General features: G+C 70.8%; 53 protein-coding genes (1 of these 53 running past the window's edge). 17 read left to right on the plus strand and 36 right to left on the minus strand.

What is annotated here, in order from left to right:
• A partial coding sequence (locus C1A38_RS15275) for a VOC family protein (RefSeq protein WP_102658538.1) occupies window positions 1–348 on the minus strand: 348 nt, incomplete at its 3' end.
• A gap of 159 nt (window positions 349–507) precedes the next feature.
• Here C1A38_RS15275 and C1A38_RS15280 point away from each other — a divergent pair.
• Complete coding sequence (locus C1A38_RS15280; protein ID WP_102658491.1) at window positions 508–3,363, plus strand: aconitate hydratase; 2,856 nt, start codon at window positions 508–510, stop codon at window positions 3,361–3,363.
• An 80-nt stretch (window positions 3,364–3,443) separates the two neighbouring features.
• On the opposite strand, the gene C1A38_RS15285 is transcribed toward C1A38_RS15280, so the two are convergent.
• The 7 genes from C1A38_RS15285 to C1A38_RS15310 all read right to left on the minus strand — a co-directional run bounded on the left by C1A38_RS15285 (window position 3,444) and on the right by C1A38_RS15310 (window position 11,454).
• On the minus strand, window positions 3,444–4,046 hold the full coding sequence (locus tag C1A38_RS15285) for a GTP-binding protein (RefSeq protein ID WP_102658492.1): 603 nt from the start codon (window positions 4,044–4,046) through the stop codon (window positions 3,444–3,446).
• Complete coding sequence (locus C1A38_RS15290) at window positions 4,027–4,413, minus strand: DUF742 domain-containing protein (protein ID WP_102658493.1); 387 nt, start codon at window positions 4,411–4,413, stop codon at window positions 4,027–4,029. Before C1A38_RS15290 ends, C1A38_RS15285 begins: the two co-directional genes overlap by 20 nt.
• A gap of 5 nt (window positions 4,414–4,418) precedes the next feature.
• The gene (locus C1A38_RS15295) at window positions 4,419–4,841 is read right to left on the minus strand and encodes a roadblock/LC7 domain-containing protein (RefSeq protein ID WP_013734909.1); all 423 of its coding nucleotides are present in this window, start codon (window positions 4,839–4,841) and stop codon (window positions 4,419–4,421) included.
• An 89-nt stretch (window positions 4,842–4,930) separates the two neighbouring features.
• Window positions 4,931–7,501, minus strand: coding sequence for a sensor histidine kinase (locus C1A38_RS15300; protein WP_102658494.1), 2,571 nt, complete (start codon window positions 7,499–7,501; stop codon window positions 4,931–4,933).
• Window positions 7,502–7,610: 109 nt separating this feature from the next.
• The gene (locus tag C1A38_RS15305; protein ID WP_233196842.1) at window positions 7,611–9,221 is read right to left on the minus strand and encodes a prenyltransferase/squalene oxidase repeat-containing protein; all 1,611 of its coding nucleotides are present in this window, start codon (window positions 9,219–9,221) and stop codon (window positions 7,611–7,613) included.
• Entirely contained in the window at window positions 9,218–10,111 is an 894-nt protein-coding gene (locus C1A38_RS30865) for a terpene synthase family protein (protein WP_377680344.1), read from the minus strand. The genes C1A38_RS15305 and C1A38_RS30865 overlap by 4 nt, the downstream gene beginning before the upstream one ends.
• Window positions 10,112–10,116: 5 nt before the next feature.
• A complete protein-coding gene (locus tag C1A38_RS15310) occupies window positions 10,117–11,454 on the minus strand; it encodes a cytochrome P450 (protein WP_199180213.1) in 1,338 nt (445 codons plus the stop codon).
• Window positions 11,455–11,907: 453 nt separating this feature from the next.
• On the opposite strand from C1A38_RS15310, the gene C1A38_RS15315 reads away from it, so the two are divergent.
• Window positions 11,908–12,156, plus strand: a complete 249-nt coding sequence (locus tag C1A38_RS15315; protein WP_102658496.1) for a DUF2630 family protein — start codon at window positions 11,908–11,910, stop codon at window positions 12,154–12,156.
• Between the two features lie 50 nt (window positions 12,157–12,206).
• Here the strand turns inward: C1A38_RS15315 and C1A38_RS15320 are convergent, their stop codons facing one another.
• Window positions 12,207–13,142 carry an RIO1 family regulatory kinase/ATPase domain-containing protein gene (locus C1A38_RS15320; RefSeq protein ID WP_102658497.1) on the minus strand — a complete coding sequence of 312 codons (936 nt, stop codon included), beginning with the start codon at window positions 13,140–13,142 and terminating at the stop codon, window positions 12,207–12,209.
• A 176-nt stretch (window positions 13,143–13,318) separates the two neighbouring features.
• On the minus strand, window positions 13,319–13,963 hold the full coding sequence (locus tag C1A38_RS15325; protein ID WP_102658498.1) for an HAD family hydrolase: 645 nt from the start codon (window positions 13,961–13,963) through the stop codon (window positions 13,319–13,321).
• 154 nt (window positions 13,964–14,117) lie between these two features.
• Between C1A38_RS15325 and C1A38_RS15330 the strand changes: the two genes are divergently transcribed.
• The 6 genes from C1A38_RS15330 to mug all read left to right on the plus strand — a co-directional run bounded on the left by C1A38_RS15330 (window position 14,118) and on the right by mug (window position 18,513).
• On the plus strand, window positions 14,118–14,690 hold the full coding sequence (locus C1A38_RS15330; protein WP_102658540.1) for a TetR/AcrR family transcriptional regulator: 573 nt from the start codon (window positions 14,118–14,120) through the stop codon (window positions 14,688–14,690).
• A gap of 89 nt (window positions 14,691–14,779) precedes the next feature.
• Window positions 14,780–15,709 carry a TIGR04222 domain-containing membrane protein gene (locus tag C1A38_RS15335; RefSeq protein ID WP_102658499.1) on the plus strand — a complete coding sequence of 310 codons (930 nt, stop codon included), beginning with the start codon at window positions 14,780–14,782 and terminating at the stop codon, window positions 15,707–15,709.
• Window positions 15,706–16,524, plus strand: a complete 819-nt coding sequence (locus tag C1A38_RS15340) for an MbnB/TglH/ChrH family RiPP precursor modification enzyme (RefSeq protein WP_102658541.1) — start codon at window positions 15,706–15,708, stop codon at window positions 16,522–16,524. Before C1A38_RS15335 ends, C1A38_RS15340 begins: the two co-directional genes overlap by 4 nt.
• On the plus strand, window positions 16,521–17,036 hold the full coding sequence (locus tag C1A38_RS15345; protein ID WP_233196843.1) for an SCO6045 C-terminal-like domain-containing protein: 516 nt from the start codon (window positions 16,521–16,523) through the stop codon (window positions 17,034–17,036). The genes C1A38_RS15340 and C1A38_RS15345 overlap by 4 nt, the downstream gene beginning before the upstream one ends.
• An 80-nt stretch (window positions 17,037–17,116) precedes the next feature.
• Window positions 17,117–17,878: an SDR family oxidoreductase gene (locus tag C1A38_RS15350; protein WP_102658500.1), complete on the plus strand. Its 762-nt coding sequence runs from the start codon at window positions 17,117–17,119 to the stop codon at window positions 17,876–17,878.
• A gap of 59 nt (window positions 17,879–17,937) precedes the next feature.
• A complete protein-coding gene (mug, locus tag C1A38_RS15355) occupies window positions 17,938–18,513 on the plus strand; it encodes a G/U mismatch-specific DNA glycosylase (protein WP_102658543.1) in 576 nt (191 codons plus the stop codon).
• A gap of 24 nt (window positions 18,514–18,537) precedes the next feature.
• Here the strand turns inward: mug and C1A38_RS15360 are convergent, their stop codons facing one another.
• The 4 genes from C1A38_RS15360 to C1A38_RS15375 all read right to left on the minus strand — a co-directional run bounded on the left by C1A38_RS15360 (window position 18,538) and on the right by C1A38_RS15375 (window position 23,526).
• Window positions 18,538–20,514: an ABC transporter ATP-binding protein gene (locus C1A38_RS15360; protein WP_102658544.1), complete on the minus strand. Its 1,977-nt coding sequence runs from the start codon at window positions 20,512–20,514 to the stop codon at window positions 18,538–18,540.
• 129 nt (window positions 20,515–20,643) lie between these two features.
• Complete coding sequence (locus tag C1A38_RS15365) at window positions 20,644–21,411, minus strand: enoyl-CoA hydratase/isomerase family protein (RefSeq protein WP_102658501.1); 768 nt, start codon at window positions 21,409–21,411, stop codon at window positions 20,644–20,646.
• 43 nt (window positions 21,412–21,454) lie between these two features.
• Entirely contained in the window at window positions 21,455–21,682 is a 228-nt protein-coding gene (locus C1A38_RS15370; protein WP_007072022.1) for a helix-turn-helix domain-containing protein, read from the minus strand.
• A 239-nt stretch (window positions 21,683–21,921) separates the two neighbouring features.
• The gene (locus tag C1A38_RS15375; RefSeq protein ID WP_102658502.1) at window positions 21,922–23,526 is read right to left on the minus strand and encodes an ABC-F family ATP-binding cassette domain-containing protein; all 1,605 of its coding nucleotides are present in this window, start codon (window positions 23,524–23,526) and stop codon (window positions 21,922–21,924) included.
• A gap of 248 nt (window positions 23,527–23,774) precedes the next feature.
• On the opposite strand from C1A38_RS15375, the gene ypfJ reads away from it, so the two are divergent.
• The gene (ypfJ, locus tag C1A38_RS15380) at window positions 23,775–24,680 is read left to right on the plus strand and encodes a KPN_02809 family neutral zinc metallopeptidase (protein ID WP_013734926.1); all 906 of its coding nucleotides are present in this window, start codon (window positions 23,775–23,777) and stop codon (window positions 24,678–24,680) included.
• 125 nt (window positions 24,681–24,805) lie between these two features.
• The gene (locus tag C1A38_RS15385; protein WP_102658503.1) at window positions 24,806–25,837 is read left to right on the plus strand and encodes a hypothetical protein; all 1,032 of its coding nucleotides are present in this window, start codon (window positions 24,806–24,808) and stop codon (window positions 25,835–25,837) included.
• Window positions 25,838–25,910: 73 nt separating this feature from the next.
• Here the strand turns inward: C1A38_RS15385 and C1A38_RS15390 are convergent, their stop codons facing one another.
• The 12 genes from C1A38_RS15390 to C1A38_RS15445 all read right to left on the minus strand — a co-directional run bounded on the left by C1A38_RS15390 (window position 25,911) and on the right by C1A38_RS15445 (window position 39,239).
• Complete coding sequence (locus C1A38_RS15390) at window positions 25,911–26,558, minus strand: acVLRF1 family peptidyl-tRNA hydrolase (protein WP_102658545.1); 648 nt, start codon at window positions 26,556–26,558, stop codon at window positions 25,911–25,913.
• Window positions 26,559–26,615: 57 nt separating this feature from the next.
• On the minus strand, window positions 26,616–27,938 hold the full coding sequence (locus C1A38_RS15395) for a WxL protein peptidoglycan domain-containing protein (protein WP_102658504.1): 1,323 nt from the start codon (window positions 27,936–27,938) through the stop codon (window positions 26,616–26,618).
• Window positions 27,939–28,061: 123 nt separating this feature from the next.
• On the minus strand, window positions 28,062–31,139 hold the full coding sequence (locus C1A38_RS15400) for a M12 family metallo-peptidase (protein ID WP_233196844.1): 3,078 nt from the start codon (window positions 31,137–31,139) through the stop codon (window positions 28,062–28,064).
• 391 nt (window positions 31,140–31,530) lie between these two features.
• Window positions 31,531–32,187 carry a LysE/ArgO family amino acid transporter gene (locus C1A38_RS15405; RefSeq protein ID WP_102658506.1) on the minus strand — a complete coding sequence of 219 codons (657 nt, stop codon included), beginning with the start codon at window positions 32,185–32,187 and terminating at the stop codon, window positions 31,531–31,533.
• A gap of 230 nt (window positions 32,188–32,417) precedes the next feature.
• Window positions 32,418–32,855: a metal-sulfur cluster assembly factor gene (locus C1A38_RS15410; RefSeq protein ID WP_102658507.1), complete on the minus strand. Its 438-nt coding sequence runs from the start codon at window positions 32,853–32,855 to the stop codon at window positions 32,418–32,420.
• Window positions 32,852–33,328 carry a Fe-S cluster assembly sulfur transfer protein SufU gene (gene sufU / locus C1A38_RS15415; protein ID WP_102658508.1) on the minus strand — a complete coding sequence of 159 codons (477 nt, stop codon included), beginning with the start codon at window positions 33,326–33,328 and terminating at the stop codon, window positions 32,852–32,854. The genes C1A38_RS15410 and sufU overlap by 4 nt, the downstream gene beginning before the upstream one ends.
• A gap of 42 nt (window positions 33,329–33,370) precedes the next feature.
• Entirely contained in the window at window positions 33,371–34,675 is a 1,305-nt protein-coding gene (locus C1A38_RS15420) for a cysteine desulfurase (protein ID WP_102658509.1), read from the minus strand.
• Window positions 34,676–34,701: 26 nt separating this feature from the next.
• Window positions 34,702–35,475, minus strand: a complete 774-nt coding sequence (gene sufC, locus C1A38_RS15425; RefSeq protein ID WP_013734934.1) for a Fe-S cluster assembly ATPase SufC — start codon at window positions 35,473–35,475, stop codon at window positions 34,702–34,704.
• Window positions 35,475–35,801 (minus strand): non-heme iron oxygenase ferredoxin subunit, encoded by a 327-nt coding sequence (locus C1A38_RS15430; RefSeq protein WP_102658510.1) that lies wholly within the window; start codon window positions 35,799–35,801, stop codon window positions 35,475–35,477. The genes sufC and C1A38_RS15430 overlap by 1 nt, the downstream gene beginning before the upstream one ends.
• Window positions 35,801–36,943, minus strand: coding sequence for a Fe-S cluster assembly protein SufD (sufD, locus tag C1A38_RS15435; RefSeq protein WP_102658511.1), 1,143 nt, complete (start codon window positions 36,941–36,943; stop codon window positions 35,801–35,803). The genes C1A38_RS15430 and sufD overlap by 1 nt, the downstream gene beginning before the upstream one ends.
• Window positions 36,944–37,020: 77 nt before the next feature.
• On the minus strand, window positions 37,021–38,451 hold the full coding sequence (gene sufB, locus C1A38_RS15440; protein ID WP_102658512.1) for a Fe-S cluster assembly protein SufB: 1,431 nt from the start codon (window positions 38,449–38,451) through the stop codon (window positions 37,021–37,023).
• On the minus strand, window positions 38,448–39,239 hold the full coding sequence (locus tag C1A38_RS15445) for a helix-turn-helix transcriptional regulator (RefSeq protein WP_102658513.1): 792 nt from the start codon (window positions 39,237–39,239) through the stop codon (window positions 38,448–38,450). The genes sufB and C1A38_RS15445 overlap by 4 nt, the downstream gene beginning before the upstream one ends.
• Window positions 39,240–39,336: 97 nt before the next feature.
• Between C1A38_RS15445 and C1A38_RS15450 the strand changes: the two genes are divergently transcribed.
• Window positions 39,337–40,326, plus strand: coding sequence for a COX15/CtaA family protein (locus C1A38_RS15450; protein ID WP_233196845.1), 990 nt, complete (start codon window positions 39,337–39,339; stop codon window positions 40,324–40,326).
• 63 nt (window positions 40,327–40,389) lie between these two features.
• Here the strand turns inward: C1A38_RS15450 and C1A38_RS15455 are convergent, their stop codons facing one another.
• The 3 genes from C1A38_RS15455 to C1A38_RS15465 all read right to left on the minus strand — a co-directional run bounded on the left by C1A38_RS15455 (window position 40,390) and on the right by C1A38_RS15465 (window position 42,914).
• Entirely contained in the window at window positions 40,390–41,316 is a 927-nt protein-coding gene (locus tag C1A38_RS15455; protein WP_102658515.1) for an ATP-grasp domain-containing protein, read from the minus strand.
• Window positions 41,317–41,322: 6 nt separating this feature from the next.
• On the minus strand, window positions 41,323–41,658 hold the full coding sequence (locus C1A38_RS15460) for a hypothetical protein (protein WP_013734941.1): 336 nt from the start codon (window positions 41,656–41,658) through the stop codon (window positions 41,323–41,325).
• Window positions 41,659–41,957: 299 nt separating this feature from the next.
• The gene (locus C1A38_RS15465) at window positions 41,958–42,914 is read right to left on the minus strand and encodes a heme o synthase (protein ID WP_102658516.1); all 957 of its coding nucleotides are present in this window, start codon (window positions 42,912–42,914) and stop codon (window positions 41,958–41,960) included.
• A 279-nt stretch (window positions 42,915–43,193) separates the two neighbouring features.
• On the opposite strand from C1A38_RS15465, the gene tkt reads away from it, so the two are divergent.
• The 6 genes from tkt (at window position 43,194) to pgl (ending at window position 51,678) form a co-directional block, all read left to right on the plus strand.
• The gene (gene tkt, locus C1A38_RS15470; protein ID WP_102658517.1) at window positions 43,194–45,332 is read left to right on the plus strand and encodes a transketolase; all 2,139 of its coding nucleotides are present in this window, start codon (window positions 43,194–43,196) and stop codon (window positions 45,330–45,332) included.
• A gap of 17 nt (window positions 45,333–45,349) precedes the next feature.
• Window positions 45,350–46,507 carry a transaldolase gene (tal, locus tag C1A38_RS15475; RefSeq protein ID WP_102658518.1) on the plus strand — a complete coding sequence of 386 codons (1,158 nt, stop codon included), beginning with the start codon at window positions 45,350–45,352 and terminating at the stop codon, window positions 46,505–46,507.
• Between the two features lie 48 nt (window positions 46,508–46,555).
• Window positions 46,556–48,193, plus strand: a complete 1,638-nt coding sequence (locus C1A38_RS15480; RefSeq protein ID WP_102658519.1) for a glucose-6-phosphate isomerase — start codon at window positions 46,556–46,558, stop codon at window positions 48,191–48,193.
• Between the two features lie 97 nt (window positions 48,194–48,290).
• Entirely contained in the window at window positions 48,291–49,805 is a 1,515-nt protein-coding gene (zwf, locus tag C1A38_RS15485; RefSeq protein ID WP_102658520.1) for a glucose-6-phosphate dehydrogenase, read from the plus strand.
• Between the two features lie 31 nt (window positions 49,806–49,836).
• Entirely contained in the window at window positions 49,837–50,853 is a 1,017-nt protein-coding gene (locus tag C1A38_RS15490) for a glucose-6-phosphate dehydrogenase assembly protein OpcA (RefSeq protein ID WP_102658521.1), read from the plus strand.
• A gap of 60 nt (window positions 50,854–50,913) precedes the next feature.
• The gene (gene pgl / locus C1A38_RS15495; protein WP_102658522.1) at window positions 50,914–51,678 is read left to right on the plus strand and encodes a 6-phosphogluconolactonase; all 765 of its coding nucleotides are present in this window, start codon (window positions 50,914–50,916) and stop codon (window positions 51,676–51,678) included.
• Between the two features lie 102 nt (window positions 51,679–51,780).
• Here pgl and C1A38_RS15500 read toward each other — a convergent pair whose 3' ends face one another.
• The 7 genes from C1A38_RS15500 to C1A38_RS15530 form a co-directional block, all read right to left on the minus strand.
• Window positions 51,781–52,125, minus strand: coding sequence for an RNA polymerase-binding protein RbpA (locus tag C1A38_RS15500; protein WP_102658523.1), 345 nt, complete (start codon window positions 52,123–52,125; stop codon window positions 51,781–51,783).
• 136 nt (window positions 52,126–52,261) lie between these two features.
• Complete coding sequence (gene secG, locus C1A38_RS15505) at window positions 52,262–52,516, minus strand: preprotein translocase subunit SecG (protein ID WP_102658524.1); 255 nt, start codon at window positions 52,514–52,516, stop codon at window positions 52,262–52,264.
• 95 nt (window positions 52,517–52,611) lie between these two features.
• A complete protein-coding gene (gene tpiA / locus C1A38_RS15510) occupies window positions 52,612–53,403 on the minus strand; it encodes a triose-phosphate isomerase (protein ID WP_102658525.1) in 792 nt (263 codons plus the stop codon).
• Window positions 53,403–54,626: a phosphoglycerate kinase gene (locus C1A38_RS15515; protein ID WP_102658526.1), complete on the minus strand. Its 1,224-nt coding sequence runs from the start codon at window positions 54,624–54,626 to the stop codon at window positions 53,403–53,405. Before C1A38_RS15515 ends, tpiA begins: the two co-directional genes overlap by 1 nt.
• Before the next feature lie 31 nt (window positions 54,627–54,657).
• The gene (gene gap / locus C1A38_RS15520; protein WP_102658527.1) at window positions 54,658–55,662 is read right to left on the minus strand and encodes a type I glyceraldehyde-3-phosphate dehydrogenase; all 1,005 of its coding nucleotides are present in this window, start codon (window positions 55,660–55,662) and stop codon (window positions 54,658–54,660) included.
• Between the two features lie 324 nt (window positions 55,663–55,986).
• A complete protein-coding gene (whiA, locus tag C1A38_RS15525) occupies window positions 55,987–56,967 on the minus strand; it encodes a DNA-binding protein WhiA (protein WP_013734954.1) in 981 nt (326 codons plus the stop codon).
• Window positions 56,968–57,021: 54 nt separating this feature from the next.
• Window positions 57,022–57,671, minus strand: the 3' portion of a protein-coding gene (locus C1A38_RS15530) for a gluconeogenesis factor YvcK family protein (protein ID WP_102658528.1). It continues 325 nt past the right edge of the window; only the last 650 of its 975 coding nucleotides appear in the window; its start codon lies beyond the right edge, outside the window; the stop codon is at window positions 57,022–57,024.

Genomic DNA, 57,671 nt, shown 5'->3' on the forward strand with positions numbered 1-57,671 from the left:
GGTGGGGGTGAGGAATTCGAGGCGGTTGCCGTGGGGGTCGGTGGTGTGGAAGCGGCGTAGGCCGGGAAGGTCGTCGCTCCAGGTAACGGGGTGGCCGGCGGTGGCGAGGCGGGCGGCGAGGGCGTCCAGGTCACTTCGGAGCAGGGCGGGGTGGGCTTTGCGGGCGGGGCGGAAGTCGTCCTCGACGCCGAGGTGCAGTTCGGCGCCGTACCCGCTGAACCAGCAACCACCGCGAGCGGCGAGGGCCGGTGGTTTGGTCAGTTCGGTCAGGCCGAGCAGGTCGACGTAGAAGGCCCGGGACCGGTCCTCGGAGCCGCGAGGGCAGGCGAGCTGGACGTGATGGATCATGATGAGCACCTCCCGTCCACACGATGACACCGGGTTGCGCTCATAGCAAGACGGACGTACGGTTTTGTTGACAGGGAGAATCGGCGGTAAGTGTCCCCTAACCACGGCGGCGCCCCGGCCGGTGCGACAGACTGCTCAGGACTACTCACGGTCGCTGGTGTGAAGGAGTACGACGTGGCGAGCCTCGACACCTTCGGTGCGAAGACCCAGCTACGCGTCGGAGACGCGAGCTACGAGATTTTCAAGATCAGCCAGGTGGAGGGCCAGGAACGGCTCCCCTACAGCCTGAAGATCCTGCTGGAAAACCTGCTGCGGACCGAGGACGGCGCGAACATCACCGCCGAGCACATCCGCCAGCTGGGCGCGTGGGACCCGAACGCCGACCCGAACGTCGAGATCCAGTTCACCCCGGCGCGGGTGCTGATGCAGGACTTCACCGGCGTACCGTGCGTGGTCGACCTCGCCACCATGCGTGAGGCCGTTCGCGACCTCGGCGGCGACCCCACCAAGGTGAACCCCCTCGCTCCCGCCGAGCTGGTCATCGACCACTCGGTCATCGCCGACCTTTTCGGCCGCGAGGACGCCTTCGAGCGCAACGTCGAGCTGGAGTACGCCCGCAACAAGGAGCGCTACCAGTTCCTGCGCTGGGGCCAGACCGCGTTCAACGAGTTCAAGGTGGTCCCGCCCGGCACCGGCATCGTGCACCAGGTCAACATCGAATACCTGGCGCGTACGATCATGGAGCGCAACGGTCAGGCGTACCCGGACACCGTGGTCGGCACCGACTCGCACACCACGATGGTCAACGGTCTGGGCGTACTGGGCTGGGGCGTCGGCGGCATCGAGGCCGAGGCCGCGATGCTGGGCCAGCCGGTCAGCATGCTGATCCCCCGGGTGGTGGGCTTCAAGCTCTCCGGTGAGATGCCGGCCGGCACCACCGCCACCGACCTGGTGCTCACCATCACCGAGATGCTGCGCAAGCACGGGGTGGTCGGCAAGTTCGTCGAGTTCTACGGGCCGGGCGTGAGCGCGGTGCCGCTGGCCAACCGGGCCACCATCGGCAACATGTCCCCGGAGTACGGCTCCACCGTGGCGATCTTCCCGATCGACGCCGAGACCGTCCGCTATCTGGAGCTGACCGGCCGCGACCCGCAGCAGGTCGCGCTGGTCGAGGCGTACGCCAAGGAGCAGGGTCTCTGGCACGACCCGGCGGCCGAGCCGGAGTACTCCGAGCGCCTGGAGCTCGACCTGAGCACCATCGAGCCCTCCCTCGCCGGCCCGAAGCGCCCGCAGGACCGGGTGCCGCTGGGCAGCGCCAAGACGCTGTTCCGCGCCGCGCTGACCGACTACGTGGCCGCCGACGAGACCGGTGGGGACCCGGGCCGCGAACCCGGTGTGCCGCAGCAGGAGAAGCCGTTCGGCACCGCCGGCCCGGCCGACGAGGCCAGCGCCGAGTCCTTCCCGGCCAGCGACTCCCCCGCCAACGGCGTCAACGACCCGGCCGACGCCCCGCGTGACCTGGTGACCGCCGCGGTCGGCGCGGGCGGGCGGGCCAGCAACCCGATCCGGGTCACCGGTGAGGACGGCAACACCTACGAGCTGGACCACGGCGCGGTGGTGATCGCCGCCATCACCTCCTGCACCAACACCTCGAACCCGCAGGTCATGATCGGCGCGGCGCTGCTGGCCCGCAACGCGGTGGACAAGGGCCTCAACCGCAAGCCGTGGGTGAAGACCACCCTGGCGCCGGGCTCCAAGGTGGTCATGGACTACTACGAGCGGGCAGGCCTCACCCCGTACCTGGAGAAGCTCGGCTTCCACCTGGTCGGCTACGGCTGCACCACCTGCATCGGCAACTCCGGCCCGCTGCCGGAGGAGATCTCCGCCGCGGTGAACGAGGCCGACCTGGCGGTCGTCTCGGTGCTCTCCGGCAACCGGAACTTCGAGGGCCGGATCAACCCGGACGTCAAGATGAACTACCTGGCGTCCCCGCCGCTGGTGGTGGCGTACGCGCTGGCCGGCACGATGGACATCGACCTGGCCAACGAGCCGATCGGCGAGGACAGCGAGGGCAACCCGGTCTTCCTGCGCGACATCTGGCCGAGCACCGCCGAGATCCAGGACGTCATCGCCTCGGCGATCGGCGCCACCGGGTTCAGCGCCGCGTACGCCGACGTCTTCGCCGGTGACGAGCGCTGGCAGTCGCTGCCCACCCCGACCGGCGACACCTTCGCCTGGGACGGTGACTCCACCTACGTGCGCAAGCCCCCGTACTTCGAGGGCATGGCGCAGCAGCCGGCGGCGGTGACCGACATCGCCGGCGCCCGGGTGCTGGCCAAGCTGGGCGACTCGGTGACCACCGACCACATCTCCCCGGCCGGCTCCATCAAGGCCGACTCCCCGGCCGGTGAGTACCTCGCCGCGCACGGCGTGCCGCGGCACGAGTTCAACTCGTACGGCTCGCGTCGGGGCAACCACGAGGTGATGATCCGGGGCACCTTCGCCAACATCCGGCTGCGCAACCAGCTGGTGCCCGGGGTCGAGGGCGGCTACACCGTCAACCACCTGACCGGCGAGCAGACCTCCATCTACGACGCTTCGATGGCCTACCAGGCCGCCGACGTGCCGCTGGTCATCCTGGCCGGCAAGGAGTACGGCTCCGGCTCCTCGCGGGACTGGGCGGCCAAGGGCACCATGCTGCTCGGCGTGAAGGCGGTCATCGCCGAGTCGTATGAGCGGATCCACCGCTCCAACCTCATCGGCATGGGCGTGCTGCCGTTGCAGTTCCCGGCCGGCGAGAACGCCGACTCGCTCGGGCTGACCGGCACCGAGACGTTCACCGTCACCGGGGTGACCGCGCTCAACGACGGCTCGACCCCCCGTACGGTGAAGGTCACCACCGACACCGGCGTGGAGTTCGACGCGGTGGTGCGGATCGACACCCCCGGTGAGGCGGACTACTACCGCCACGGCGGCATCCTGCAGTACGTGCTGCGGCGGATGATCGCCAGCTGACGTCCGATAGTCCGAAGGGGCTCCCTCCCACGCAGGCGGGAAGGAGCCCCTTCGGTCGTTCAGGTGCAGGTCGACACCGCTCAGTCGGCGCTGCGACGCGCCTCGCGCAGCTTCATCGCGTGCTCCACAAGCGTGATGAGCACCTCCTTGGCCGACTCACGCTGCCGGGCGTCGCAGAGCAGCACCGGGACCTCGGGATCGAGGTTCAACGCGGCCTGCACCTCGTCGAGCCGGTAGTGCCGCGCCCCCTCGAAGCAGTTCACCGCCACCAGGAACGGCGTGCCACGCCCCTCGAAGTAGTCGATGGAGGGAAAGCAGTCGGCGAGCCGGCGGGTGTCGGCCAGTACGACCGCGCCGATCGCGCCCAGCGCCAACTCGTCCCAGACGAACCAGAACCGGTCCTGCCCGGGGGTGCCGAACAGGTACAGCACCAGGTCCTCGCTGATGGTGATGCGACCGAAGTCCATCGCCACGGTCGTCGTGCGCTTGGCCTCGACGCCGGACAGGTCGTCGATGCCCACCCCCGATTCGGTCAGCACCTCCTCGGTCCGCAGCGGACGCGTCTCGCTGACCGCGCCGACAAGCGTGGTCTTACCCACCCCGAATCCACCCGCGACCAGAATCTTGATCGCCGTGGGCAACGCGACCGCGCCCGACGGCCGCTCAGAGTGCCCGTAGTCCATTGATAACCGCCTCGAAGATGCTGTTGTCGGGAACGCCGACGGTGCCGTGCGGCTCCCGGATCTGAACCAAGCTGCGCGCCACCAGGTCGCCGAGCAGCACCCGCACGGTGCCGACCGGCAGGTCGAGGTGGGCCGCGATCTCGGCGACGGACTGCATCCGCTGGCACAGACCGACGATCGCCAGGTGCTCCGGGCCCAACCCGATCTCCGGCGAGACGTCCGTCCGGGTCGCCTTCACCAGCGAGATCAGGTCGAACGTGCCGGTCACCGGGCGAGCCCGGCCGCCGGTGACCGCGTACGGGCGGACCACCGGACCGGCATGGTCATCCACCCACTGGTGGTCGGCGGGCTCTCCCTGCACCGTCATCTGGGTTACTTCTCCCCGTTGGTCTGCTCAGCTGATCGTGTCGGCGACGCGACGAACTTGCCGACCCGGGTGACCAGCATGGCCATCTCGTACGCGATCAGTCCGACATCCGCGTCCTCGCTGGCCAGGACCGCGAGACAGGCGTTGCGACCGGCGGCTGTGACGAACAGGAACGAGGACTGCATCTCGATGATCGTCTGCTGCACCTGCCCGCCGCCGAACCGCTTTCCCGCGCCTCGGGCCAGGCTCTGGATGCCGGCCGCCATCGCCGCCAGGTGCTCGCCGTCGTCGCGGCTGAGCCCTTGCGACGAGGCCATCAGCAGACCGTCGGCGGACAGTGCGACCGCGTGCTCGGCCTGCTTGACCCGGCCGACCAGATCGTCCAGCAACCACGTCAGGTCAGCACTCGAAGCCGTCTTCTGCGCCACTTCGTCGTCCTCTTCTCCCCCGGCTCATCGCCGTGCTCATCTGGTCCTGACCGCGGGTCGGGCGGATCGCCGCACGACCTGCGCCCCGTTCAGGACTCCTGTTGGTCGGCGCCGTCAGACTCGTCCGCGTCGCCGGGCCGACCGCCACCACCGAGCAGCCGGGCCGCGTCGGTGCGGCCACGCCGGGTGCCCGTCTGGTAAGAACTCATTATTCGTCGAACCTGTTCGGGTTCGCGGATCACGTCTTCGTCCTCCTCCGCGGCCTCAGGCTCGGCCCGCAGGGCCGGCGTGATGCTGGCCTGCCGGATGCGGACCGGCAGACCGGACTCGGTACGAACCGACTCGACCGGGCCGGCCTCGCCGGGCTCGGTCGCCGCCGACGCACCGCCCGCCGGGGCCGGCGGCTCGGCCGGCTGGTCGTCACGGGTGTCGAGTGGACGCTGCGGCAGCCCGGACCCGGGTGGCCCGGCGACCGGCAGGCTGATCGGAATGGTCGGCCCGTCCAGTGCGGAGTGTCCGGGTCGACGCCGGGACCTGGTCGGCAGCCCACCTTCGCTGGTGTCGGTCGCGCTGAAGTGGACCTCCGCCGGGCCGTCGGCAGCACGTCGGTCCGCGCCCCGGTGCTCACTGTCGGCGTCGTGGTCGGGGCGGGGCGCGGGCGGCTGTGCCGGGGCGGCCAACGCCACTGGCGCGGCCGACCGCTGCACGGCGGTCCCCGGCATCGGCTCGGCGGACCGGGTCGACGTGTCGGCGTCCGGTCCGTCCAAGGCCTCCGGCTCGCTGCCGTCAACGATGATCAGGTTGCTCGGGATCAGCACCACGGCGGTCGTGCCGCCGTACGCGGACTCCTTGAGCCGGACGCGTACGCCGTGCCTGTCGGTCAACCGGCTCACCACGTAGAGGCCCAGTCGGGAGGCGTCGGCGAGGTTCAGTTCGGACTGGTCCACGATCCGGTGGTTGGCGGCGGCGAGGTCCTCCTCGGTCATGCCCAGACCGCGGTCCTCGATCTCGATGGCGAAACCGTTGGCGACCAACTGCCCGCGTACCTCGACGCTGGTGTGCGGCGGGGAGAAGGACAACCCGTTCTCGATCAGCTCGGCCAGCAGGTGGATGACGTCACCGACCGCCCGGCCGGCGAGCGACACCCCGCCGATGGGCAGCACGGTGACCCGGGTGTAGTCCTCGACCTCACCGACCGCGCCACGGATCACGTCGACCATCGGCACGCTGCGTCGCCAGGCGCGACCCGGCGTCGAGCCGGAGAGCACGATCAGGTTCTCGGCGTTACGCCGCATCCGGGTGGCGAGGTGGTCGACGCGGAACAGGTCCTCCAGTTCCTCCGCGTCGTGCTCCCGCCGCTCCATCGCGTCCAGCAGGGTGAGCTGGCGGTGCACCAGGGCCTGGGTACGCCGGGCCAGGCTGAGGAACACCTCGCGCACCGCCCGGCGAAGCTCGGCCTGTTCCACCGCCGTACGGATGGCGGTCTCCTGCACGACGTTGAAGGCCTTACCCACCTGGCCGATCTCGTCGTCACCGAACCGCAGCGGCGGCGCTTCCTTGGCCACGTCCACCTGCTCACCGCGACCGAGTCGTTCGACCACGCTCGGCAGGCGCTTGTCGGCGAGTTGGAACGCCGCGTCACGCAGCCGTTGCAGCTGTTGCACCAGGGCCCGCGCGGTGGTGATCGAGACGACCACCGAGGCGATGACGGCGAGCAGGCCGAGGCCGGCGGCGAGGACCAGTCGGACGACGACGCCGATCGCCACCGGAGTGGCCCGCTTGACGATCTCGTCACCGCCGGCGAGCACGACGTCGCCGATCTCGACGAGTGCGGCAGCGGAGGTCTCGTTCCACTTCTGGCTGTCGAACGGCAGGCGTGAGGTGCCGGTGGCGAGCATGACCTGGTTTTCCAAGTTGGCCAGCCGGGTGAAATTCACGCCTGCGATCATCTGCTCGTAACGGCGCTGATCGGTTTCCGGCAGCCGGACGACCGCCTGCTCCGCGAGGAACTGTCGGGCACCCACCACGCGGGTGAACTCCGCCCGCTCGGTCTGGGTGATCCGACCGGCGGCCAGGATTCCGGCGAGCATGGCGTCCTCCTGGGACACCAGTTCCCGGGCGCGGTTGAGCCGGATCAGCTGAGCGGTGTTCTCGGCTACCTCGTCGTCATCGAGATTGCCGAGTTCGTCGTAGACCTCGAAGATCGCTTCGATCAGCTCGGTGAAGGCCGTCATGGCCTCGCTCCGGCTGATATTTCGCTGATCGACGGCGGTACGGGTTTCCGAGAGCACGGACAGTCCCCGGTTCAACGCGTCGATTCGCTCGTGCAGATCTTTGCTGCCGAGCAGGCTCACCTGCCAGTGGTCCGTGGACTCGGCGAAGCTGGCGGCCAAATCGTCAGTTCGCTGCCGCAGTTCTTGCAGATCTGCGCGTTGTGACTCCTCCGGTCGCCCCAGGTAGACCACCGAGGTACGCCGTTCCAGCTGCAGTTGGAGCAACAGCGGCTCGGTGGGGTCGAACACCCGTACGTCGAGTGCCTGCACACCGACGAGGTTGACTCCCTCTCGGACGGTGACCCAGGCGGTGAAGCCCCAGAGTGCCACCAGCGAGGCCAATAGGGCCACGACCTTGGTACGCAGATTCGAACTGCGGGAACCCATTACACCGTCCCTGGCCCTGAGCTAATTGATCGGTCGGTCAGCAGCGCGTCACGCACATCGACCCCGGCGCACGCTAACAGCGTCACCGCGCCAACTCAAGCGCTGGTGATCATGCCCTGCTCCGCGCGGCTTCAGGTGTCGTCGTCGACAAAGCCTGGTTAATCGTCGGTGCCACGGCAAGGACCAGTTTTCGCGCCGCGATGACCGCTGCCCGGACAATGAGAATAGGCGCGTACAGATCCTTGTCGTGCCACAGAGGAGGGTAGTCGGATCGATCGGCGCGCAGGTGCTCGACTGCCCGGGACACCGCCGCGGTCACGGCCGGCCGGATCGGCCGGCCGCTGCCCAGCAGAATCTGCACCGCGTACGCGGTCTCCTCCGCCGTGCTGGACCATCGCCCCCAGCCACCGTCGTCGCGTTGGTCGGCCAGGATCCGCTCCACCGCACGGTCGATCGCCGCGTCGGCCACCGCCGGTGGTGCGTAACCGGCCAGCGCCGCCACCGCACAGCAGGTGGCGTAGTAGGGCGAGGCGTGCCAGCGGTCCGTCCACAGTCCGTCCGGTCCCTGCACGTCCCGCAGCCAGCCGGCCAACGACGCCACCCGGGCGGTGTACCGGTCGGCGCCGTGTCGGGAGTGCCAGCCCAGCGCCTCCAGCACGTGTGCGTTAGTGGTGACCGACTGCCCGTCCTCGCCGCGCCAGGTACAGAAGTGACTGCCCAGGTCGTAGTGGAGCAGGCTGGCCGGGTCCACCGGGCGGCCCAGCCGGGCGAGGGCGTACAGGACGGTCGAGGTGGTGTCGGCGTCGGCAGGCAGGCCCGGCCCGGTGGCCGCCCCGTCCGGCCCGAGCGCGGCGGCCAGCTCGGCCAGCAGTCGCGCCCCCGGGTCGACCGGCAGACCCACCCGGGCCAGCGTGGCGAGCGTCCAGGACCGTTCGAAGACCGTGATCGGTGTGCAGCACGGCACCGGACCACCCTGTCGGGTCACCACGGCGTCGAGGTACGTGCGGGCCGCCGGGTCGTCGGTGCGCCGATGGCCCAGCCACACGGCGGTCGCCGCGGGCGAGGCACCCACCGCGCCGTCGACCGGGGCGACGTCGTCGCGGGTGGCGGCGGCCGGGCCGAGCACCTCGTAGGCGTGCCAGAGCTTGCTGGGTACCGGCTGCCCGCTGGTCAGCAACGCGTTCACCGCGTCCACCCGACGCCGGTCGACCCGGGGCAGCACACCGGGTGCGCCAGCCAGCGTCGGCGCGCCGGCCAACTCGGCCAGGTGTGCGTCGACGCGCGCCACCAGGGTCGGGACGATCAGATCGGCGGCCGGAGTGTCCGGCATGGCCGCGTCGTCTCCGAGGCACCGGGCCAGTGCCGCCAGCCCTCGGATGGCCGCAGCGACGACCTCGATCCGATCCGGCCCGGCCGGATCGGGCGGATCAGCCCGGACGAGGCTGGCGAGCAGCGCCTGCACCGCACTCGCCGTCGGGACCAGGGCGTACCCGCCGGCGGGGCCCCAACTGCCGTCGGCGCCCTGTTCGGCGAGCAGGTACGCCAGCCGCCGCGCGTGTCCGTCGACCCACGGCGCGTCGGCGACCAGCCGACCCGTCTCGTACACCGAGGTGCTGACCTGCCCGTACGGCTGCTGTTCCAGCTGTGCCAGCAGGTCACCGACCGCATCGGTCAGCCCGGGCGCCGCGACCGCGCCCAGGATGAGCGTCGGTGCCGTCACGGCACCCCCCAGAAGTCGGTGGAGCGGTAGAAACCGCTGCTGAAGCCGATCTGCCGGGCCAGGTAGTCCGCTTGCACCGGACAGGTCTCGCGCAGCCCGTCCAGCAACTGGCGGGCCTGCGCCACCAGCTCGGCGATGCGCTGCTCGACCTCGGTACGCGGCACGAGCATCAGGGCGTTCAGGTCTCCCCAGCGCAGGTCGCGCTCGTACGTGCCGAGGTCGTTGACGAGCCGCAGGATCCGCTGCACGCGGTCGCTCGCCGTGAGCATCGCGTCCAGATGCGTGAGGGTCGCCGGATCGGCCGTGTGGATCCAGTGCACGACGTTGACCACCGTGCAGGCCAAATTGTCGGCGTTGTCGAGGTATTCCTCGAAGCTGGGCAGCTGGTCGGGGACCTGCTTCCAGTCCCACTCCCGCGCCATGGCGGCGAGCACCTTGCGGGTCTCCTCCCGCCAGCGCTCCCGATGCTCGGCGAAGGCCGGCACGGTGGCCAGTTCGTCGCGCAGCTCGGCGAGGAAGCCGCCGAGGGCGTCCCCGGGCTCCGGCGTCGCGCCGTCGGCCACCGCGAGGCAGCGGGCGGTCAGCCGCTCGATCTCGTCGCGCGAGCGGGCCTCGTGGTCCACCAGCCAGTCGACGGCGAACCCCCACAGCACCGCCCGGTTGGTCAGCCGCAGCTGGGCCACGTCGCACCAGGGTGCGCCGAAGGCGATGGCCATGGCCACGTTGCCGAACAGGGTCGCGTCGAACGGCTTCGCGGGAAACAGCTCCGGGTAGGCGGCAGCGACCTTCGCCAGGTCCCGCTGGCCCTTAGCGGCCAGGGCGCAGATGCGTCCCTGTTCGGCGGCCACACTCATCTGGTCGCCGCCGGTGCTCGGCGGCGTCTCGGTCAACGGGGTCACGCCGCGACACCCGCCACGGGCCGCAGGGTGACCTCGACCCGGTCCCTGGGACGCAGCGCGGCGGCCACCTTGATCCCGGGTACGGTCGGGCGGCTCAGCCGCAACCGGTACCGGCTGAGCAGGGTGGCGACGATCAGGGTCGCCTCCAGGTAGAACAGGTGCATCCCGATGCACTGGTGTGGGCCGCCGCCGAACGGGAAGTGGGCGTACCTGGGACGACCACGTACCAGCTCCGGCCGGAACCGGTCCGGGTCGAAGACCTCGGGTCGGTCCCAGAACTGCGTCATCCGGTGGGTGATCAGCGGACTGACCACCAGGGTGGAGCCGGCCGGGATCCGGACTCCGCCGATGACGTCCTCCTGCACCGCCAGCCGGGGGAAGAGCCAGCCGATCGGATAGAGCCGCAGCAGTTCGTCGAGCACCTGCCGGGTGTAGCGCAGCTCGCGCAGGTGTTGCCCGCGTACCGGCTGGTCGCCGACGACCCGGTCGAGTTCCTCGTAGAGCCGGGTCGCGATGTTCGGGTTCTGCTCCAGGTGCGGCCAGAGCCAGGTGAGCACGCTGATCGTGGTCTCGGTGGTGGTGGCCACCATCGCCACGGTGTCGTTGCGCACTTGGCCCTCGTCGAGCTGGCCGCCGTCCTCGGTACGCCCCCGCCACAGGGTGGAGATGATGTCGTCGCTGCCCTCGTCGGCGGTGTCCCGCGCGGCCCGGATGGTCGGCAGCAGCAGGTCGTCGATGAGCTGCACGGCGCGGCGGAACGTGCGGTCACCGGGCATCGGCGCGGCCAACGGCGCCCAGGGCACCAGGATCCGCGGCATCACCGACCAGGCGATGGCGTCCTGCGCCTCCATGATCCGCATAGCGTCCGGCACCGAGATCTTGTCCGCGAAGAAGACCCGCATGATCGCCGAGCAGACCACCTGGGCCTGCACCTTGCCCATGTCCACCGGCTGGCCGGATCGCGCCGGTTCGGCCAGCTCGTCGATCGACTCCTCGATCGCCACGGCGAGGCGGTCGACCAGCCCGTCGATGCGCCGGGCGGTGAACAACGGCTGGAGGATCTGTCGACTGTTCGTCCAGTGTTCACCGTCGCTGAGGATGCCGTCGCCGAACAGCCGCTTGAGCGGCCGCCACTGGAGCCCGTCACCGGCTCGGACGTAGTTCTCGGCCTTTTCCCGCAGCACGCGCTGGAGGTGTTCGGGGTGGGTGATGAGGAAGGGCCGGAAGGAGCCGAGGTTGAGCTTCACGACGTCGCCGCCGGACCGCTCACCACACTCCACCAGGGCGCGGGCCGGGTCACGCAGCAGGCCTGGCAACACGTGCCGCAGCGGCACGGATCCGGCGCGTCGGGTTTGGACAGTCGTCACGTGGTGTGTTCCCACTCGCACAGACCCCCGGGGTGTGGGTTACTCTCTGAAATGCCACGGTTGCGATGAGCATGACATCGATATGGCATCCGTCACTAGTCGCGTGCCGAGAAATCTTCATGGTCGACATTCCCGCTGTCCACAACCGATTCGACCTCGCACGGCGGGCACCGGCCGGTCCGATCTGGTGCCGCCGGTCGCCCCGGCGATCGACCCGGCCCGCGTCCGCCCAGCTCAGCAGGGTGGTCGTGGCGCAGTCAGCACCGCCGGGGCGCCCACCGATGCGTGGGGGTTCCCGCTGGACCGGGTGATCTATTTCATGTCCGGCATGTAAGTCATCGGCACCGGCCGGCCCGCCGCGCCACGGCTGACCGCCGGAGAATCCAGGCGTGGCCGGTCTCGCTGTGCCACGCTCAGGAGATGGACGACAAGACCATCCTGAGCCGGATCTCCGAACTGGTCGACGAGGAGCACCGGTTGCGCGCCGACGCGCAGGCCACCGAGGCAGGCACCGACGACGAGGCACGCACCCGGCTCCGTGCGCTGGAGGAGTCCCTCGACCAGTGCTGGGACCTGCTCCGCCGCCGCCGTGCGGCGCGGCAGGCACACGGCGACCCGGAGGCGCAGGGCGCCCGACCGGTGTCGGAGGTCGAGCGGTACCTCCAGTAGCGATGGACCGGCTCCGGGTGGCTGTCGATCCCGCCACCCGGAGCCGGCCGTCAACGCAGGCCCGCCTCCCGGGCCAGCCGTCCGGTGAGCGCGGTCGGCTCGGTGAGGTTCGCCGGCAGGCCACGGGCCGCGAACCAGGTGCTGACCACCCGGACGTCACGGGCCAGGAAGTCGCGCCCCTGCGGGTTCGCCACCACATCCACCACCTGCGGCAGATCGATCAGCACCAGCCGCCCGGCGTGCACCAGCAGGTTGTACGGCGACAGGTCGCCGTGCGCGTACCCGGCCCGGGCCAGGACCATCAGCGCCTCGACCAGTTGCTCCCACAGCCCGCGTAGCTCGGCTCCGGCCGGCCGCAGTTCGGCCAGCCGAGGGGCGGCCTGGCCGGTGTCCGGGTCACCGAGGAACTCAAGCATCAGTTCGGTGCCCCGCAACTGCACCGGATACGGCACCGCCACCGTCCCGTACCGTTCGCCGATCTCCCAGAGCCGGGCCAACGCGGCGAACTCGGCCGCCGCCCACTGCCCGGCGATCATCTGGCGGCCGAAGGCCGTCCGACCGGTCATCGCGCGCATCTCCCGGGACCGGCGGACCCGGCGTCCCTCCAGGTATCCGGCGTCGCGGTGGAAGAGGCGGTGCCGGGGATCGCGGTAGCGCTTGGCCGCCAGCAGGCAGGAACTGTCGCTGTCGGGGACGGCCCGGCGGACCAGGTGGACGTCCGCCTCCTTGCCGGTCTTGAGCACCCCCAGCTCGGTGTCCTTCGCGGCCAGGTCGGTGACCAGCCAGGCCGGATGGGGCTGCGGACCGTGTAGGGCGTCGTCCCAGGAGGACCAGACGGCACCGGTGTCCGGGTCGGGTTCGTCGGAGGGGTCGGCCGGTACCGGCCCGCGCGCCCGCCCGCGCTTCAGGAACTGTGGTTCGTCGTCATCGAAGCGGCGTCTGCCGCGGGTGTGGCGCTCCCGCGCCGAGAACTCGTGATCGCGCACGATGCTGGTATCCCTTGGTCGAGGTGACTGGAGGCAGGAAGTGACCTGCGAAGACGGCCATGACCGACCCCCTCTCCTCGACCGGGCGAGCGCCCGGGTGCACGATGCGCGGACCATGCTCGCTGCGCCCCTGGGGCAGCGTCAATCGCTTTTCCCGGACCGGCCGCCGCCTGGCCTCACGCGTCCATGACGGCGGCGACCGCGGCGATCACCGTGTCGACGGTGACGGTCGGCGCGAAGCGGGCGTCCGTCCAGCGCCGCCCCCGGTGCAGCCAGACGCTGGGCAGGCCGACGGCGGTCGCGCCACCGATGTCCGCCTCGGGACCGTCCCCGATCACCCAGGCACCACGCAGCGGCATCCGCACCCGCTGGGCGGCCAGGGCGAAGATCCGCGGGTTGGGCTTGCTGACCCCGGCCTCCTCCGAGATCACCCAGTCCGCCACGTACCGGTCCAGGCCGGTACGCCTGATCTTGGTGTCCTGCTGGCGTACCGCCCCGTTGCTCACCACCACAGGCATCCAGCCCGCGCCGTCGGCGATCCGCAACGCGCAGGCGACCAACGGATCGAGTCGGGTGAACTCGACGACCCCGTCGTGCAGCTCCTCGACCAGGTCGATGGAGGGGATACGCAGCCGGTAACGGTCCCGGATGGCGTCCGCGACGTCCCAACGGTCGGTGAGCCCGTCGGCGTCGATGGACAGCAGCCAGTCGACGTCGGCCGGGGGTGCGCCGATGCCGTCGAGGAAACGCTCTGCCCAGGTGCGGAACGGCCCGGCCCGATCGAGCAGGGTGTTGTCCAGATCCAGCAGGAGCAGCGGCACTCGGGAACCCTACGGTAATCGGGTACCCGCCCGACAGGGCCGGACGTTACGCGCTGATGACGGACCGGGGCACGATTCGGGTTTCCTGTTCGACAGATGCACCAAGCCGTACGTACGGTTTGCATAACCCCTGGTGGGCTGGGACGATCAGGATGTGCCCAGAGTAAGTCAGGACCAGCTCGACGCCCGCCGACAGGAGATTCTCGCCGCCGCGCGGGCCTGTTTCGCCCGGCACGGCTACGAGGGCGCCACCGTACGCCGCCTCGAGGAGGCAACGCGGCTGTCCCGAGGCGCCATCTTCCACCACTTCCGCGACAAGGACTCGCTGTTCCTCGCCGTCGCCGAGGACGACGCGGCGACGATGGTGGAGACGGTCGCCCGTAACGGTCTGGTGCAGGTGATGCGCGACCTGCTCGCCCGAGCGGTCTCCCCGGACACCACCGGCTGGCTGGGCAGCCAACTGGAGGTGTCCCGGCGGCTGCGTACCGACCCGGCTTTCGCCAAGCGCTGGGCCGAACGGTCCGCGGCCATCGCCGAGGCGACCCGCGAGCGCCTGGCCCGCCAGCGCGAGGCCGGCGTACTCCGCGAGGACATCCCGATCGACGTGCTGGCCCGCTTCCTCGAACTCGCCTACGACGGGTTGGTGCTGCACCTGGCGATGGGACGACCGGCCGGTGACCTCGGCCCGGTGCTCGACCTGGTCGAGGAAGCGGTACGCCGCAGGTAACGACGAGGTAACCCCTCCTTGAGCACCATCGATCGCTGGCATCGTCGCCGCACAATGAAGCGCGTCCCCTCGCCTGACAGGAGCTGGCCATGATCGAGCTCGCGGCAGACTTCGATTTCGACACCTGGGGCGTTCCCAGTCGCACCTTTCTGATCATCTACCTGGTCGCCACCGTCGTGGTCGTCGTCGGCGTGCTGATCTTCCGCCGACGTACGCTGACCGGCCGCTCCGCGCCGCCCGCCGACCAGCTCGGCCCCCAGCAGGTCGCCTACCTCACCGGCGGGGAGGACCGGGCCGTCTGGTCCTCGGTCAGCAGCCTGCGCAGCCAGGGCGTGCTCGGCGTAGGCCCCGGTGGCGAGCTCACCGCCGACGGCCCGCTGCCAACCGGCGCCACTCCACTCGACCAGGCCGTGCACTACGCGGCCAGCCAGCGCTGCTCCGCCCGGCAGCTGCGGCGTACCGAATGGGTGACCCGAGCGCTCGACCAACTGCGCGACGGTCTGTCCCGCCACGACCTGCTGGTCACCCCGGAACGCCGCGCGGCGCTGCGGCTGGGCACCCTGCTGCTGGCCGTGATGGTGGCGCTCGGCGTCGCCCGGATCGTCGCCGGCATCGCCAACGACCGTCCGGTGTGGTATCTCGTGTTCATCGTCGGAGCGCTGGCGGTGCTGACCATGGTGCTGTTCGTCCGGGTGCCCCGCCGGACGAGGGCCGCCGACGCCGCGTTGCTGAACCTGCGGCACCGCAACCGCCACCTCGCGCCCGGCTCGAACCCGGCGTACGCCGTCTACGGTGCCGCGGGAACCGCCATGGCGGTCGCGCTCTACGGCACCGCCTCGCTCTGGGCGCTGGACCCGGCCTTCGCCCAGCAGGCCGACATCCAGCGTGAGACGGTGACGGGCGGCGCAGGCACGGTGACCGGCGACGGAGGCACCACCGCGGGCGCGGGCGGTTGTGGCAGCAGCGGCGGTGACAGTGGCGGCGGTGGTGGCTGCGGCGGCGGTGGGTGTGGCGGATGACCGGCCCGCACGGGGTGGGCATCGGCTGGCGACCCGAGATCGCCGGGTTCGTCGCCGAACTGCCCGGCCTGCGCTTCGTCGAGGTGATCGCCGAGTCGGTGCCCGCCGCAGGTCCGCCACCTGACGCGCTTGTCGAGTTGCGACAGCGTGGCGTGACCGTCGTACCGCACGGGGTGCGGCTCTCCCTCGGCGGGGCCGAGCCGGTCGAGCCGGCCCGGGTGGCCCACCTGGCGGCGGTCGCCGAACTGGTGGCCGCGCCGCTGGTCAGCGAGCACATCGCCTTCGTCCGGGCCGGCGGGTTGGAGGCGGGGCACCTGCTGCCGCTGCCGCGTACCCGTGAGGCGGTCGACGTGGTCTGCGCGAACGTCGCGCGGGCTCAGGCCGACCTGCCGGTGCCGATCGCGTTGGAGCCGATCGCGGCGCTGTTCGACTGGCCCGACGACGAACTCGACGAGGCGGCGTTCCTCAGCGAGATCCTGGCCCGCACCGACGCGCTGCTGCTGCTCGACATCGCCAACGTGCACGCCAACGCCGTCAACCGGGGCACCGACCCGCTCGCGCTGCTGGACCGGCTTCCCCTGGAACGGGTGGCGTACGTGCACGTGGCAGGCGGCGCCGAGCAGGGCGGCTTCTACCACGACACGCATACCGACCCGGTGCCCGCGCCGGTGCTGGACCTGCTCACCGAGCTGTGTGAGCGGCATCGCCCCCCGGCGGTGCTGCTGGAGCGCGACGGGCGCTACCCACCCGCCCCCGATCTCCGTGCCGAGTTGGATGCCGTGGCCGCCGCCACCGGCTTTCCGCTTGTGACATGAGCGCGTCTCCCGCCGACGGCACGGACCCCACCGGCGACCGCCCGGCCACCCCCGACACCCACCGCCCACCGTCCGGATCGCTTGCCGCACGGCAGGCGGAACTCGTCGCGGCGCTGGTGGCCGGCGGGCCGCCACCGCCGGGCTTCGCGCCGGCCCCGTTGTCCGCCGCCCGGGCCGCCCTGCTGCGCAAGCGGGCCGGTGAGGTGGCACGCCGCTGGCCGCTGTTGGCCGCCGGGCTCGCCCCGCACTGGCCGGCGACCTTCACCGAGTGGGCGGCGGATCGACCCTCCGTCGGCGGGCTACGTGACGGCTGGGATCTCGCCCGCGCCTTGCACGCCCGGCACGCGCTGCCGGCGCTCGGCGCCGAGGAACTGGCCGTCCGCGAGGCGGCCTACCGCTACGACGGGGACGCGCCCCCGCGCCGCCGCCGGTGGCCCGCCGTCGGCCGGGCCGGCGGGGCCGTCGCCGTGCAACTCGCCGGTCGGGTACGCCTGCTTCGCACCGCCCGGTAGCAGCGCCGACACCGCCTCGGCAGCGCACCCGACGAACCCCCGGATGCTCGGCGCGGGCGCGCTGCGGCAGGATCGGCGGTATGGATCTGGGACTGACCGACCGGGTGTACGCGCTCACCGGTGCATCCCGTGGCCTCGGCTACGCCACCGCGCAATGTCTGGTGGCCGACGGTGCCCGGGTGGTGCTCTCGGCGCGACGCGCCGACGAGGTGGCCGCCGCCACCGCGGCCCTCGGCGGGCCGGACCGGGCCGTCGGCATCACCGCCGACCTTGCCGACCCGGCCACCCCCGGCATGCTGGTGGAGGCGGCGCAGCAGCACTTCGGCCGGCTCGACGGGGCCCTGGTCTCGGTGGGCGGGCCGACGCCGGGCAGCGCCGCCTCGGTCGACGACGAGCAGTGGCGGCACGCCTTCGAGACGGTCTTCCTGGGCAGCGTACGGATGGTGCGGACGGTCGCCGCCGCGCTGCCCGACGGCGGCGCGATCGCGCTGGTGCTGTCCACCTCGGCCCGTGCGCCGGTGCCCGGCCTGGGCATCTCCAACGGCCTGCGGCCGGGGCTGGCCGGGGTGGCCAAGGACGTCGCCGACGAGTACGGCCCTCGCGGCGTACGGGTGGTCGGGCTGCTGCCGGGACGCATCATGACCGACCGCAACCAGGAACTCTTCGCCGCCAGCGGCGACCCGGAACAGGCCCAGGCCGAGGCGGAGGCGGGCATCCCGCTTCGGCGTATCGGCGAGCCGGCCGAGTTCGGTCGGGTCGCCGCGTTCGTGCTCTCCCCTGCCGCGAGCTACCTCACCGGGATCACCCTCCCGGTCGACGGCGGCGCGCTGCGCGGCCTGTGACCGTCGACCCGCCCGCCGGGCACCGGAAGGCACGGCGCGGCACCGGGTCGGGTGCGGCGGTGACACCCCGCCCGCATCCGCGCCCCAGCCGCGAGGACCTGGCCGCGGCCGTCGACAAGACGTTGCCGGATGTCATCTGCGCCGGACTGGACGTGTTGTTCGTGGGCATCAACCCGGGGCTGTGGTCGGCGGCCACCGGTTGGCACTTCGCCCGCCCGGGCAACCGGTTCTGGCCGGCGCTGCACCGCAGCGGCTTCACCCCGCGCCTGCTGCACCCCAGCGAGCAGGACGGTCTGCCCGAACTCGGGCTGGGCATCACCAACATCGTCGCCCGGGCCAGCGCCCGAGCCGACGAGCTGACCGCCGCCGAACTGGTGGCCGGTGCCCGGGAGCTGACCGGGAAGGTCGCCCGCTACCGGCCGCGCTGGGTGGCGGTGGTCGGGGTGACCGCGTACCGGGTCGGGTTCGCGCGGCCGAAGGCGACCTTCGGCCGGCAGCCTGAGCCGCTGGCCGGCGCCCAGCTCTGGGTGTTGCCCAATCCGAGCGGCCTGAACGCGCACTACACCCCGGAGACCCTCGCGGCGGCCTTCGCCGCCCTCCGCGAGGCCACCGGCAGACAGCCCGCCGGCGGTTAGCCCGCGGGTCAGGTGGCCTGCGGGTCAGTTGGCGGCGGCGGGCGGCAGGGCCTCGTCGGCGACGTACTCGCGGGTGGGGATGACTACCGGTTCCGGGTGCGCGGCGTCGGCGTACGGGCTTGGCGAGTCCGCCACCGCGAACTGGGTGCGGTACAGCTCGGCGTAGAGGCCGCCGACGGCGACCAGTTCCTCGTGGCGGCCCCGCTCGACGATCCGGCCCCCGTCGAGGACGAGGATCTGGTCCGCGTCCCGCACGGTGGAGAGCCGGTGCGCGATCACCAGCGCGGTACGCCCGGTCAGCGCCACCGACAGGGCCCGCTGCACGGCCGCCTCGCTCTCCGAGTCCAGGTGTGCGGTGGCCTCGTCGAGGATGACGATCGACGGTGCCTTGAGCAGCAGCCGGGCGATGGCGATGCGCTGCTTCTCCCCGCCTGAGAAGCGGTAGCCGCGCTCGCCCACGGTCGTCTCCAGCCCGTCGGGCAGGGACCGGACCAGGTCGGCGACCTGCGCACCGGCCAGCGCGGCCCACAGTTCGTCGTCGGTGGCGTCGGGCTTGGCGTAACGCAGGTTCTCCGCGATGGTCTCGTGGAACAGGTGGGAGTCCTGGGTGACCACGCCGATCTCGTCGCGCAACGATGCGAGCGTGGCGTCCCGTACGTCCACCCCGCCGACCAGCACCTGCCCGTCGGTGACGTCGTAGATGCGCGAGATCAGCATGGACAGGGTGGACTTGCCGGCACCCGACGGGCCGACCAACGCCACCATCTGACCCGGCTCGACTGAGAACGACACGCCCTTGAGCACCGGCTCGTTGATCGTACGGTCCAGCGTGGCGACCTCTTCGAGGGAGGCCAGCGAGATCTCCGCGGCGCTCGGGTAGCGGAACCGCACGTCGCGGAACTCCACGGTGCCCGTGCCCTTGGGCACCGGTACCGCGCCGGGCCGCTCGGTGATCGCCGGCTTCAGGTCGAGGACCTCGAAGACGCGGTCGAAGGAGACAAGCGCGCTCATCACGTCCACCCGGACGTTGCTCAGCGCGGTGAGCGGACCGTAGAGCCGGGTGAGCAGCAGCGCCAGGGTGACCACGGTGCCGGCGCTGACGTCGCCGCGGACCGCCAGCCAACCGCCGAGACCGTAGGTGAGGGCCTGGGCCAGGGAGGCCACAAGCATCATCGCCACGAAGAAGGTCCGCGAGTACATCGCCGACTGGATGCCGATGTCGCGGACCCGCTCGGCGCGGCGGGCGAACCGGTCGGCCTCCGCGTCCGGGCGGCCGAAGAGCTTGACCAGCAACGCGCCCGCGACCCCGAACCGTTCGGTCATTGTCGCGTTCATCTTGGCGTCGAGGTTGTACGACTCTCGGGTGATCTCGGCCAGCCGCCGCCCGACCCGTCGGGCCGGGATGATGAACACCGGCAGCAGCACCAGCGACAACGCGGTGATCTGCCAGGACAGGGTGAACATCACCGCGGCGGTGAGCAGCAGCTGGATCACGTTGCTGACCACGCCGGACAGCGTGGAGGTGAAGGCCCGCTGGGCCCCCAGCACGTCGTTGTTGAGCCGGCTGACCAGCGCACCGGTCTGGGTGCGGGTGAAGAACTGCAGCGGCATCCGCTGCACGTGGTCGTAGACCCGGGTGCGCAGGTCGAGGATGATGCCTTCGCCGATACGCGCCGAATACCACCGCTGCGCCAGCGAGAGCAGCGCGTCGGCGACGGCCAGCCCGGCGATGAACAGCGCCAGCCGGGTCACCACCGACCCGCCGTCGGGACCGCCCTGGGTGATGGCGTCGATCACGTCGCCGGCGAGCAGCGGGGTGGCCACGCCGATCACCGCCGCGATGACCACCGTCAGCAGGAACACGACGATATCGCGCCGGTAGGGCTGGGCGAAGGCCACGATCCGCCCTGCGACGCCGCGCTGGAGCCGGTGGGTGGAGATCTCGTCACGGCTGCGCATCGACCGGAGCATGCCCCAACCGCCCATGCCGCCAGCGGCCATGTGGTTGGACACCGCCACCTCCGGGGTCGTCACGTCATTCGAGCCGGCACGTCACACTGCCGTCGGGTCGATTCTCCCGATGACTACGACAACCTCGTACGTAACCCGGACCTTCCCGATCGGTCCTTACTATTCTCCGCGCCCCGTGAGATCGCGCAGCCGCCGGGTCTGTGCCTCCCGCTCGGCCCGCTGCTGCTCGACATGGCTGCGCCCGGCAGCACCGGCGAGCAGCGCCTTGATCTCCACGACCGCGTTGCGGTTGTTGGCGAGCAGACCCGCGGCGAGATCCCGCACCGCGTCGTCGAGCTCGGCGTTGGGCACGACGACTGTGGCCAGCCCGATGCGGTCCGCCTCGGCGGCGTCCATCCGCCGGCCGGTGGCACAGATCTCCAGCGCCCGGGCGTAGCCGACCAGTTCGACCAGGCGCTTGGTGCCGGCCAGGTCCGGCACCAGCCCGATCGTCGCCTCGGCCATGGACAGCTTGGCGTCGGTGGCCAGCACCCGCAGGTCACAGGCGAGCGCGAGCTGGAAGCCGGCACCGATCGCGTGGCCCTGCACGGCGGCGATGGAGATGATGTCCGGCCGGTGCAGCCAGGTGAACGCGGACTGGTAGACCGCGATCCGGTCGGCGCACTCCGACTCGGGGAGGGCGGCCAGATCGGCGAAGGAATCCGGGCCGGAGGCACCCGCGATCGACAGGTCCAGTCCGGCCGAGAACGCGCGCCCCTCACCACGGAGGATCACGACGCGTACGTCGCCGGGCAGGGCCCGGGAAAACTCGCTCAGCGCGCGCCACATCGCCGGGGTCTGCGCGTTGAGCACGTCGGGCCGGCACAGGGTGACTGTGGCCACCGGCCCGTCGCAGTCCAGCCGGACCCCGGTCGCCTCGGTGGTCACCGGGCGGCCCGGGTCACGGCGATGGGCGCCGTCAACCGGCGCGTCATGCCTTCTTACGCCGTCGCGCGCCGCCGCGCTGCCGCAGCTGCACTCCGGACTCGGTGAGTACCCGGTGGATGAACCCGTAGGAACGGCCGGTTGAGGCCGCGAGGGCACGAATGCTCTCTCCCCCGGTGTACCGCTTGACCAGGTCCTTGGCGAGCGTCTGACGCTCGGCTCCGACGATCCGGCGACCCTTCTCAGTGCTGGTGGCTGTGCCCGTGGCTGCCATGCTGTGTCCTCACGTCCCAGACTGTGCGGTTCGGATACGGTCCCACCTATTAGACCGTCTCGAACGATCATGCGCCAGATATCAACTATTCGCCAACCGACACGCTATGCAATGTCAGCTTCCCGATAGGTAACCCACCCCACCCCGCCGACCACCCCTTGATCAAGAGCTTTTCGTCTGATCCGAACGCGATTCCAGGCGCGAACTTCTTGATCAACAGGTGGGTGGGAATGGGTGGGTCAGGCGAGTTCGACGAGTTCGAGGAGGTCGTCGCTCCAGGCGTCCTCGTCGCCGTCGGGCAGCAGGATGGCGCGGTCGGGCTTGAGGGCGAGCACGGCGCCGGGATCGTGGGTGACCAGGACGATCGCGCCGGGATAGCGGGCGATGGCGTCGAGGACCTGCTCCCGACTGACCGGGTCCAGGTTGTTGGTCGGCTCGTCGAGCAGCAGCACATTCGCACCGGAACACACGAGCGTGGCCAGGGCCAGCCGGGTTTTCTCCCCACCGGAGAGCACCCCGGCGGGCTTGTCCACGTCCTCGCCGGAGAAGAGAAACGCACCGAGGATCTTGCGCAGTTCGGTGTCGGTCTGTTCGATCGCCGCGGCCCGCATGTTCTCCAGCACGGTCCGCTGCACGTCAAGCGTTTCGTGTTCCTGGGCGTAGTAGCCCAGTCGCAGCCCGTGCCCGGGGTGCACCCCGCCGGTGTCCGGCTCCAGCAGACCACCGAGCATCCGCAGCAGCGTCGTCTTGCCGGCACCGTTGAGCCCGAGGATGGCGACCCGGGAACCCCGGTCCACCGCCACGTTGACGTCGGTGAAGATCTCCAACGAGCCGTACGACTTGGACAGGCCGGTCGCGGTCAGCGGGGTCTTGCCGCAGGGGGCCGGCGCGGGGAAACGCACCTTGGCCACCTTGTCGGAGACGCGTACCTCCTCCAGCCCGGACATCAGCCGCTCGGCCCGGCGGGCCATGTTCTGCGCGGCGACCGTCTTGGTGGCCTTGGCCCGCATTTTGTCCGCCTGGGCCATCAGCGCGCCGGCCTTCTTCTCGGCGTTGGCCCGCTCCCGGCGGCGACGCCGCTCGTCGGTCTCCCGCGCCTCCAGGTACGCCTTCCAGCCCAGGTTGTAGACGTCGACCACGGACCGGGTGGCGTCGAGGAACCAGACCTTGTTGACCACCGACTCCAGCAGGTCACCGTCGTGGGAGATGACCACCAGGCCGCCCTTGTGGTTGGCGAGGAAGCCGCGCAGCCAGGTGATCGAGTCGGCGTCGAGGTGGTTGGTGGGCTCGTCGAGCAGCAGAATGCCGCCGCCGTCGTCGCCCGCGTCCCGGAACAGGATCCGGGCCAGTTCGATGCGGCGGCGCTGACCGCCGGAGAGGGTGCCGATGGTCTGGGCCAGGGCCCGGTCGGGCAGCCCCAGGTTCGCGCAGATCCGCGCCGCCTCGGCCTCGGCGGCGTACCCACCGAGGGCGGCGAACTGGTCCTCCAGCGCGCCGTAGCGGCGGACCAGCTTCTCGTCGCCGCCGTCGGCGAGCTTCGCCTCCAGGTCCTTCATGCCGGCCATCAGGGCGTCCAGGCCGCGGGCGGAGAGCACCCGGTCGCGGCCGGTGACCTCCAGATCGCCGGTACGCGGATCCTGCGGCAGATAGCCGACGGGGCTGCGCCGGTCGACCTGACCGGCGTACGGCTGGCCCTCACCGGCCAGCACCTTGAGGGTGGTGGTCTTGCCGGCGCCGTTGCGGCCGACAAGGCCGATGCGGTCGCCGGGTTGCACCCGCAGCGTCGTGTCGGACAGCAGGATCCGGGCGCCGGCGCGCAGTTCCAGGCCGGTGGCAGTGATCATGTTTCGGGTACTCGCTCTCGGGATCCGGAGGGCTGACTCAGGGCACACGAAAGCGCCGGCGGATCGTGGGGACCCGTCGGCGCGGGGCGTTCAGCCTTCGCAGAGCAGCACGGCGACAAGTGTACTCGGCCCCGGTTGCGGGGCACCGGGGATTATCAACCAAGATCGTCGGGTACCGGATCGCCCACCGGAGCCTGTTTCCGGCACCGCGACCACCCTCAACTGATCACCGACTGATCGGGGTCACCATGGAGCTGAACGAGAACGCCCGCATCGACACCAGCCAGATCGACGACCGACGCGGCAGCGGCGGAGGCGGTGGGATGGGCATCCCCATCCCGATCGGTGGTGGGCGCGGCGGCATCGTCGGGATCGTCATCGCCGTACTGGTGGCCCTGGTCGGTGGTGGCCTCGGCCTGAACGCGATGACCGGCGAGGAGGGCGACAACGCCGCGCTGGAGCAGCGTTGCGAGGAGGCCCCGGACGCGCTGGAGCACCTGGACTGCCGCAACAACCTGTACGTCAACTCGATCCAGGCGTACTGGCGTACCGCCCTGCCGGAGGCGTTCGGCGAGCAGTACCGCCCGACCCGTACGGTCTTCTTCGATCGGGCCGTCAACACCGCCTGCGGCTCAGCCGACTCCGGCGTCGGCCCGTTCTACTGCCCGGCCGACTCACTTGTCTACATCGACCTGTCGTTCTACGAGGTGCTCTCCGAGCAGCTCGGTGCCAGCGGCGAGTTCGCCCAGCCGTACGTGCTGGCCCACGAGTACGGCCACCACGTGCAGAACCTGCTCGGCACCAACGAGCAGGTCCGCCGCGCCCAGCAGCGCGACCCGGGCGCGGCAAACGAACTGTCGGTACGGCTGGAGTTGCAGGCCGACTGCTACGCGGGCGCGTGGGCCAAGAACGCCACCGGCACCGCCGACGACCGCGGCCAGAAGATCTTCACCAGCATCACCGAGCGGGACATCGCCGAGGCCATCGACACCGCCGAGGCGATCGGCGACGACGCCATCTCCGAGCGGGCGAACCGGCCGGTGAACCCGGACGAGTTCACCCACGGCTCGTCGGCCGACCGTAAGCGCTGGTTCAACCGGGGCTACGAGAGCGGCGACCCGGCCACCTGCGACACCTTCAGCGGCGCGGTCTAGGAAGGGCCCCTTCCACTACCGGGCTCCGTTCGGGCTGGTGCGGGCAGGAGCGGGATTGTTACTCTACGTTGTCGAATGACCCCCCAATGTAGTCAGACCCCTCGTCGGTCCGCCAGGGAGCCGCCATGCCTTCGACCGAGCACCGGCCCACCGTCATCTCCCGCCGTTCCAGCAGAATCGCCGCCACCCTTCTGGCTGCGGCCGTCGCAGTCACCGCGGCGGTGCCCGCCTCCGCCGCGGTGGCCCGGCCGCCGTTCACCTACCAGGCTGTCGACCTCGGCTTCTACGCCTTCCCCTCGCAGCTGGCTCTCAACGAACGGGGGCAGGTCGTCGGCACCGGCCCTGGCCGCGTCAGCTTCATCTGGCACGCGGGGCGGGGGAAGCTGCTACCCCTGCCCGCCGACGTCCAGTGGTTCTCGGTCCAGGACATCAACAACGCGGGCGTGGTGGCCGGCAGCGCACCCGACGTGTGGGGAAGCGATCAGGCAGCGCTCTGGCGTGACGGCCGGGTGACCCGGCTGGCGGCGCTCGGCAATGAGGAGAGCGTCGCCTTCTCCGTCAACGACTCGGGGACGGTGGCCGGCTACAGCCGAGCACCGGACTGGACGGACAGCACCTTCCTGATGCGGCGGGGCGAGACGATCCAGGTGCAGCGCAACAACATGTACCACGGCAGTCCGGCGTTGCTGAACAACCGGGGCGACCTCGCGGTTCAGTACGTGACCGCGAACTGGTACCAGATTTGCGACTGCTTAGGTGGACGCTGGCGCAACGGGGTACTCACCCCGTTGGGCACCCTCGGTGGGTCGAGCTGGAGTCCGCCGACGGACATCAACAACCGGGGTGAGATCGTCGGCTACTCGCACAACGCGGATCGGGCGTTTCGGGCATACCTGTGGCGGGACGGGACGATCCGCGACCTCGGCACGCTGGGTGGCAGGGTCAGCGAGGCGACGGGGATCAACGACCTCGGCGAGATCGTCGGTCACGCCGACCTCGCCGACGGCGGGTCGCACCCCTTCCTCTGGCGGCGTGGCCGGATGATCGACCTGACCACCCTCGGGCTGCGTCCCACCGACCGGGTCGTCGACATCAACGGCCGGGGGCAGATCGTCGGCGTACGCGACGGCCGGGCGACCCTCTTCGTCCGGTCCTGAGCGTTGCCCGAGCCGGCCGTCCGGCGCCGCATCGAACCCGCACTGACCCCCTGAGCAGCTGACGCTCAGGGGGTCAGGCGGGGTCGCGGACGAGGATGCGCACGGCTCGGGCGGCGGTGGCCGCGTCCTGGAGTACCGCGTATCGGGGCTCGGGAACGTCGAGCAGCCGCTCGGCGCGTAACGCGGCCAGCGGGGCCAGCCTGCGGTCAGCGAGGATCCCGTCCACCGTCCGCCGGTCACCGCCGACGACCAGCGCGGCCAGCCGATCGGCCTCCGGCAGCAGCAGCCGCACCGCAAGCTCCGCCGCCTCGCCCAGGGCCGCCTTCGCCTGGTTGTCCCGGCGGCGGGCGAACCGCTGCTGCGACCAACCACCGGCGGCGGTACGCCCCTGCACGTACCGGGTGTCCACCTTGTGCACCGGCAGCCGCTCCCCCTCGGCGATGCCTACCGCCACCGCGCCCTTACGGGCCAGCAGCAGCCCGATCCGGCGGGACGCCACGGCCTGCTCGACGAAGGCATCCAGGTCGGGCGTCGCGGGTACGCCCGGCGGTCGGTGCAGCTCGGCGGTGGCACCGTCCGGGGCGGCCAGTAGCAGGCCGTACTCCTGGCCGGTGACGGTGGGCGGGCCGTGCCGGTCGGTGAAACCGGCGACCCAGCGTGCGATGCGGGCCGGGTCGACCTCGACCCACCGGCCGCCGCCGGCAGCGGGTCGACTGGTCATGCCCTGACCGTACGGCATCGCCCCACGCGTCCCACGACCACCGCGACGCTCGTCGCGCTACCGGGCTACCGGGCTACCGGGCTGGTCGGTGGCTGCGGTCGGCTGCGCGGGTACGGCGGGATCCTGCTGCGCCTCACCCGACGGCGCAGCCGGCGTCGACACCGCCGCCTCACCCGACGGCGCAGCCGGCGTCGACACCGCGGCCTCACCCGACGGTGCAGGCGCACCAGAGGGCGCAGGGCCACCAGAGGGTGCAGGGCCACCAGACACGGGCTTCTCCACCGGGTTCGCCTGGGCGGCTGCGGCCCGGCGGCGACGGATTCGCAGGTACACCGTGACGCCGGCCACCAGCAGTGCCGCGAGGAGCAGCCACGGCATCGCCCAGATGCTCTTGTCGGTGCGCACTGGCGACAGGACGCTGCCGTCGGCCATGGCGGGAGTCAACTCCACCTCGGCGGTCAGCCGCACCGCGGGCGGCACACCGGTGACCCGCTCGGTGATGGTGAAGACCGAGCCGGGAAGCAGTTCCGGCAGCGCCAGCCCTTCGCTCCGGGCCAGCTTCCAACCGAAGGGACCCTTCACGGCCACCTTGCCGGTACCGCCCAGACGGACGTTGCCGGTGTTGCGCAACCGGTAGGTGACCACCATGTCGGTACGGCCGATGGGATTGATCGGCGTCTCGTATTCGACGTCCATCGACTCGACCGTCAGAGCGGGAGCGACATCGCCGGTGACCCGGAGGTAGACGCGGGCCGCGACCCGCCGGTCCATCTGGACCTGCTGCCCGTCGGCAGTGACACCTGTCTGCCGGACCGCGGCGATCACCCCGCCGATGTGGTCGCCCGGGGTGGCGTTGGTGGGCACGCTGATCTCGAACCGGATGTCGGCCCGCTTGCCCGGCTTGACGGTGACACTCTTCTTCTCGACACGGGTCCAGGAGCCGACGTCCGTGGGCTCCTGGTTCGCGGGCAGCAGCGAGAAGGCGCCGTCGACGGTGGTGAAGGCGTCCGTGGCGTACACCTGGAACGTCAGTGGCCGGTCGCTGAGGTTCGTCACCCCGACGTAGTCGAACAGGGTGCTGCCGGGGGCCACGTCGTAGATGAAGTGGTTACGTCCGGTCGGGCCCTTCGGCCCGGAGGGCTGCACCGAGAAGCGATCCACCTGCTGCCCGGCGTTGCTCCCGGTGGCGCCCGGCGCGGACGGGCTGGGGCTCGGGGTCGCCGGAGCGGCGGCGGCCGGCGGCGCGATGCTCAGTGCGAGCAGCGCCGCGCCGAGCGGTACGCCGATGCGCGTCGCGACCGCGACAAGGGACCGACGCGCCCGGGACGCCGTGGCGTCGGGCGCGGGTCGGAACCGGGACAGGAACGTTGCAGAGGGCATACCGGGGCTCCGGAAGATCGTGTGTTTCAGCGGGTCGGGACGGCGGGACGGGGGTTGTGCCCCCGTCCCGCCACCGGTGGGGCGGATTGCTCCGCCCCACCGGAATGACCCGACTACCCGAACCTAGGAGAGGGTCAGGGTCAGGGTCGCGATGTAGTCGCCCGCCCGTGCGGAGGACGGCACACCGAGGTTGAGCTCAGCGTCACAGGTGAACACGCCACCACTGACCCCGGCAGCCGAGGTGCAGAGGGCACGTGCCTCACCCAGACCGGCGCCGGGCTCGGCGACGGCACCCGGGGTGACGACACCCTGGACACCGATGAACCGCTCGGTCTGAGCCTCCGCCGACGGCACCCAGCCGAGGTTACCGGCAGCGATGCTGGCACCGTTGGTCGAGGTGAAGTCGGAGACCTGGCCGGTCAGGCTCCAGCCGGCGCTGGTGCCCCGCAGGTCCTCGACGGTGGCCTGGTTCAGCGCACCGGTGGTGATGTCACCGAGGTTGACCGCCGGCAGGGCGACGGTCGAGCCGGCGACGGACAGCGCCAGCGGACCCGGCTTGACGGTGGTGGTGATCTGCTGCTGCGCGTCCCCACCGTTGAGCAGGATGGTGAAGTCGGCCTCGTTGACGGCGAAGAAGACGTTCCCCACCGCCTCGATCTTGATGCGAGCCTTGTCCGTCGAGACGTTCGGCAGGCGCACCTCGGCGCTGCCGTTGTTCGCGGTGCTCTCCGCCAGCACGTACGGGAAGGTCTCCCCACCGTCGGCGGAAAGCGTGATCTTCACCTCGCTGACGTTCACCGGCGCCTGGTCGGTGCCGGCGACATCCCAGGTCACCGTCTGGGTCGAACCGCCGTCGAGGCCGGCGTCGGTGCCCTGCGAGGTGACCAGGAACGGCCCGGCCTGCGGAGCCAGGGCCACAGCGACGTTGGCGCTGCCCACGCCACCGCCACCCAGCCGCCCGTCACGGGCGGTGAGCTTGAAGTTCATGGTCCGGTCATTGTTGAAACCGACCCAGTCCTGAGTGGGCAGGAACTCCGAGTAGCAGTCCACGATCTCGGCGGGAACGTTCGAGGCGCTCCCGCTGGTCGGCGGCGCCGGTGCGACCGGGCAGGCGCCCGTCTTGGCGTTGGTGTTGCCGGCCAGGATCTGCTTCATGTCCGGGAAGACCCGGGTCGAGTTGGTGGTGACCACGTTCTGACCCGGCGAGTGGTACTGCTGGGCGTCCTCCGGCGTCACGTTCGCCGCCTCGCCGAAGACCCGGAACAACGGACCGTTGGTCTTGGTGTTGTTCATCAGTGCGGTACCGGCGGAGCCACCCCGGTCGTTCTGCTCCCACAGGTAGGTCAGCGCGTCGCCGTCGGCGTCGGTGGCGCTACCGGTGAGCGCGAACGGGGTACGCACCGGGATGGTGACGCTGTCCGGCACGGTGACCACGGGAGCGTGGTTGGCCGTCTCCTGCACCAGGTGCCCACCGTTGTCGATGGCACCACCCTTGGACGTCTCGCCGACGAAGCCGGAGGCACCGAAGACGTTGGTCAGGGCGAGCTGCTCGACGTTGGTCTGGGCCAGCGCGCCGGTGAACGTCACCTGGAAGCCGGTGTCGTTCAGCGTCCCGCTGCCGCCGAAGGCGGCGACGTTCACCGTGGCACCCGCCGGCCAGCCCGGGATCGCCTCGATCGCGGCCTTGATGCCGGCGGTGGTGTAGTTGACGCCACGCACGATCGGGGCCGAGTTCGCGCCACCGTAGCTGATCGTGAAGGAGTCACCGTCGGTGTCGAAGTCGCGCAGCGAAACGGTCTGCACCTCGTTGATCGCCGGCCGCGTCGCGTTGACGAAGGTCGTGATCTCGGTGAAGGTGCGGTGCGACCAGTACGGGTCGGTGTGCGGCTGGAGGTTGTCCTGCCGGCAGATACCGGCGTACGCCATGATCGACGAACCGCTGCCCGGCTCGTACGAGTTGGCCGCGCTGCGGTTGCCGCCGGAGCAGTTGTGCTGGTTGCCGTTGAAGGTGTGGTTACCGGCGAACTGGTGACCGATCTCGTGTGCGACATAGTCGACCGCGAAATAGTCACCGACCGGGTTCGGCAGACCGGTGCAACCGCGCGCCTTGCCGTCACCACCGACAACGCCGAGGCCGGCGATACCGCCACCGGCGAGGCCGAGGGCGATGTGTCCGACGTCGTAGTTGCTGGCGCCGACGATCTGACCGAGGACGATCCGGTTGCGGTTCAGCAGACCGCTGCTGCACCCGGCAAGCTGGGCCGGGGTGTAGCAGGGTGCCGCGCCACACGGGCCGTTGGGCTCGGTGGCCAGCGCCGGGGTGTTCAGGTTCGTCTCGTCGGTGGCGTTGACCAGGACGAGCCGGATCGCGGTCTCGTCCTCGTAGATCTGGTTGACCCGGTTGATCAGCGTCACCTTCGCCGCGGTCACGTTCTCCGCGCCGAAGTAGTTGGCGTACGACGGGTCGGTGACCATCGCGAGCCGGTAGGTCCGCAGCGACACCAGCGGGCCGATGACCGGCTCATCCGCGTGGGCCCCGATCTCTTCCTTCAGAGCGTGGGCCGCCGTCTCGACGTCCTCGTGCTCGTGGAATTCACCGTGGGTGTCCTCCAGGTCCCTGGCGAAGTAGCTCGCGTACAGGCTCTGGTCGCGCTGGTAGACCGGGTCGATGTACCAGGTGCCCTCGGACGAGCGCACCGAGGCGTGGAAGCCGAGCGGGGTGAGGTCGGCCCGCACCGTCGCGGTCGGGTCGTCCACGCCCTTGCCCGCGTACGTGGTGATCTCGGGGTGAGCGGCGGCGAGGTCCGCTTCCATCACCGGCGACTCGACCAGCTCGAAGCGCTGGAACGTGCCGTCCGGGGCGGGCAGCGACACCAGCTGCCGCTGCTGACGGGCGGCGAGACGGTTCTCCACCGGCGCCTTGTCCAGCAGGCTCTCGATGCCGGCCCGGTCGAGCGTGAAGGTCTTCTGCTTCTTCGCCTTGATGGCGGCCTTCTTGCCCGACTTGGTCGGAGCGGGCTTGCCGTCCACCTTGCGCCAGAGGCTCTCGCTCGACGGAGCGGCGACGGCAGCGGTGGGCGCGGCCAGGACCGGCAGCATCGCTGCGGTCAACGCGGCGGCCAGGACGCCCGCCAGTCGACCACGACGCGGCGGGCCGCTGCTGCGCCCGCCACGCGCTTGTGGGGTGAGGATGATCCTCAAGGTTGCTCCCAGCTGTGAAGGGGAATGACCAAACGTGCCCTCTCCTTCGGTATTGGAGAGGGCAAGATGATCAGGATTTGCCAGCACCCTAAACACGAGATGAATTCAGGGCATCGGACGGAAGGGTGAGGTCCACCTGGCAGGACGTTGGCCGACAGGCGCTCGGCAGTCAGGAATGGACCGCAGCTCCACTGATTCGAGCCTCAGGCATTACCGAACGGATGATCAAGGCCGACTGCGGGACGACCATGATCCAACCGTTCGGCGCACGGGACCGACCGTCCCTCCAGCAGCCTTCTTTACCTGGCTGCCACACGATCAACATACAACCGTCATATCTGTGGTGTCTGTCGCAGATGACGACCGTCACCACGGTCGTAACGACAGTCGCTTAGTGTCCATTCAGCAGCATGGCGACGGCGAGCGTGGCGATGATGGCGCTTGACGACAGCGCCGTCACCAGCCTGCCCCGCACCCCGGTGAGCACCCGCCCGACCATCGTGCCGCCTGCGGCGATCAGCAACTGCCAACTGGCCGAGGCGAGGAACACCCCGAGGGTGAACAGGGTCGCCAGGGCGAACCCCGATCCGCCGAGCTCCACCCGACCGAGCACCAGCGCCGTGAAGTAGACGACGGTGGCCGGATTGAGCAGGGTCAGCGCGAGGATCCCGGCGAAGGCCCGGATCGGGGTGTCCAGGCCCCGTCTCGCAGCCCCGCCGACGTCCGCTGCCGGGTCGGCCGCGCCGCGCGGCCGCAGCGCCCGCCACGCCCCGTAACCGGCCAGGCCCAACAACACCGCCGCCGCGACCAGTCGCAGCGGCGTGGCGAACGGTGCCAGCCAGCCGGCGACCACGGCCCCGCCGAACGCCGCCACCCCGGCGTAGATCCCGTCGGCAGTGGCCACCCCGAGCGCAGCGGACGCACCGACCCGGAACGAGGTCCGCGCGGCGAGCCCGAGGATGAGTACGGCGATCGCGCCGACCGGAATGGCCACACCGTAGCCGGCGACCACACCGGCCAGGAATGCGCCGGTCACGACGGTCGACAAGGGATCGAGACGCCACGTGCCGAGTTCTGCTGTCGACCCGCGACGATGGTCACGGTGACAGGGAACGGCTCAATCGCAAGCGCCTCGCACACGCACACGATCTTGCACGAGGCGGCTGCCTCACGCCAGCGGTTAACATCCCGCGAATCAAGGGCTGACCTCGGCAAACCCACGCAAAGACGCCCGGAGCACCGGCCGTGGCCGGTGCTCCGGGCGTCTGGATGTCCGCGTCAGACGTTGAAGCCGAGGGAACGGAGCTGATCCCGACCCTCGTCGGTGATCTTGTCCGGACCCCACGGCGGCAGCCAGACCCAGTTGATCCGGATGTCGTTGACCAGGCCGCCACCCGGGCCGGTGGTCAGCGCCTGGCGGGCCTGGTCCTCGATCACGTCGGTGAGCGGGCAGGCCGCCGACGTCAGCGTCATGTCCAGGGTGGCCACGTTCTCGTCGTCGACATGCACCCCGTACACCAGGCCGAGGTCGACCACGTTGATGCCCAACTCCGGGTCGACAACGTCCTTCATCGCCTCCTCGACGTCGGCCACTGCGGCCTTGCCGCGCGCTGCCGTACCGTCGGCAGCGGGCGTCGCCGACGCATCGGTGGCCGGCGTCGCCGCGCTGTCGGTCGCCACGGCGCCCGCCTCCGGCGTGCTGGTTTCCTCGGTCATGCCTTCACCTCCGTCGGGCTCGCGCCCACACCGGCGCGTGCCGCGGCGTCCTTGAACGCCATCCACGGCAACAACGCGCACTTGACCCGGGCGGGATAACGGGCGACACCCTCGAACGCCACCCCGTCGCCGAGCACCTCCTCGTCCGGCGTGACCTGGCCACGGCCGGACATCAGCGCCACGAACGCCTCGTGCACCTGGAACGCCGCCACCGCCTCCCGGCCGGTCAACAGCTCGTGCAGCACGCTGGCCGACGCCTGGCTGATCGAGCAGCCCATGCCGTCGTACGACACGTCGTGCAGCACCTCACCGTCGGTGGCCACCCGGACGGTCACCTCGTCACCGCACGTGGGGTTGACGTGGTGCGCCTCGGCCACCCGGTCGGCCGGGTCGGCGGCGTCGCGCAGCCCTCGCCCCTGCGGGTGCTTGTAGTGATCCAGGATGATCTCCTGGTAGAGCGATTCAAGCTGCATCAGGCTGAGCTCCTGTCGACTCGCGGACTCCTGCGTCGCCGCTCACTCGAACACCTTCCGCACCTGCTCCAGGCCAGCCACCAGGGCGTCGATCTCCTCGGTGGTGGTGTAGAGGTAGAACGAGGCCCGGGTCATCGCCGGCACCCCGAAGCGGGTGCAGACCGGCCGGGCACAGTGGTGGCCCACCCGCACCTGCACACCCAGGGAGTCGAGCACCTGCCCGACGTCGTGCGGATGCACGTCGCCGAGGGCGAAGGAGATCGTGCCACCCCGGCCGACCGGCACGTCCGGGCCGAAGATCCGCAGGCCGGGCACGCTACCCAGAGCATCCAGGGCGTACGCGGTCAACTGCTTCTCGTGCCACTGGATCGCCCGCATGTCGAGTGCGGTGAGGTAGTCCACGGCCGCACCCAGCGCGACCGCCTCGGCGATCGGCGGGGTGCCCGCCTCGAACCGGGCCGGCGGCGCGGCGAACGTCGAGCCGGCCAGCGTCACCGTCTCGATCATCGAGCCGCCACCGAGCACCGGCGGCATCGCGGCGAGCAGTTCCGACCGCCCCCACAACACCCCGATGCCGGTCGGGCCGCACATCTTGTGTCCGGTGAAGACGATGAAGTCGGCGTCCATGTCGACCACGTCGATCGGCATGTGCGGCACCGACTGCGAGCAGTCCCACAGCAGCAGCGCGCCCACCTCGCGGACCCGCTCGGTGATCCGCGCGGTGGCGTTGACCGTGCCGAGGATGTTTGACACGTGCACCAGCGAGACGATCTTCGTCCGCTCGGTGACCAGGTCCGTCAGCCCCGACTCGTCCAGCCGGCCCTGCTCGGTGACCGGGAACCAGCGCAGCGTCGCGCCGGTGCGCTCGGCCAGCAGCTGCCACGGCACGATGTTCGAGTGGTGCTCCATCTCGGAGATGACGATCTCGTCACCCGGGCCGAGCCGGAACCGAGGGTCGGCGTCGGCGCGCAGCGAGGCGTTGGAGAAGGCGTACGCCACGATGTTGATCGCCTCGGTGGAGTTCTTGGTGAACACCACCTCGTCGACGCTCGGCGCGTTGATGAACGACGCCACCTTCGCCCGAGCCGACTCGTACCCCTCGGTGGCCTCGGTGCCCAGCGTGTGGACCGACCGGGACACGTTGGCGTTGTGCTGCTCGTAGTGCTCGCGCAGCACGTCGAGCACCTGACGCGGCTTGTGCGAGGTGTTGGCGCTGTCGAGGTAGACCAGCGGATGGCCGTTGATCTCCCGACCGAGGATCGGGAAGTCGGCGCGTACCGCCGCCACGTCGTAGCGCGGCTCGTCGTCGTACTGCGGCATCCCCGGCGGGATCGCGATGGTGGTCATCGTCGTGACCAGCCTTTCCTCTGGGATCAGGCCCGCGCCGAACCGGCCCCGGCCACGTACCGCTCGTAGCCCTCTTCCTCAAGCTTGTCGGCCAACTCCGGGCCACCCTGCTCGACGATCCGGCCGGCCACGAAGACGTGCACGAAGTCCGGCTTGATGTAGCGCAGGATCCGGGTGTAGTGGGTGATCAGCAGCAGGCCGGTGTCACCGGTGTCACGCACCCGGTTCACGCCCTCGCTGACCACCCGCAGCGCGTCCACGTCGAGGCCGGAGTCGGTCTCGTCGAGGATGGCCACCTTCGGCTTGAGCAGCTCCAGCTGCACGATCTCGTGCCGCTTCTTCTCGCCGCCGGAGAAGCCCTCGTTGACGTTGCGCTGGGCGAACGCCGGGTCCATGTGCAGGCGCTCCATCGCGCCGCGCAGCTCGGCACCCCAGGTCCGCAGCTTCGGCGCCTCGCCGTCGATGGCGGTCTTGGCGGTACGCAGGAAGTTCGCCACCGACACACCGGGCACCTCGACCGGGTACTGCATGGCCAGGAAGAGGCCGGCGCGGGCCCGCTCGTCGACGGACATCTCCAGCACGTCGACGCCGTCGAGGGTCACCGAACCGCCGGTGATCTCGTACTTCGGGTGACCGGCAATCGAGTACGCCAGGGTCGACTTGCCGGAGCCGTTCGGCCCCATGATGGCGTGGGTCTCGCCGGAGCGGACGGTCAGGTCGACACCGGCCAGGATCGGCTTGAGCTCACCCTCGGGCAGCTTGACCGACACCTGCAGGTCACGGATCTCCAGGGTGCTCATTATCGGGTCACTCCATTGCTCGGCGTCAGACTGACGTAGATGTCGCCGTCGCGGACTTCGACGGGGTAGACAGGGACGGGTTCGGTCGCGGGCAGGCCGCTCGGCTCGCCGGTACGCAGGTCGAAGCGGGAGCCGTGCAGCCAGCACTCCAGCGTGCAGCCCTCCACCTCACCCTCGGAGAGCGCCACCGCGGCGTGCGAGCACTCGTCGTACACGGCGTAGAACTGGTCGTCCTCGCCGTGCACCAGCGCGATCTGGGTGCCCTCGACATCGGCGCTGATCGCGGTGCCCTTCGGCACGTCCTCGACCGCACAGATCCGGATCATCAGGCGCCCGCCTTGGACAGCCGCGCCTCGATGGTCTCCCCCAGCCGCTCTCGCAACTCCTCGACCGGGATCTTGTTCAGCAGCTCGGCGAAGAAGCCGCGCACCACCAGCCGGCGGGCCTCGGCCTCCGGGATGCCCCGGGCCATCAGGTAGAACAGCTGCTCGTCGTCGAAGCGGCCGGTGGCGCTGGCGTGACCGGCACCGGCGATCTCGCCGGTCTCGATCTCCAGGTTCGGTACGGAGTCCGCCCGCGCGCCGTCGCTGAGCAGCAGGTTCCGGTTGATCTCGTACGTGTCGGTGCCGGTCGCCTCGGCCCGGATCAGCACGTCACCGACCCAGACGGTGTGGGCGCTCTCGCCCTGCAACGCGCCCCGGTAGCCGACGTAGCTGCGGCAGTCCGGGACGGTGTGGTCGACCAGCTGGCGGTGCTCCAGGTGCTGGCCCGAGTCGGCGAAGTAGACGCCGTACAGCTCGGCCTCGCCACCCCGGTCGGTGTACTCGACAGTGGTGTACTGCCGGACCAGGTCACCGCCGAGGCTCACCTGCACGTGCAGCACCCGCGCGTCGCGGCCCAGCTTCACCTTCAGGTGCTGGGCCTGCACCGCGTCGTCGGCCCAGTCGGCGACGGTGACCAGGGTCAGCTTCGCCCCGTCCCCGACGGTCACCTCGACGTTGTCCGCCAGCGTCGCCGAACCCACGTGCTCCAGCACCAGGATCGCCTCGGCGAACCGGCCCACCTCGACGACGGTGTGCCCGAAGGCCAGGCCCTCGCTGCCCTCACCGACCACCCGCAGCACGGCCGGGCCGCTGACCACGGCGTCCTGGGCCACCCGCACCAGCAGCGCCTGCTCGACGCCGCCGTAGGCCAGCGCGCTGACCCGGTCGAACGGGGTGAGCACCGTACCGACCCGCGGGTCGTCGCGGCCGATCCGCTCCACCAGTACGCCCTCGGGCAGGTCGGCGTACTCGTGCCGGACCGTGCCGGTGGCGATGCGATCGTCACCGACCAGCCCGCGCAGCCGCTTGAGCGGGGTGAATCGCCACTCCTCCTCCAGGCCGGTGAGGGCCGGGAAGTCGGCGACGTCGTACGAGCGCAGCGCCTGCGACTTGGTGGTCGGCGGCGCGGAAGCCTGGATAGTCATCTCGTCCTTGGTCTGTTCTTGCGACGACGGTCTGGTGCTGGGGTGGCGGGCCGGACGTGCCGGCCCGCCGGGCGGGGTCAGCCGACCGCGCCCTCCATCTGCAGCTCGATCAGGCGGTTGAGCTCCAGGGCGTACTCCATCGGCAGTTCCTTGGCGATCGGCTCGATGAAGCCACGCACGATCATCGCCATCGCCTCGTCCTCGCTCAGGCCCCGGCTCATCAGGTAGAAGAGCTGGTCCTCGCTGACCTTGGAGACGGTGGCCTCGTGCCCCATCGAGACGTCGTCCTCGCGGATGTCGACGTACGGGTAGGTGTCCGAGCGGGAGATGGTGTCCACCAGCAGGGCGTCGCACTTGACCGTGCTGGCGCTGCTGTGCGAACCCTCCAGCACCTGCACCAGACCCCGGTACGAGGTCCGGCCGCCACCCCGGGCGATCGACTTCGACACGATGGTGCTGCTGGTGTGCGGTGCCGCGTGCACCATCTTGGCGCCGGCGTCCTGGTGCTGCCCCTCGCCGGCCATGGCCACCGAGAGCACCTCGCCCTTGGCGTGCTCGCCGGTCATGTAGACCGCCGGGTACTTCATGGTCACCTTGGAGCCGATGTTGCCGTCGATCCACTCCATGGTCGCGCCCTCGTGGCACACCGCGCGCTTGGTGACCAGGTTGTAGACGTTGTTCGACCAGTTCTGGATGGTGGTGTAGCGGCAGCGGGCGTTCTTCTTGACGATGATCTCGACGACCGCGCTGTGCAGCGAGTCCGAGGAGTAGATGGGCGCGGTGCAGCCCTCGACGTAGTGCACGTACGCACCCTCGTCGACGATGATCAGCGTCCGCTCGAACTGGCCCATGTTCTCGGTGTTGATCCGGAAGTACGCCTGCAGCGGGATCTCCACGTGCACGCCCTTCGGCACGTAGATGAACGAGCCACCGGACCACACGGACGTGTTCAGCGCGGCGAACTTGTTGTCGCCGACCGGGATCACCGTGCCGAAGTACTCCTTGAAGATGTCCTCGTGCTCCTTGAGGGCGGTATCGGTGTCGAGGAAGACGACACCCTGCTCCTCCAGGTCCTCACGGATCTTGTGGTAGACCACCTCGGACTCGTACTGCGCCGCCACACCGGCGACCAGCCGCTGCTTCTCCGCCTCGGGGATGCCCAGCCTGTCGTAGGTGTTCTTGATGTCCTCGGGCAGGTCCTCCCAGCTGGTGGCCTGCTTCTCGGTGGACCGCACGAAGTACTTGATGTTGTCGAAGTCGATCCCGGTGAGGTCGGCGCCCCAGGCCGGCATCGGCTTGCGCTCGAACAGCCGCAGGCCCTTCAGCCGCAGGTCGAGCATCCAGGCCGGCTCGTTCTTCTTGGCCGAGATGTCCCGCACCACCGCCTCGTTGAGGCCACGCTGAGCCACAGCGCCGGCGACGTCCGGGTCGGCCCAGCCGTACTCGTAGTTACCGAGGGCGGCGAGCTGCTCCTCCTGGGTCAGGGGCTGGACGATCTGCTCGGTCATCTATCTGTCCTCACAGTGGTGACGGTCGTACCGGACTGGGCAGGCGGCGAACCGGGAATGTGCGTGGTGCACACCCCGTCACCGTGCGCGATGGTGGCCAAACGTTGCACGTGCGTGCCGACCAGGCGGGAGATCACCGTGGTCTCGGCCTCGCACAGCGCAGGGAACTCGGCGGCCACGTGCGCCACCGGGCAGTGGTGCTGACACAGCTGGCCGCCGGAAGCGATCGTGGACGCACTGGCAGCGTAACCCTCGGCGGTCAGCGCGGCGGCGAGAGCCTCCGCCCGCGCCATCGGGTCGTCCCCGGCGTCGGCCAGGGCCGCCTGACAGCGCGCCTCCAGGGCGGCCACCTGCTCGGCGGCGAACTCCTCCACCGCGCGAGGGCCACCGGTGCGGGCGATCCACCGCAGCGCGGCGGTGGCCATGTTGTCGTAATGGTGGGTGCCGCAGCGGCTACGCGCGGCATCGGTCAGCAGGAACACCTTGGCCGGACGGCCCCGCCCCCGGTGACCGCGTACCGTCTGCTCGCGGGCGACCACGTCACCATCGGCGAGCATCGCGTCGAGGTGCCGGCGGATCGCCGCCGGGCTGAGCCCCAGCGCGCCGCCCAGCTGAGCGGCGGTGGCGGCGCGGCGCTCCAGCAGCAGCTGGGTGACCCGGCTGCGGGTCGACGAGTCGGCGCTGGGAGTAGCATCCGCTACCGGCCTGGTGGAGGCGGGTGGCGTCGAGCTGCCGGCGGCCGAATCGGCTGCCGACGGGTGCTCGGGGAGCCCTGCCGCCTTTTTCACAACGCCCACGTTACGTAATTCGACCAGGCCCTGCAAACGGGGGTCCGGTGATCCGAGCCACCGAAAGGGCGGAGTCACCCGATCGGGGACAACTACGGTGCGTAGGATTCGCTCCGTGAAGCGACCTGCCCGGTTCCCGGTCTCCAGCACGCTGCTCCGCCGCCTCGCGTTCGCCAACATCGTGGCGAACGTGGTGATCGTCGTCACCGGCGGGGCGGTCCGGCTGACCGCCTCGGGCCTCGGCTGCCCCACCTGGCCCAGGTGCACCGATGATTCCTACACCACGACCGCCGAGATGGGCGTGCACGGGGTGATCGAATTCGGCAACCGGCTGCTCACCTTCGTCCTGGTGCTGATCGCCGGCGCCGCCCTGCTGGCCGTCCTGGCGCACCGCCCGCGTCGGCGGGGAGCGCTGCCCCTCGTGCTGGCCGTCGTGCTGGGCATCGTGGCGCAGGCCGTGATCGGCGGCATCACCGTACGCACCCAGCTGCACCCCTCGGTCGTGGGCATCCACTTCGTGGTCTCGATGCTGCTGCTGCTCGTCTCGTACGCCCTGTGGCGGCAGGTACGCGAACCCGACGGCCCCAAGGTCGCCCTGGTCCCCCCGGCGCTGCGGGCCCTGACCTGGATCACGGTGGTGGTCAGCGCGGCGGTGATCGTCGTCGGGGTGCTGGTCACCGGCAGCGGTCCGCACGCCGGAGATGCCGACGCGGTCCGCAACGGCCTGGACCCGCAGACCATCTCCCAGGTGCACGCCGACCTGGTCTTCCTGCTGATCGGCCTGACCGTCGGCCTGTGGCTGGCGCTGCGCGCCCTCGGTGCACCGGCCGGGGCGGTACGGGCCGTCCGCACCCTGCTGCTCGTCGAGCTGGCTCAGGGCGTGATCGGCTTCGTGCAGTACTTCACCAACCTGCCGGTGCTGCTGGTGGGCGCCCACATGCTCGGCTCCTGCCTGGTCTGGCTGGCCACCCTGTCGGTGCTCTGGTCCATCCGCGAACGCCGCCCGGCGCACCCCGACCCGACCGGCCCGGCCACGCCGCCCGGAAGCGTCACCCCCGCCCAGGAGCCGGTCACCGCCCACGCCTGACCCGCGCTCCCGCCCGCCCCTGAGCCGACGGAGTCGGCGGTAGGGGTCGGGCGGCGGCGCGGGTCAGGCGGGTGCGTGGGTCAGGTGTGTGTGGATGGCCTCGGCGAGGCGCTCCGGAGCGCCGTCGGCGTAGCCGAGGAACAGGGACGGCTCGGTCAGCTCCAACTCGACAAGCACCGGCGTGCCGTCCGGGCCGGGGATCAGGTCCACCCGGGCGTAGAGCAGGCGGTCCGTCCCGCCGGGCACCACGGCCAGGGTGCGCTCGGCCACCGCGAGCTGGTCTGCGGTGGCGGTACGCGGGCTGATCTCCTCGGGCTTGTACAGCCCTTCGGTGCCCAGGTCGGGACCGGACAGCATCGGCCCCTTGCGGATGGCGTGGCTGAACGCCAGCCCCTGCGGGCCGGCGAGGTAGAGCAGCGCGGTCTCCCCGGCGGTGTCCACCGCGCGCAGGTACGGCTGGATCATGGCGATCCGACCGGCGTCGCCGAGCCGGCGTACGTGCGCCACGGCGAGGTCCCGGTGCTCCGGGTCGGTCAGGTCGTAGCGGCCGGTGTCCTGGCTGCCGGCGCTGATCGACGGTTTGACGACGTACTCGCCGTCGTCGGCGGGCGGCTGCCACGACTCACCGGGCAGCACCCAGCCGGTGGGTACGGTCGGCACCCCGGCGGCACGCAGTTCGTCGAGGTAGCGCTTGTCGGTGTTCCAGCGCACCACGTCGGCCGGGTTGACCAGTCGGGGCACCCGGGCCGCCCAGGCGACGAAGTCGTCGCGGCGAGACATGTAGTCCCAGGGTGAGCGGAGCACGACCAGGTCGTAGTCGGCCCAGTCGACGGCCGGGTCGTCCCAGACGACCGGTTCGGCGGCGATGTCGCGGGCGGCCAGCGGTGCGATCACGAGGCGATCGTCCGCTTCGAGATCGGCGAATTCGGTACAGGTGACGAGAGCGACCCGGGGTTTCCCCCGGGCCGGCTGGTGGTGGTGGTCGGTCAATTTATGTCAACGGGCCATCGTGCGACGGGCCATCGAACGCCAAAGGTCGTTGCTCGGGCGCATCTGGTCCATCAGTTCCCGCTCCCAGGCGTTCTCCACGGCAACCCCGGCCTGCGCGCAGGCCTCCCGGGCGACGACCGTGTCCTCTGCGAACTGGTCTCCCCAGGCACCGTCCGAACCCACCAGGACGATCCGGGCACCTCGCTTGCCGACGTACTCGATGACCGCTTTCGCCCCGCCATGTCCGGCGGCGAACGACCTGATCCCCGCGACCAGCCCGTTGGGGGCCGAGCCGGAGGGGGTCTGTTCAGCCGTCAGCGTCGTATCGGAACCATCTGCCATAACGAGAAGCCTAAGCAAACAAGGTGCCGAAGGTAGGAGAACCGTAAGCTTTTTGTGATACCGATAACGCAAAGGTTTAGGGAAACGGGATACCTTTTCGCCCGTATTTATCCGGTCTAAATCGGCCATAACCACCGGTCAGATGGGGCCCAATCGGCCAGGAACACGCGGAACCCGTCGTGGCCTACCTACGGCGACAATTCAGACACCCACATCGACTGCTGCCACTTGATAAGAAGGAACCCTTCCTATACTGCGGCGTCGAAACGGGACCTACCGGGCGTCTCGGCGGAACGCGCTCAGAGGAGCGCGTCGAGGGCGGCGGCGGCGAAGACGATGGTCAGGTAGGTCGTGGACCAGTGGAACAGCCGCATCGGCTTGACCGCCTCGCCCCGCCGGGCCCGCCCGGCCAGCTTGTGCGCCTCGACGATGAAGATCGCGCCCACCACCAGCGTCGGTACGCCGTACACCGGGCTCAGGCCCAGCGCCCAGACGGCCAGCGAGGAGAGCACCGTCAGCCAGGCGAAGAACACGATCTCGGCGTTCACCCGCCGGACGGAGGCCACCACCGGCAGCATCGGAATGCCGGCGCGGGCGTAGTCGTCCTTGTACTTCATCGCCAGGGGGTAGAAGTGCGGCATCTGCCAGAAGAAGACCACCGCGAACAGCCCCCAGGCCACCGGCGACAGCGAACCGGTCACCGCCGCCCAGCCGATCAACACCGGCGCAGCCCCGCAGGCCCCGCCCCAGAAGGTGTTCGCCGTGGTGGTCCGCTTCAACCACAGCGTGTAGACCAGGTCGTAGTAGACGATCGCGGCCAGGGTCAGCCCGGCGGCGAGCAGGTTGGTGAAGGCCGCCATCAGCACGACCGAGACCACCGCCAGCACCAGACCGAAGATCAGGGCGTTACGCGGCGTCACGGTGTGCGCGGGCAGCGGCCGACGCTTGGTCCGCCGCATCACCTGGTCGATGTCGCGGTCGATGTAGCAGTTGAGGACACTGGCGGCACCGGCGGCGAGCGAGCCGCCGACGAGCACCACCGCGACCAGCCACAGCGACGGCAGCCCGCCGTGCGCGAGCATCATCGCCGGCACGGTGGTGACCAGCAGCAGCTCGACGATGCGCGGCTTGGTCAACGACACGTACGCGGCCACCACCGCCCGCACGTCGCGGGACCGGGCCGGCGAGTGCTCCGCCGAGCGCACCGGCGACTCCCCGGCAGGGTCACTGACCGGGCGCTCGGTGATCATGCTCACGGATTGCCACCTTCCGGCGTCGCCAGGGGAGATCGGGCGGTCGGACCCGTCGGATCCACACACAACCGCCCCACACACTACGCGTTGTCGTTTTGGCTGCCCGGGCGACCCGGCAACGGTGCGAACCGTCACACCGAAGGCTGATCGTCCCAGCTGAACCGGCCGGCCGGGGCGAACCGTACAGACCAGCATGCTGAGATCCTCGGGCGCACGTTCCGGGACGCTCGATAGGGTCACCAGTGAGGGTTCCGCCCATCTCGCCGAGGAGCACTAACCACCGTGGCTGCCAAACGACCCGAGCACCCCGCACTTGACTGGTCCGACCTCGACCGCCGTGCCGTGGACACCGTCCGCGTGCTGGCCATGGACGCCGTGGAGAAATCCGGCAACGGCCACCCCGGTACGGCGATGAGTCTCGCCCCCGCGGCATACCTGTTGTTCAACCGGGTCATGCGGCACAACCCGGCCGACCCGTCGTGGCCCGGTCGGGACCGCTTCGTGCTGTCCGCCGGCCACTCCAGCCTGACGCTGTACATCCAGCTCTTCCTGGCCGGCTACCCGCTCAGCCTGGACGACCTGAAGTCGCTGCGGCAGTGGGGCTCGCTCACCCCGGGCCACCCGGAGCACGGGCACACCCCGGGCGTGGAGACCACCACCGGCCCGCTCGGGCAGGGTCTGGGCAACGCCGTCGGCATGGCCATGGCGGCGCGCCGCGAGCGTGGTCTGTTCGACCCCGAGACCGAGCCGGGCGAGTCGGTGTTCGACCACCACATCTGGTGCATCGCCTCCGACGGTGACATCGAGGAGGGCATCAGCCACGAGGCCAGCGCCCTCGCCGGTCACCAGCAGCTGGGCAACCTCTGCGTGATCTACGACGACAACGAGATCTCGATCGAGGACGACACCCGCATCGCGATGAGCGAGGACGTGTCGGCCCGCTACGCCGCGTACGGCTGGCACGTGCAGACGGTCGACTGGCGACGTGGCGACGCCGACCAGGGCGACTACCACGAGAACGTCGAGGAGCTGTACGCGGCGCTGCTGGCCGCCAGGGCGGAGACCGGCCGCCCGTCGTTCATCGCGCTGCGCACCATCATCGGCTGGCCGGCACCGAACAAGCAGAACACCGGCAAGATCCACGGCTCGGCGCTCGGCGCCGACGAGGTGGCCGCCACCAAGGAGATCCTCGGCTTCGACCCGGCCGGTTCGTTCGAGGTCACCGAGGAGGTGCTCGCCCACACCCGGGGTGCCCTGCGCCGCGGCGAGGCCGAGCAGCAGGAGTGGACCACCGCCTTCGGCGCCTGGTCCGAGGCCAACCCGCAGCGTCGCGCGCTCTACGACCGGCTGGCCGCGCGGGCCCTGCCGGAGGGCTGGACGGAGGCGCTGCCGGAGTTCCCGGCCGACGCCAAGGGCGTGGCCACCCGGGCCGCCTCGGGCAAGGTGCTGGGCGCCCTCGCCCCGGTGCTGCCCGAGCTGTGGGGTGGCTCCGCCGACCTGGCCGAGAGCAACAACACCACGATGAAGGGCGAGCCCTCCTTCGTGCCGAGCCAGTACGCCACCAAGGAGTTCCCCGGCCACGAGTACGGCCGCACGCTGCACTTCGGCATCCGTGAGCACGCCATGGGCGCGATCCTCAACGGCATCGCCCTGCACGGCGGCACCCGCCCGTACGGCGGCACCTTCCTGGTGTTCAGCGACTACATGCGGCCCTCGGTACGGCTGGCCGCACTGATGAAGCTGCCGGTGACCTACGTCTGGACGCACGACTCGATCGGTCTCGGCGAGGACGGCCCGACCCACCAGCCGGTGGAGCACCTGACCGCGCTGCGCGCCATCCCCGGCCTGGACGTCGTCCGCCCGGCCGACGCCAACGAGACGGTCTGGGCGTGGCGGCAGGCCCTGGAGCACACCGACCGGCCGACCGCGCTGGCGTTGAGCCGCCAGCCGCTGCCGACCCTGGACCGCTCCCAGCTGGCCGGCGCGGACGGCGTCGCCAAGGGCGGCTACGTGCTGGCCGAGGCGTCCAACGGCAAGCCGCAGGTGATCATCATCGGCACCGGCTCCGAGGTGCAGCTCTGCCTGACCGCCCGGGAGCGGCTGGAGGCCGACGGCACCCCGACCCGGGTGGTGTCGATGCCCTGCCAGGAGTGGTTCTTCGAGCAGGACGAGGCGTACCGGGAGTCGGTGCTGCCGCGCGGGGTAAAGGCCCGGGTGAGCGTGGAGGCGGGCATCGCGATGTCCTGGCGCGGAATCGTCGGTGACTGCGGCGAGAGCGTCAGCCTGGAGCACTACGGCGCCAGCGCCCCGCACTCGGTGCTGTTCGAGCAGTTCGGCTTCACCCCTGACCGGATCGTCGCCGCCGCGCACGCGGCGCTGACCCGCGTCGGGGACATCACCGGTTTCACCACCGGCAACTGAGGGGAGCGTTGGCGCACATGACGACCGACAGGCTTGGTGAGCTGTCCGCCGCGAAGGTGGCGGTCTGGCTCGACGACCTTTCCCGGGTACGACTGTCCTCCGGTGGGCTGGACCAGCTGCGCCGGGACAAGCACGTGGTCGGGGTGACCACCAACCCGACGATCTTCGCCAAGGCGTTGAGCGACGCCGACACCTACGACGGGCAGCTGCGTGACCTGGCCGTGCGGGGTGTCGACGTCGAGGAGGCGGTCCGCATGCTCACCACGTACGACGTGCGGTGGGCCTGCGACGTGATGCGTCCGGCGTACGACGCCAGCGGCGGGGTCGACGGCCGGGTCTCCATCGAGGTGGACCCGCGGCTGGCCCACGAGGCGGAGCGCACCGTGGCCGAGGCCAAGGCGCTGTGGTGGCTGGTCGACCGGCCGAACCTGTTCATCAAGATCCCGGCGACCCAGGACGGCCTGCCGGCGATCACCGCCACGCTGGCCGAGGGGATCAGCGTCAACGTGACGCTGATCTTCGGGCTGGACCGCTACTCGCAGGTGATGGAGGCCTTCCTCGCCGGTATGGAGCAGGCCAGGGCCAACGGCCACGACCTGTCCAAGATCGCCTCGGTGGCCTCGTTCTTCGTCTCCCGCGTCGACAGCGAGGTGGACAAGCGGCTGGAGAAGATCGGCTCGGACGAGGCCAAGGGGCTGCGCGGCAAGGCCGCCGTGGCCAACGCCCGACTGGCGTACGAGCGTTACAGCGAGGTCTTCGGCAGCGACCGTTGGCAGGCCCTCGCCGACGCCGGGGCGCACCCACAGCGCCCGCTGTGGGCCTCCACCTCGACGAAGAACCCGGACTACCGGGACGTCATCTACGTCGAGGAGCTGATCGCCCCCGGAACGGTCAACACCATGCCGGAGGCGGTCATCCACGCCTACGCTGAGCACGGCGAGACCCGTCCCGACACCGTCACCGACGCGTACGACGACGCCCGGCAGGTCTTCGAGCGGCTCGCCGCGGTCGGCGTCGACATGGCCGACGTGATCGAGACGCTGGAACGTGAGGGCGTGGAGAAGTTCGAAGCCAGCTGGCAGGAGCTGCTCGACGGCGTACGCAAGTCGTTGGTCGCCGCTGCCCAGGGCACCGGTCACCCGGGTGGTGCCGCGCAGGCCGGAGGAGCTGCGTGACGGTTCGCCCCGGCGTCGCTCACGCCGCCGCCCGCGACGGGCGGCGGCGTGGGTGATCTGCTGGCCGCACCGGTCGAGGCCGCTGGCGGTCTCGCGGTGCACGGCGCGCGGGCGGTGGACGCCGGCGCACCGGCGTCCACCCGGCAGGCGTTCGTCGACGCCGACGTGCCGCGCCGGCTGGTCGCCAGGGATCCGACGCTGTGGGGTCCGCACGCGGTCGGCCGGCTCGGCTGGCTGGACGCCCACCGGCGGGGCCGCGAGCTGCTCCCCCAGCTCGCCGAGCTGAGCGCGGAGCTGGCCGACCTGGATCACGTGGTGCTCGCCGGCCCGGGTGGCCCGTCGCTCGCGACGCAGGTCGTCGCCCGGACCACCGGTCGGGCGCTGACCGTGCTCGACACCACCGACCCTGGTCGGGTACGCGCCACGCTGGCCGACCGGCTGGCCCGCACCGTCGTCGTGCTGGCCGGCGCGTCCGGCAGCACGCTGGCGGCCGACTGTCTCCGGCGCGCCTACCGGCAGGCGTTCCTCGACTCGGGGATGGCCGAGTCGGAGGTGGGGCGGCACTTCGTCGTGGTCACCGATCCGGGCTCGCCGCTGGCGGCGGTCGCCGCCGAACTCGGCGCGATCACCGTGCCCGCCGACCCCGAGGTCGACGGGGGCTTCGCGGCGCTGACCGCGTACGCGTTGGTCCCCTGCGCGCTCGCCGGGGTCGCGGTGGCCGACCTGCTCGACCAGGCCGAGGAGTTCGCGGCCACACTGGACGGTGCCGACGCGAATCCGGGCCTGGCGCTCGGTGCGGCGCTGGCCACCGCCGCCACGACCGGACGGGACACGGTCGTCCTGGTCGACGACGGCACCGGCGTCGAAGGGCTGGGCGACTGGGTCGGGCAGTTGCTCGCCGAGTCCACCGGCAAGGACGGGCTCGGTCTCCTGCCGGTGGTGGTCGAGTCACCGGACAGCCCTCGCCTGACCGGCCCCGACCGACTCACCGTCAGCTACGGCGGCGCGCTCGCCGCGGGTGACCTGCCGGCCCTCGGCGTCACCCCCGACATCGCGGTGAACGGCCCGCTCGGCGCCCACTTCCTGGCCTGGCAGTACGCCACCGCCCTGGCCGCCGACGTGCTCGGGGTGGACCCGTTCGACCGGCCGGACGTGACCGCGGCCGACGAGCACACCGCCGCCGTGCTGGCGCACCGCCCGCCGGCACCGACACCGTCGTCGGTCGAGAGCACGATCGAGGTGTACGCCCCGGCGGGCACACCGGCGGACCTGACCGGCGCGCTCCGGCACCTGCTGTCCGGGCTGGACGACGGCGGCTACCTGGCGGTCACGGCGTACCTCGACCAGCACGCCGACGCCGACGCGGCCCGGCTGCGTCCATTGCTGGCGCAGCTCACCGCCCGGCCGGTCACCTTCGACTGGGGGCCACGCCACCGGCACGCCGCCGGTCAGTACCACAACGGTGGCCCACGGTTGGGTAGCTTTCTTCAGATAACCGGTACGGTCGATGTTGATCTGCCGGTGCCCGGCGAGCCGTACTCCTTCGGTGAGTTGCAGGCGGCGCAGGCCGCCGGCGACCGGCAGGCCCTGGCCGGTCACGAGCGTCCGCTGTTACGGCTGCACCTGACCAACCGATCGGCGGGCCTGGCCCAACTGCTCGACGCGGTCGGATCGCTGCGGGCATGACGATGAACGATGTGGACGACCAGGATCGGGAAGGCACCGTGAGCGCGAGGAGTGAGCCGATCCTGCGAGCCCCGCAGTCGCGAACAGAGGAGACAGAGTGAACCCGCTGCGCGACCCGCAGGACCGGCGACTGCCCCGGATCCCGGAGCCCTGCGCTCTGGTGATCTTCGGGGTGACCGGCGACCTGGCCCAGAAGAAGCTGATCCCGGCGGTCTACGACCTGGCCAACCGGGGGCTGTTGCCGCCCGGGTTCGTGGTCGTCGGGTTCGCCCGGCGGGACTGGGCCGACGGTGACTTCGCGACGCTGGCCCGGGAGGCGGCCAAGGCACACTCGCGCACACCGTGGCGCGAGGAGGTCTGGTCACGGCTGGAACACAACATCAAGTTCGTCGGCGGCTCGTTCGACGACGACACCGCCTTCGACCGGCTCACCCAGTGCCTGAACGGCCTGCGTGACAGCCACGGCATCCACGGCAACGTGGCGTTCTACTTCTCCATTCCACCGGCCGCGTTCCCGGTGGTGCTCAAGCAGTTGGCCCGTACCGGGATGGCCGACAACGACAAGTGCGGCGGCTGGCGCCGGGTGGTGGTGGAGAAGCCGTTCGGGCACGACCTGCCGTCGGCGAAGGCCCTCAACGACCTGGTGGACGACGTGTTCACCCGACGCGACGTGTTCCGCATCGACCACTACCTGGGCAAGGAAACCGTCCAGAACATCCTCGCCCTGCGCTTCGCCAACAGCCTCTTCGAGCCGTTGTGGAACTCGCAGTACGTCGACTCGGTGCAGATCACCATGGCCGAGGACGTCGGCATCGGCTCCCGGGCCGGCTTCTACGACTCCGTCGGCACCGCCCGCGACGTGTTGCAGAACCACCTGCTGCAACTGCTCGCCCTGGTCGCCATGGAGGAGCCGACCAGCTTCGACGCCGACGAGATCCGGGCCGAGAAGCTCAAGGTGCTCAAGGCCATCACCCTGCCCAAGGACGTCAGCCAGGGCACCGTACGCGGGCAGTACCTGCCCGGCTGGGTCGGCGGCCAACGCGCCAAGGGCTACCTGGAAGAGGACGGCGTCCCGCCGACCTCGACCACCGAGACGTACGTGGCGGTGCGGCTGGGCATCCAGAACCGCCGCTGGGCCGAGGTGCCGTTCTACATCCGGGCCGGCAAGCGCCTGCCCCGGCGGGTGACCGAGGTCGCGGTGATGTTCAAGCGGGCACCGCACCTGCCGTTCACCCCCACCGACATGGAGATGCTCGGCAACAACCAGCTGGTCATCCGGGTCCAGCCGGACGAGGGCGTGGTGCTCAAGTTCGGGTCCAAGGTGCCCGGCACCACGATGGAGGTCCGCGACATCGCGATGGACTTCCAGTACGGCGAGGCGTTCACCGAGTCCAGCCCCGAGGCGTACGAGCGGCTCGTGCTGGACGTGCTGATCGGCGACCGGACGCTGTTCCCGGACGCCGCCGAGGTCGAGCAGAGCTGGGCCGTGGTGGACCCGCTGGAACACGCCTGGGAGGGCACCAAGCCCGAGCCCTACCGGGCCGGCGAGTGGGGTCCCCGCGCCGCCGACACGATGCTGGCCCGCGAAGGCCGGGCCTGGCGGCGGGCGTGACCGGGCACCACGAGCGAACCTGGAGGCTCCGTTGATCGGACTGTGGGACACCACCGGCAACGAGGTGGTCAAGGCACTCGCCGCCGAGCGGCGCAGCGCCGGTGGGGTGGCCAGCGGCATGGCGCTGACCCTGATCGTGGTGGTCGACGAGAAGCGGGTACGCGACGCGGAGGCGGCAGCCACCATCGCCGCCGCCGCGCACCCGTGCCGGCTGCTGGTGGTCGTACGCTCCGATCTGGAACGCGACCGCAGCCGGCTCGACGCGGAGATCGTCGTCGGCGGGCGGCTGGGCCCCTGCGAGGCGGTCGTCATGCGGATGTACGGCCGGCTGGCGTTGCACGCCGAGTCGGTGGTGATGCCGCTGCTGGTGCCGGACGTGCCGGTGGTGACCTGGTGGCACGGCGAGCCGCCGGCGGAGATCGCCACCGACTTCCTCGGTGTGGTCGCCGACCGGCGGATCACCGACTCGGCCCAGGCCGCCGACCCGATCGAGGCGCTGCGGCAACGTGCCCGCGACTACGCGCCCGGCGACACCGATCTCGCCTGGACCCGGATCACCCCGTGGCGGGCCGTGGTGGCGGGTGCCTTCGACACCACCGAGGCGCAGCTGGTCGACGCGGCGGTGGTCGCGCCGCCGAGCGACCCGACGGCTGCGCTGATGCGCGGCTGGTTGCGCAGCCGGTTGGGCATCAAGCCCCGCTGGGAGCGGACCAAGGAGTTCCCCCGGATGCGCGAGGTGCAGCTGCGCTGCGCCAACAGCGACGAGCTGACGCTGACCCGGGACGACAACGTGGCCATCTTCCGGCGTACCGGCCAGGAGGACCGCATCCTGCCGCTGGTCCGTCGGCCGCTCGGCGACGAGTTGGCCGAGGAGCTGCGCCGGCTCGGCCCCGACCAGGTGTACGCGGAGGCGCTGGGTGCCTTCGCCGGGCTGACCACCCTCGACCGTCGTCCCGGCCAGCGGGTGCACGTCTGGAAGGACCCGGCCACCGCCGAGCGGGCCGAGGCCGGTGTCACCGCGCACACGTCGACAAGCGCTCAACCCTGACCGATCCCACCCCGGGGTACGGCACGACACCGACCGCTGTGACGGTCGTGGAAGGACACCATGAGTGAGGCGAGTGTCGCCGTACACGCCGATGCCGATCTGCTGGCACAGGCGGTGGCGGCGCGGTTGGTGGTGAAGCTGCTCGACGCGCAGGCCGAGCGCGGGCAGGCGGCGGTGGTGCTCACCGGCGGTCGGATCGCCGCCGCCGTCTACCGGGCCGTTGGCGCTCTGCCAGCGAAGGATGCGGTGGACTGGTCCCGGGTCGACTTCTGGTGGGGTGACGAACGGTTCCTGCCCGCCGGTGACCCGGAGCGCAACGAGACCCAGGCCCGCGCGGCGCTGCTCGACGCGTTGCCGGTGGCGCCGGAGCGGATCCACCCGATGCCGCCCTCCGACGCCGGTCTCGACCCGGAGGAGGCCGCCGCACAGTACGCGGCCGAACTGGCCCGGGCCGCCCGGCCCGGCACCGCCGCGCTCCCCCACTTCGACGTGCTGATGCTCGGCGTCGGCGAGGACGGGCACGTCGCCTCGGTCTTCCCCGAGCACCCGGTGCACTACGAGAGCCGCCCGGTCAGCGCGGTACGGGGCAGCCCGAAGCCGCCACCGGTGCGGATCACCCTCACCCTGCCGACGATCAACACGGCCGAGGAGGTGTGGCTGGTCGCCGGTGGCGCGGACAAGGCGCACGCGGTGGGCATGGCCCTGGCCGGCGCCGGCCCGGTGCAGATCCCCGCAGCCGGTGTGCAGGGCACCAGCCGCACCCTGTGGCTGCTGGACCGCGCCGCCGCAGCCACCGTCCCCGCCCGCTTCCGCAGCCTGCGGTGAAAGGAAGGGCCCCTTATTAACGCCTCGCGTAGTAAAGGGGCCCCCTCCTAACATCGCCTGGCGGAACGGTGACGCGCAGGCGGAGCGACGCTCAGGCGGGGCTCAGCGGCCGCCACGCCGGTTGCGCAGGGCGGCGAGAGCCTCGGCGAGGATCGCCTCCCCCTCGGCGTCGGTACGCCGCTCCTTCACGTACGCCAGGTGGGTCTTGTAGGGCTCGGCGCGGACCCGGCCGGGCGGGTCCTGGGCGTCGGGGCCGGCCGGCAGCCCGCAGCGGGGGCAGTCCCACAGCTCCGGGGCCGCCGCGTCGGCGGCGATACGGATGTCGGTGCGGTGCCCGTTGCGGCACCAGAAGCTGACCGACCGGCACGGCACCGGCCGGTGGCGTTCGGGGTGGCGTGGCGGCGCTGACCCGACTCGGGCGCCCCGGATGACGTTGCCGTTCGACACGGCGCTCGCTCCTGTCGTCGGAGGGGACCGCCATCCAGTGGTGGACGGCGGGCGACGCGGTGCAGCGGGTGAAACGGACTGCGCGCGGCCCGTCGATGACGGACCGCGCGCAGATTGTACGACTGGCGGCGCCTGATCAGACGCCCACCTGCAACCGGAGCCAGAGGCCGAGCCCGACGATGCAGGCGAACCAGACGATGCCCACCAGCACGGTGTAGCGGTCGAGGTTCTTCTCAGCCACTGACGACCCGGCCAGGCTGGAGCTGACGCCACCGCCGAACATGCTGGACATCCCACCACCCTTACCGCGGTGCAGCAGAATAAGCAGGACGAGCATGAAGCTCGTGATGACCAGCAACACGATCAACGTGTAGGCGAACCAGATCGGCATGGCGGGGGTCAGTCCTCTCGTTACGATCCTCGCCCGGGCAGTTCGGGCACGGCGGCACCGACCGGCGGACGGGCGGAGTCAAGGATAGCGAGCGATCAGCCGGTGATGTGCTCCGGGAACCGGCAGATCTTCGCGAACTCCTCGGCGTCGAGGCTGGCACCGCCCACCAGAGCGCCGTCCACGTCCGGCTGCGCCATGATCGACGCCACGTTCGAGGACTTCACCGAGCCGCCGTAGAGGACCCGTACCTGGTCCGCGGTGCCCTGGTCGAAGGTCTCGGCGAGCCGGGTACGCAGCGCGCCGCACACCTCCTGGGCGTCCTCGGGGGTGGCGGTCTTGCCGGTGCCGATCGCCCAGACCGGCTCGTAGGCCACCACGACCTTGGTCACCTGCTCGGCGGAGAGCCCCTTGAGCGCCGCGTCGAGCTGCGCGGTGCAGTGCGCGACCTGCCCGCCCTGCTCCCGGACGTCGAGCCCCTCCCCCACGCAGAGGATCGGGGTGAGCCCGTTGGCCAGCGCGGCCTGCACCTTGGCACCCACCAGCGCGTCGTCCTCGCGGTGGTACTCCCGCCGCTCGGAGTGCCCGACCACCACGTACGTGCAGCCGAGCTTGGCCAGCATCGACCCGGCGACCTCGCCGGTGTAGGCGCCCGAGGCGTGCGCGGAGAGGTCCTGCGCCCCGTAGCCGATCAGCAGCTTGTCGCCCTCCACGACGGTCTGCACCGTCCGCAGGTCGGTGAACGGCGGCAGGACCACCGTCTCCACCTCGGTGAGCTGCTTCTCGGTGAGGCTGGCCGCCAGCTTCTGCACCAGCAGGTTGGCCTCGAGGTGGTTGAGGTTCATCTTCCAGTTGCCGGCCATCAGGGGCCGGCGGGGAGCGCTCGCCATCAGTTCTCCAGGGCCGCGATGCCGGGGAGGGTCTTGCCCTCCAGGTACTCCAGGGAGGCGCCGCCGCCGGTGGAGATGTGTCCGAAGGACTTCTCGTCCAGGCCCAGGGCCCGCACCGCGGCGGCCGAGTCACCGCCACCGACGACGCTGAAGGCGTCGGACTCGGCGATCGCCTCGGCGACACCCCGGGTGCCGTTGGCGAACGCCGCCATCTCGAACACGCCCATCGGGCCGTTCCAGAAGATCGTCCGCGCGTTGGCCGTGCCGTCGGCCGACGAGCCGCGCAGCGCGGCGGCGAAGCCAGCCACCGTCTCCGGCCCGATGTCCAGGCCGACCCGGTGGCTGGGGATGCCGTTGGCCGGGACCACGTCGTGCGCGGCGTCCGGGGCGAAGGCGTCCGCGGCCACCACGTCGACCGGGAGCATGATCTTGCCCTCGGAGCGCTCCAGCAGGTTGCGGCAGGTCTCGACCATGTCCTTCTCCAGCAGCGAGGTGCCCACCTCGTGGCCCTGCGCCTTGAGGAAGGTGAAGCACATGCCGCCGCCGATGAGCAGCCGGTCGACCGTGGGCAGCAGCGCCTCGATCACCGCGAGCTTGTCGGAGACCTTGGAACCACCGAGCACCACGACGTACGGCCGCTCCGGGTTGCCGGTGAGCGTGGAGAGCACCTCCACCTCGCGCAGCACCAGGCGACCGGCGACGTGCGGCAGCCGCGCCGGCACGTCGTAGACGCTTGCGTGCTTGCGGTGCACCGCACCGAAGGCGTCGTCGACGTACGCGTCACCGAACGCGGCGAGCTGGTCGGCGAACGCACCCCGCTCGGCGTCGTCCTTGCTGGTCTCCCCCTTGTTGAACCGGAGGTTCTCCAGCAGCGCGACCTCGCCGTCGGCAAGCGCCGACACGGTCGCCTGAGCGGACTCGCCGATGGTGTCGGTGGCGAAGTGCACCGGGGCGCCGAGCAGCTCACCCAGCCGCCCGGCAACCGGACTGAGGCTGAACTGCGGGTCCGGGCTGCCCTTCGGGCGGCCCAGGTGCGAGCAGACGACCACCTTGGCGCCGGCCTCGGTGAGCGCACCCAGGGTCGGCAGGACGGCCCGGATGCGGCCGTCGTCGGTGATGGCACCGGTCTGCTTGTCGAGCGGGACGTTCAGGTCGGCGCGCACCAGCACGCGCCGACCCGACACCCCCTCGGCGAGCAGATCGTCGAGGGTACGGATGCTCACGGAGCTAGCCTCCCGTTCGTGAGCTGCTCGCTCACAGCGACTGACCGACCAGCTTGACGAGGTCGACGAGGCGGTTGGAGTAGCCCCACTCGTTGTCGTACCAGCCGACGACCTTGACCTGGTTGCCGATGACCTTGGTCAGCGGCGCGTCGAAGATGCACGACGCCGGGTCGGTGACGATGTCGGCGGAGACGATCGGGTCCTCGTTGTAGGTGAGGATGCCCCGCAGCGGGCCCTCGGCGGCGGCCTTGAGCGCGGCGTTGACCTCGTCCACCGTGGTCTCCCGGCCGACGGTGACGGTGAGGTCGGTGGCCGAGCCGGTGGGGATCGGCACCCGCAGCGCGTACCCGTCGAGCTTGCCCTTGAGGTCCGGCAGCACCAGGCCGATGGCCTTGGCCGCACCGGTCGAGGTCGGCACGATGTTCAGCGCGGCGGCGCGGGCCCGACGCAGGTCGGAGTGCGGCGCGTCCTGCAGGTTCTGGTCCTGGGTGTACGCGTGGATGGTGGTCATCAGACCCTGCTGGATGCCGAACGTGTCGTGCAGCACCTTCGCCATCGGCGCGAGGCAGTTGGTGGTGCAGGAGGCGTTCGAGATGATGTTGTGCTTGGCCGGGTCGTACGAGCCCTCGTTGACGCCCATCACAACGGTGACGTCTTCGTTCTTGGCCGGCGCCGAGATGATGACCTTCTTGGCCCCGCCGTCGAGGTGCGCCTTGGCCTTGTTGGCGTCGGTGAAGAAGCCGGTGGACTCGATGACCACGTCGACGTTCAGGTCGCCCCACGGCAGGGCGGCCGGGTCACGCTCGGCGTACGCCTTGATGGTCTTGCCACCGACGGTGATCTCGTCGGCGGTCGCCTTCACCTCGTGCGGGAGGCGGCCCAGGATGCTGTCGTACTTGACAAGGTGGGCCAGCGTGGCGTTGTCGGTGAGGTCGTTGACGGCAACGACCTCCACGTCAGCGCCGGACGCCAGCACTGCCCGGAAGAAGTTACGGCCGATTCGGCCGAAGCCGTTGATGCCAACCCGGATGGTCACAGGTCCCATCTCCTCGCGTTCTGGTCCGCCGGCGTGGAGACCTTCGGCCGGCGAAGTGATGTGCGCCGACCGTTGGAGCCGGCCGTTGACGATTCATCTCGGCCACCCCGCCGCGGTCCGAGGGACCTGACCGCCCGAGGCGGTGGGTACGGCGGGTGCGCCGGTTCCGGCCCCCTTGCCGTACGCAAGCGACCCTATCCGAGCGCGTCGAGCCGCGCTGCGTCGGGTGGTTGCCCACCCACGCCACACGGGACGTCACACCGCGCCGACAGGGCGCGCCGGCGAAACACCGGCCCGCCCACGCCGGACGACCCCACCGTCCTATCAGACCACGAGCATGTCGGGCGTGACGGCCGCTTCGGTATCCGGGATGCCCAGGTCGCGTGCCCGTTTGTCGGCCAGCGCCAGCAACCGGCGGATCCGGCCGGCGATGGCGTCCTTGGTCAACGGCGGGTCTGCCAACGCGCCCAACTCCTCCAGGGACGCCTGCCGGTGCTCCAGCCGCAACCGACCCGCCGAGGTCAGGTGCTCCGGCGCGTCGTCGGCGAGAATCTCCAGCGCCCGGGTGACCCGGGCCGCCGCGGCCACCGCCGCCCGCGCCGAACGACGCAGGTTGGCGTCGTCGAAGTTGGCCAGCCGGTTGGCCGTGGCGCGTACCTCCCGGCGGACCCGACGTTCCTCCCAGGCCAGCACGCTGGCGTGGGCGCCTATGCGGGTGAGCAGCGCGGCGATGGCGTCGCCGTCCTTGACCACCACCCGGTCCACCCCGCGCACCTCACGGTTCTTGGCGGTGATGCCGATGCGGCGGGCCGCCCCGACCAGGGCCAGAGCCGACTCCGGCCCCGGGCAGGTGATCTCCAGGGCGCTGGAGCGGCCCGGCTCGGTCAGCGAGCCGTGCGCCATGAACGCGCCCCGCCAGGCGGAGACCGCGCAGCAGACGTTGGCGGCGACCACGTGCGGTGGCAGTCCCCGCACCGGTCGACCCCGCACGTCCAGCAGACCGGTCTGCCGGGCCAGCGCCTCGCCGTCCTTGACCACCCGGACGATGAAGTGGCTGCCCTTGCGCAACCCGCCGGAGGCCAACACGTGAATCTCACTCGGGTAGCCGTAGACCTCGGCGATCTCCCGGCGCAGCCGACGGGCCACCGCGCCGGTGTCCAGTTCCGCCTCCACCACCACCCGCCCGGAGACGATGTGCAGCCCACCGGCGAACCGCAGCAGCGCGGCCATCTCCGCCCGCCGGCAGCAGGGCTTGGGCACGTCGACCCGACTCAGCTCGTCCTTGACCGCAGCCGTCATCGCCATTGTGCGTCCCCTCACGGACCGGTTCCGGCGTGTCGCCGGAGATTACGTACGTGTCTAACGATCGGCGCCCAGTACGGGCACCAGCGCGGCGGCCAAGGCGGCCGGATCATGGCGGGGAGTGCCGTCGTCGACCGCTACCGGGGCGAGGACGAGTCGGGCTCCCAGCGATTCTGCCGCACGATCGACCGGGGCGGGATCACCGACCGCCTTGGAATCGGCGATCACGTAGTCGACCGTCAGCTCCGGCAGATACCACCGCAGCGCGGCGAGGTGGTCGGCGACGGACAGACCGAGCGTCTCCTGCTCGGCGGCGAGGTTGAGGGTGACCAGCCGACGAGCGGAACTGGCCAGGATCGCCGCGGCCAGCTGCGGTACCAGCAGGTGCGGCAGGACGCTTGTGTACCAGCTGCCCGGCCCGAATATCAACCAGTCGGCCGCACCGATCGCCGTGACCGCCTCCGGACAGGCCTCGGGGGCCTGCGGGGTGATCCGCAGCGACTCCACCCGACCGGTACTGACCGCGACCTGGTGCTGGCCGCGTACGGTGCGGACCTCATCGGGTCGATCCGGGTCCGTGCCACGCACCTGCGCCTCGATGTCGACCGGCTCGCAGGACATCGGCAGCACCCGACCGACCGCACCCAGCATCGCCGCGGCGTGTTCCAGCGCGGCCACCGGATCGCCCAGCAACTCCATCAGGCCGG

The sequence above is a fragment of the Verrucosispora sp. ts21 genome (assembly GCF_002879555.1).
Taxonomy (GTDB): domain Bacteria; phylum Actinomycetota; class Actinomycetes; order Mycobacteriales; family Micromonosporaceae; genus Micromonospora; species Micromonospora gifhornensis.

Coding starts and splice junctions, on each gene's coding strand:
- C1A38_RS15395 (WP_102658504.1), bottom strand. CDS start 27,938: ATGCCCTCTGCAACGTTCCTGTCCCGGTTCCGACCCGCGCCCGACGCC.
- ypfJ (WP_013734926.1), top strand. CDS start 23,775: ATGGAGCTGAACGAGAACGCCCGCATCGACACCAGCCAGATCGACGAC.
- sufC (WP_013734934.1), bottom strand. CDS start 35,475: ATGAGCACCCTGGAGATCCGTGACCTGCAGGTGTCGGTCAAGCTGCCC.
- C1A38_RS15385 (WP_102658503.1), top strand. CDS start 24,806: ATGCCTTCGACCGAGCACCGGCCCACCGTCATCTCCCGCCGTTCCAGC.
- C1A38_RS15370 (WP_007072022.1), bottom strand. CDS start 21,682: ATGGCAGCCACGGGCACAGCCACCAGCACTGAGAAGGGTCGCCGGATC.
- C1A38_RS15300 (WP_102658494.1), bottom strand. CDS start 7,501: ATGGGTTCCCGCAGTTCGAATCTGCGTACCAAGGTCGTGGCCCTATTG.
- C1A38_RS15430 (WP_102658510.1), bottom strand. CDS start 35,801: ATGATCCGGATCTGTGCGGTCGAGGACGTGCCGAAGGGCACCGCGATC.
- C1A38_RS15360 (WP_102658544.1), bottom strand. CDS start 20,514: ATGGCCGCTGGCGGCATGGGCGGTTGGGGCATGCTCCGGTCGATGCGC.
- tpiA (WP_102658525.1), bottom strand. CDS start 53,403: ATGGCGAGCGCTCCCCGCCGGCCCCTGATGGCCGGCAACTGGAAGATG.
- C1A38_RS15340 (WP_102658541.1), top strand. CDS start 15,706: ATGACCGGCCCGCACGGGGTGGGCATCGGCTGGCGACCCGAGATCGCC.
- C1A38_RS15335 (WP_102658499.1), top strand. CDS start 14,780: ATGATCGAGCTCGCGGCAGACTTCGATTTCGACACCTGGGGCGTTCCC.
- C1A38_RS15460 (WP_013734941.1), bottom strand. CDS start 41,658: ATGGCAGATGGTTCCGATACGACGCTGACGGCTGAACAGACCCCCTCC.
- C1A38_RS15375 (WP_102658502.1), bottom strand. CDS start 23,526: ATGATCACTGCCACCGGCCTGGAACTGCGCGCCGGCGCCCGGATCCTG.
- whiA (WP_013734954.1), bottom strand. CDS start 56,967: ATGGCGATGACGGCTGCGGTCAAGGACGAGCTGAGTCGGGTCGACGTG.
- C1A38_RS15285 (WP_102658492.1), bottom strand. CDS start 4,046: ATGGACTACGGGCACTCTGAGCGGCCGTCGGGCGCGGTCGCGTTGCCC.
- tal (WP_102658518.1), top strand. CDS start 45,350: ATGACGACCGACAGGCTTGGTGAGCTGTCCGCCGCGAAGGTGGCGGTC.
- C1A38_RS15290 (WP_102658493.1), bottom strand. CDS start 4,413: ATGACGGTGCAGGGAGAGCCCGCCGACCACCAGTGGGTGGATGACCAT.
- C1A38_RS15410 (WP_102658507.1), bottom strand. CDS start 32,855: ATGACCGAGGAAACCAGCACGCCGGAGGCGGGCGCCGTGGCGACCGAC.
- pgl (WP_102658522.1), top strand. CDS start 50,914: ATGAGTGAGGCGAGTGTCGCCGTACACGCCGATGCCGATCTGCTGGCA.
- C1A38_RS15350 (WP_102658500.1), top strand. CDS start 17,117: ATGGATCTGGGACTGACCGACCGGGTGTACGCGCTCACCGGTGCATCC.
- secG (WP_102658524.1), bottom strand. CDS start 52,516: ATGCCGATCTGGTTCGCCTACACGTTGATCGTGTTGCTGGTCATCACG.
- sufU (WP_102658508.1), bottom strand. CDS start 33,328: ATGCAGCTTGAATCGCTCTACCAGGAGATCATCCTGGATCACTACAAG.
- C1A38_RS15390 (WP_102658545.1), bottom strand. CDS start 26,558: ATGACCAGTCGACCCGCTGCCGGCGGCGGCCGGTGGGTCGAGGTCGAC.
- C1A38_RS15420 (WP_102658509.1), bottom strand. CDS start 34,675: ATGACCACCATCGCGATCCCGCCGGGGATGCCGCAGTACGACGACGAG.
- C1A38_RS15315 (WP_102658496.1), top strand. CDS start 11,908: ATGGACGACAAGACCATCCTGAGCCGGATCTCCGAACTGGTCGACGAG.
- sufD (WP_102658511.1), bottom strand. CDS start 36,943: ATGACTATCCAGGCTTCCGCGCCGCCGACCACCAAGTCGCAGGCGCTG.
- C1A38_RS15345 (WP_233196843.1), top strand. CDS start 16,521: ATGAGCGCGTCTCCCGCCGACGGCACGGACCCCACCGGCGACCGCCCG.
- sufB (WP_102658512.1), bottom strand. CDS start 38,451: ATGACCGAGCAGATCGTCCAGCCCCTGACCCAGGAGGAGCAGCTCGCC.